Origin of the sequence: Acetobacter sacchari (assembly GCF_017377715.1) — a bacterium.
Taxonomy (GTDB): domain Bacteria; phylum Pseudomonadota; class Alphaproteobacteria; order Acetobacterales; family Acetobacteraceae; genus Acetobacter; species Acetobacter sacchari.
The window spans coordinates 1-52,125 of record NZ_JAFVMF010000024.1; the positions used below are offsets into that span (position 1 = coordinate 1).

Annotated in this window: 58 protein-coding genes and 1 tRNA gene; 46 read left to right on the forward strand and 13 right to left on the reverse strand. The window is 59.3% G+C overall.

Annotated elements, in window-relative coordinates; genetic code table 11:
- Positions 1–26 precede the first annotated feature (26 nt).
- Positions 27–464, reverse strand: coding sequence for a DUF4435 domain-containing protein (locus tag J2D73_RS21295; RefSeq protein ID WP_207883304.1), 438 nt, complete (start codon positions 462–464; stop codon positions 27–29).
- Between the two features lie 10 nt (positions 465–474).
- Positions 475–1,767 carry an AAA family ATPase gene (locus J2D73_RS17110; protein ID WP_207883306.1) on the reverse strand — a complete coding sequence of 431 codons (1,293 nt, stop codon included), beginning with the start codon at positions 1,765–1,767 and terminating at the stop codon, positions 475–477.
- A 776-nt stretch (positions 1,768–2,543) separates the two neighbouring features.
- Between J2D73_RS17110 and J2D73_RS17115 the strand changes: the two genes are divergently transcribed.
- The gene (locus tag J2D73_RS17115) at positions 2,544–3,209 is read left to right on the forward strand and encodes a hypothetical protein (RefSeq protein WP_207883308.1); all 666 of its coding nucleotides are present in this window, start codon (positions 2,544–2,546) and stop codon (positions 3,207–3,209) included.
- Positions 3,210–3,353: 144 nt separating this feature from the next.
- On the opposite strand, the gene J2D73_RS17120 is transcribed toward J2D73_RS17115, so the two are convergent.
- Entirely contained in the window at positions 3,354–3,575 is a 222-nt protein-coding gene (locus J2D73_RS17120) for a hypothetical protein (protein WP_207883407.1), read from the reverse strand.
- Complete coding sequence (locus tag J2D73_RS17125) at positions 3,572–3,871, reverse strand: hypothetical protein (RefSeq protein ID WP_207883310.1); 300 nt, start codon at positions 3,869–3,871, stop codon at positions 3,572–3,574. The genes J2D73_RS17120 and J2D73_RS17125 overlap by 4 nt, the downstream gene beginning before the upstream one ends.
- Positions 3,872–4,141: 270 nt before the next feature.
- Between J2D73_RS17125 and J2D73_RS17130 the strand changes: the two genes are divergently transcribed.
- A complete protein-coding gene (locus J2D73_RS17130; RefSeq protein ID WP_207883312.1) occupies positions 4,142–4,969 on the forward strand; it encodes a 3'-5' exonuclease in 828 nt (275 codons plus the stop codon).
- Here J2D73_RS17130 and J2D73_RS17135 read toward each other — a convergent pair.
- Positions 4,944–5,258 (reverse strand): helix-turn-helix domain-containing protein, encoded by a 315-nt coding sequence (locus J2D73_RS17135; protein ID WP_207883314.1) that lies wholly within the window; start codon positions 5,256–5,258, stop codon positions 4,944–4,946. The two genes, J2D73_RS17130 and J2D73_RS17135, sit on opposite strands and share 26 nt — an antisense overlap.
- Positions 5,259–5,349: 91 nt before the next feature.
- On the opposite strand from J2D73_RS17135, the gene J2D73_RS21190 reads away from it, so the two are divergent.
- Together J2D73_RS21190 and J2D73_RS17145 are read left to right on the forward strand one after the other, a co-directional pair.
- On the forward strand, positions 5,350–5,631 hold the full coding sequence (locus tag J2D73_RS21190; RefSeq protein ID WP_207883316.1) for a Cro/CI family transcriptional regulator: 282 nt from the start codon (positions 5,350–5,352) through the stop codon (positions 5,629–5,631).
- The gene (locus J2D73_RS17145) at positions 5,615–6,100 is read left to right on the forward strand and encodes a hypothetical protein (RefSeq protein WP_207883318.1); all 486 of its coding nucleotides are present in this window, start codon (positions 5,615–5,617) and stop codon (positions 6,098–6,100) included. The genes J2D73_RS21190 and J2D73_RS17145 overlap by 17 nt, the downstream gene beginning before the upstream one ends.
- Positions 6,101–6,177: 77 nt before the next feature.
- On the opposite strand, the gene J2D73_RS17150 is transcribed toward J2D73_RS17145, so the two are convergent.
- The gene (locus J2D73_RS17150) at positions 6,178–6,432 is read right to left on the reverse strand and encodes a hypothetical protein (protein ID WP_207883320.1); all 255 of its coding nucleotides are present in this window, start codon (positions 6,430–6,432) and stop codon (positions 6,178–6,180) included.
- A 97-nt stretch (positions 6,433–6,529) separates the two neighbouring features.
- Here J2D73_RS17150 and J2D73_RS17155 point away from each other — a divergent pair, with 97 nt between their 5' ends.
- The 33 genes from J2D73_RS17155 (at position 6,530) to J2D73_RS17315 (ending at position 34,125) form a co-directional block, all read left to right on the forward strand.
- Positions 6,530–6,994, forward strand: a complete 465-nt coding sequence (locus tag J2D73_RS17155) for a hypothetical protein (protein ID WP_207883322.1) — start codon at positions 6,530–6,532, stop codon at positions 6,992–6,994.
- On the forward strand, positions 6,994–7,197 hold the full coding sequence (locus tag J2D73_RS17160; RefSeq protein WP_207883324.1) for a hypothetical protein: 204 nt from the start codon (positions 6,994–6,996) through the stop codon (positions 7,195–7,197). Before J2D73_RS17155 ends, J2D73_RS17160 begins: the two co-directional genes overlap by 1 nt.
- A complete protein-coding gene (locus J2D73_RS17165; protein WP_026399003.1) occupies positions 7,181–7,369 on the forward strand; it encodes a hypothetical protein in 189 nt (62 codons plus the stop codon). The genes J2D73_RS17160 and J2D73_RS17165 overlap by 17 nt, the downstream gene beginning before the upstream one ends.
- 1 nt (position 7,370) lies before the next feature.
- Positions 7,371–7,802: a helix-turn-helix domain-containing protein gene (locus J2D73_RS17170; RefSeq protein WP_207883326.1), complete on the forward strand. Its 432-nt coding sequence runs from the start codon at positions 7,371–7,373 to the stop codon at positions 7,800–7,802.
- A 6-nt stretch (positions 7,803–7,808) separates the two neighbouring features.
- Entirely contained in the window at positions 7,809–9,338 is a 1,530-nt protein-coding gene (locus J2D73_RS17175; RefSeq protein WP_207883328.1) for a replicative DNA helicase, read from the forward strand.
- Positions 9,335–9,622 carry a hypothetical protein gene (locus J2D73_RS17180; protein WP_207883330.1) on the forward strand — a complete coding sequence of 96 codons (288 nt, stop codon included), beginning with the start codon at positions 9,335–9,337 and terminating at the stop codon, positions 9,620–9,622. The genes J2D73_RS17175 and J2D73_RS17180 overlap by 4 nt, the downstream gene beginning before the upstream one ends.
- Before the next feature lies 1 nt (position 9,623).
- Entirely contained in the window at positions 9,624–10,568 is a 945-nt protein-coding gene (locus J2D73_RS17185) for a hypothetical protein (RefSeq protein ID WP_207883332.1), read from the forward strand.
- Positions 10,565–11,044 carry a DUF6362 family protein gene (locus tag J2D73_RS17190; RefSeq protein ID WP_243430059.1) on the forward strand — a complete coding sequence of 160 codons (480 nt, stop codon included), beginning with the start codon at positions 10,565–10,567 and terminating at the stop codon, positions 11,042–11,044. The genes J2D73_RS17185 and J2D73_RS17190 overlap by 4 nt, the downstream gene beginning before the upstream one ends.
- Positions 11,045–11,244: 200 nt before the next feature.
- Positions 11,245–11,577, forward strand: a complete 333-nt coding sequence (locus tag J2D73_RS17195) for a GrlR family regulatory protein (RefSeq protein ID WP_207883334.1) — start codon at positions 11,245–11,247, stop codon at positions 11,575–11,577.
- A gap of 154 nt (positions 11,578–11,731) precedes the next feature.
- The gene (locus J2D73_RS17200; protein ID WP_243430060.1) at positions 11,732–12,055 is read left to right on the forward strand and encodes an HNH endonuclease signature motif containing protein; all 324 of its coding nucleotides are present in this window, start codon (positions 11,732–11,734) and stop codon (positions 12,053–12,055) included.
- Between the two features lie 158 nt (positions 12,056–12,213).
- Positions 12,214–12,513 (forward strand): hypothetical protein, encoded by a 300-nt coding sequence (locus J2D73_RS17205; protein WP_207883338.1) that lies wholly within the window; start codon positions 12,214–12,216, stop codon positions 12,511–12,513.
- 7 nt (positions 12,514–12,520) lie between these two features.
- A complete protein-coding gene (locus tag J2D73_RS17210) occupies positions 12,521–14,260 on the forward strand; it encodes a terminase large subunit (RefSeq protein WP_243430061.1) in 1,740 nt (579 codons plus the stop codon).
- On the forward strand, positions 14,257–15,582 hold the full coding sequence (locus J2D73_RS17215) for a phage portal protein (protein ID WP_207883340.1): 1,326 nt from the start codon (positions 14,257–14,259) through the stop codon (positions 15,580–15,582). The genes J2D73_RS17210 and J2D73_RS17215 overlap by 4 nt, the downstream gene beginning before the upstream one ends.
- On the forward strand, positions 15,575–16,405 hold the full coding sequence (locus J2D73_RS17220; RefSeq protein ID WP_207883342.1) for an HK97 family phage prohead protease: 831 nt from the start codon (positions 15,575–15,577) through the stop codon (positions 16,403–16,405). The genes J2D73_RS17215 and J2D73_RS17220 overlap by 8 nt, the downstream gene beginning before the upstream one ends.
- 94 nt (positions 16,406–16,499) lie before the next feature.
- A complete protein-coding gene (locus J2D73_RS17225) occupies positions 16,500–17,732 on the forward strand; it encodes a phage major capsid protein (RefSeq protein WP_207883344.1) in 1,233 nt (410 codons plus the stop codon).
- Positions 17,733–17,750: 18 nt separating this feature from the next.
- On the forward strand, positions 17,751–18,410 hold the full coding sequence (locus J2D73_RS17230; RefSeq protein WP_207883346.1) for a phage head-tail connector protein: 660 nt from the start codon (positions 17,751–17,753) through the stop codon (positions 18,408–18,410).
- Positions 18,407–18,730, forward strand: coding sequence for a hypothetical protein (locus tag J2D73_RS17235; protein ID WP_207883348.1), 324 nt, complete (start codon positions 18,407–18,409; stop codon positions 18,728–18,730). The genes J2D73_RS17230 and J2D73_RS17235 overlap by 4 nt, the downstream gene beginning before the upstream one ends.
- Positions 18,730–19,170: a hypothetical protein gene (locus J2D73_RS17240; protein ID WP_207883350.1), complete on the forward strand. Its 441-nt coding sequence runs from the start codon at positions 18,730–18,732 to the stop codon at positions 19,168–19,170. The genes J2D73_RS17235 and J2D73_RS17240 overlap by 1 nt, the downstream gene beginning before the upstream one ends.
- A 278-nt stretch (positions 19,171–19,448) precedes the next feature.
- On the forward strand, positions 19,449–19,916 hold the full coding sequence (locus J2D73_RS17245) for a hypothetical protein (protein ID WP_207883352.1): 468 nt from the start codon (positions 19,449–19,451) through the stop codon (positions 19,914–19,916).
- 66 nt (positions 19,917–19,982) lie between these two features.
- Positions 19,983–21,194, forward strand: a complete 1,212-nt coding sequence (locus tag J2D73_RS17250; RefSeq protein WP_243430062.1) for a phage tail tube protein — start codon at positions 19,983–19,985, stop codon at positions 21,192–21,194.
- Positions 21,195–21,258: 64 nt separating this feature from the next.
- Entirely contained in the window at positions 21,259–21,696 is a 438-nt protein-coding gene (locus tag J2D73_RS17255) for a hypothetical protein (RefSeq protein WP_207883356.1), read from the forward strand.
- 38 nt (positions 21,697–21,734) lie between these two features.
- Positions 21,735–22,097: a hypothetical protein gene (locus J2D73_RS17260; RefSeq protein WP_243430063.1), complete on the forward strand. Its 363-nt coding sequence runs from the start codon at positions 21,735–21,737 to the stop codon at positions 22,095–22,097.
- 4 nt (positions 22,098–22,101) lie between these two features.
- On the forward strand, positions 22,102–22,740 hold the full coding sequence (locus tag J2D73_RS17265; protein WP_207883358.1) for an HK97 gp10 family phage protein: 639 nt from the start codon (positions 22,102–22,104) through the stop codon (positions 22,738–22,740).
- 1 nt (position 22,741) lies between these two features.
- Positions 22,742–27,385, forward strand: a complete 4,644-nt coding sequence (locus J2D73_RS17270; protein WP_207883360.1) for a phage tail protein — start codon at positions 22,742–22,744, stop codon at positions 27,383–27,385.
- The gene (locus tag J2D73_RS17275) at positions 27,382–29,007 is read left to right on the forward strand and encodes a hypothetical protein (protein ID WP_207883361.1); all 1,626 of its coding nucleotides are present in this window, start codon (positions 27,382–27,384) and stop codon (positions 29,005–29,007) included. The genes J2D73_RS17270 and J2D73_RS17275 overlap by 4 nt, the downstream gene beginning before the upstream one ends.
- A 3-nt stretch (positions 29,008–29,010) precedes the next feature.
- Entirely contained in the window at positions 29,011–29,796 is a 786-nt protein-coding gene (locus tag J2D73_RS17280) for a hypothetical protein (protein ID WP_207883362.1), read from the forward strand.
- Complete coding sequence (locus tag J2D73_RS17285; protein ID WP_207883364.1) at positions 29,796–30,812, forward strand: hypothetical protein; 1,017 nt, start codon at positions 29,796–29,798, stop codon at positions 30,810–30,812. The genes J2D73_RS17280 and J2D73_RS17285 overlap by 1 nt, the downstream gene beginning before the upstream one ends.
- Positions 30,809–31,258 (forward strand): hypothetical protein, encoded by a 450-nt coding sequence (locus J2D73_RS17290; RefSeq protein WP_207883366.1) that lies wholly within the window; start codon positions 30,809–30,811, stop codon positions 31,256–31,258. The genes J2D73_RS17285 and J2D73_RS17290 overlap by 4 nt, the downstream gene beginning before the upstream one ends.
- Complete coding sequence (locus J2D73_RS17295) at positions 31,248–31,448, forward strand: hypothetical protein (protein WP_207883368.1); 201 nt, start codon at positions 31,248–31,250, stop codon at positions 31,446–31,448. Before J2D73_RS17290 ends, J2D73_RS17295 begins: the two co-directional genes overlap by 11 nt.
- 128 nt (positions 31,449–31,576) lie before the next feature.
- Entirely contained in the window at positions 31,577–32,512 is a 936-nt protein-coding gene (locus J2D73_RS17300) for a hypothetical protein (RefSeq protein ID WP_207883370.1), read from the forward strand.
- A gap of 144 nt (positions 32,513–32,656) precedes the next feature.
- Positions 32,657–33,157: a lysozyme gene (locus J2D73_RS17305; protein ID WP_207883372.1), complete on the forward strand. Its 501-nt coding sequence runs from the start codon at positions 32,657–32,659 to the stop codon at positions 33,155–33,157.
- Complete coding sequence (locus J2D73_RS17310; RefSeq protein WP_207883374.1) at positions 33,154–33,843, forward strand: hypothetical protein; 690 nt, start codon at positions 33,154–33,156, stop codon at positions 33,841–33,843. The genes J2D73_RS17305 and J2D73_RS17310 overlap by 4 nt, the downstream gene beginning before the upstream one ends.
- 93 nt (positions 33,844–33,936) lie before the next feature.
- On the forward strand, positions 33,937–34,125 hold the full coding sequence (locus tag J2D73_RS17315) for a hypothetical protein (protein ID WP_207883375.1): 189 nt from the start codon (positions 33,937–33,939) through the stop codon (positions 34,123–34,125).
- 130 nt (positions 34,126–34,255) lie between these two features.
- Here J2D73_RS17315 and J2D73_RS17320 read toward each other — a convergent pair.
- Positions 34,256–34,330, reverse strand: a tRNA-Thr gene (locus J2D73_RS17320).
- Positions 34,331–34,623: 293 nt separating this feature from the next.
- On the opposite strand from J2D73_RS17320, the gene J2D73_RS17325 reads away from it, so the two are divergent.
- Genes J2D73_RS17325 through J2D73_RS17335 form a run of 3 tightly spaced genes read left to right on the forward strand, consistent with a single transcriptional unit; the run spans position 34,624 to position 37,737 of the window.
- Positions 34,624–34,923, forward strand: coding sequence for a hypothetical protein (locus tag J2D73_RS17325; RefSeq protein WP_207883377.1), 300 nt, complete (start codon positions 34,624–34,626; stop codon positions 34,921–34,923).
- A gap of 34 nt (positions 34,924–34,957) precedes the next feature.
- Positions 34,958–36,142: an HlyD family secretion protein gene (locus J2D73_RS17330; protein WP_207883379.1), complete on the forward strand. Its 1,185-nt coding sequence runs from the start codon at positions 34,958–34,960 to the stop codon at positions 36,140–36,142.
- Positions 36,139–37,737 (forward strand): DHA2 family efflux MFS transporter permease subunit, encoded by a 1,599-nt coding sequence (locus J2D73_RS17335; RefSeq protein WP_207883381.1) that lies wholly within the window; start codon positions 36,139–36,141, stop codon positions 37,735–37,737. Before J2D73_RS17330 ends, J2D73_RS17335 begins: the two co-directional genes overlap by 4 nt.
- 238 nt (positions 37,738–37,975) lie before the next feature.
- Here J2D73_RS17335 and J2D73_RS17340 read toward each other — a convergent pair whose 3' ends face one another.
- Complete coding sequence (locus J2D73_RS17340) at positions 37,976–38,890, reverse strand: DMT family transporter (protein ID WP_207883383.1); 915 nt, start codon at positions 38,888–38,890, stop codon at positions 37,976–37,978.
- 278 nt (positions 38,891–39,168) lie between these two features.
- Here J2D73_RS17340 and J2D73_RS17345 point away from each other — a divergent pair, with 278 nt between their 5' ends.
- A complete protein-coding gene (locus tag J2D73_RS17345) occupies positions 39,169–39,927 on the forward strand; it encodes a JAB domain-containing protein (RefSeq protein WP_207883385.1) in 759 nt (252 codons plus the stop codon).
- A gap of 160 nt (positions 39,928–40,087) precedes the next feature.
- On the opposite strand, the gene J2D73_RS17350 is transcribed toward J2D73_RS17345, so the two are convergent.
- Both J2D73_RS17350 and J2D73_RS17355 read right to left on the reverse strand, forming a co-directional pair.
- Entirely contained in the window at positions 40,088–41,077 is a 990-nt protein-coding gene (locus J2D73_RS17350) for a beta-1,6-N-acetylglucosaminyltransferase (RefSeq protein WP_207883387.1), read from the reverse strand.
- Between the two features lie 282 nt (positions 41,078–41,359).
- Positions 41,360–43,654, reverse strand: a complete 2,295-nt coding sequence (locus J2D73_RS17355; RefSeq protein ID WP_207883389.1) for a GumK N-terminal domain-containing glycosyltransferase — start codon at positions 43,652–43,654, stop codon at positions 41,360–41,362.
- A 488-nt stretch (positions 43,655–44,142) separates the two neighbouring features.
- Here J2D73_RS17355 and J2D73_RS17360 point away from each other — a divergent pair, with 488 nt between their 5' ends.
- The 3 genes from J2D73_RS17360 to J2D73_RS17370 all read left to right on the forward strand — a co-directional run bounded on the left by J2D73_RS17360 (position 44,143) and on the right by J2D73_RS17370 (position 48,031).
- Positions 44,143–45,438 carry a polysaccharide polymerase gene (locus J2D73_RS17360; protein ID WP_207883391.1) on the forward strand — a complete coding sequence of 432 codons (1,296 nt, stop codon included), beginning with the start codon at positions 44,143–44,145 and terminating at the stop codon, positions 45,436–45,438.
- Positions 45,439–45,450: 12 nt separating this feature from the next.
- Positions 45,451–46,446 carry a glycoside hydrolase family 5 protein gene (locus J2D73_RS17365; RefSeq protein WP_207883393.1) on the forward strand — a complete coding sequence of 332 codons (996 nt, stop codon included), beginning with the start codon at positions 45,451–45,453 and terminating at the stop codon, positions 46,444–46,446.
- A gap of 73 nt (positions 46,447–46,519) precedes the next feature.
- Entirely contained in the window at positions 46,520–48,031 is a 1,512-nt protein-coding gene (locus J2D73_RS17370) for a lipopolysaccharide biosynthesis protein (RefSeq protein ID WP_207883395.1), read from the forward strand.
- A gap of 247 nt (positions 48,032–48,278) precedes the next feature.
- Here the strand turns inward: J2D73_RS17370 and J2D73_RS21065 are convergent, their stop codons facing one another.
- On the reverse strand, positions 48,279–48,413 hold the full coding sequence (locus J2D73_RS21065; protein WP_255376470.1) for a hypothetical protein: 135 nt from the start codon (positions 48,411–48,413) through the stop codon (positions 48,279–48,281).
- A gap of 492 nt (positions 48,414–48,905) precedes the next feature.
- Between J2D73_RS21065 and J2D73_RS17375 the strand changes: the two genes are divergently transcribed.
- Complete coding sequence (locus J2D73_RS17375; protein ID WP_086644567.1) at positions 48,906–49,388, forward strand: Hsp20 family protein; 483 nt, start codon at positions 48,906–48,908, stop codon at positions 49,386–49,388.
- Between the two features lie 90 nt (positions 49,389–49,478).
- Complete coding sequence (locus J2D73_RS17380) at positions 49,479–49,739, forward strand: DUF1150 family protein (protein WP_207883397.1); 261 nt, start codon at positions 49,479–49,481, stop codon at positions 49,737–49,739.
- Positions 49,740–50,106: 367 nt separating this feature from the next.
- Here J2D73_RS17380 and hpf read toward each other — a convergent pair whose 3' ends face one another.
- Positions 50,107–50,694 (reverse strand): ribosome hibernation-promoting factor, HPF/YfiA family, encoded by a 588-nt coding sequence (hpf, locus tag J2D73_RS17385; protein ID WP_086644565.1) that lies wholly within the window; start codon positions 50,692–50,694, stop codon positions 50,107–50,109.
- A gap of 63 nt (positions 50,695–50,757) precedes the next feature.
- On the reverse strand, positions 50,758–52,125 hold a 1,368-nt coding region (gene rpoN, locus J2D73_RS17390), incomplete at its 5' end, for an RNA polymerase factor sigma-54 (protein WP_207883399.1).

Genomic DNA, 52,125 nt, shown 5'->3' on the forward strand with positions numbered 1-52,125 from the left:
GGCGCCAATCTCATGCGCAGAAATGCTCACCCGTGATTTTCCAAACAGGCTCTTATATCGTCTCTCTTTTCTGTAGGGCATGATTCAACAATCACTTCTATGAGTGCGCTTTCTTGTATAAGAAAGTTCTCAATACAGAATTTGTTCAAATAAAAAACATTACTTATAGTCTCTTTTTTGTGGAGGAGATCGTCGAAATCCTTGTCAACAATGTAGACTCTATTAGGTAATGAAGCGTTTGCACTGTCTCGCGCATGAACAATGATATTAGACTTCCCTCCAAGGGGAAAAATTTTATCAAACCGCAACGAGGGAAATATTTTTCGTAATATCTCGTAATACAAATTTTCTTTGTCTTGGTCCTCCACATAGAAATTAAAATTATTATAATTTCTGTAAAAAATATCTGCGGCAGCTAGACCGCCTGCGCTCCTCTGAGGAAAAGCCGACTCATGGTTATCCATACCGAATACCTCAGAAAAATACGCAAGAAAGTCTTCTGCCAGCGACAATTTCTGGTGAATGAGTTGCTATAAATATTTGTGCATTTTTGGGGCATAGTTTCAAAAAAGAATTCATGAATTCCGTTTGCCATTTAGGGTGTAGAGATAATTCCGGCTCATCCACGATAAAGACCGAGCGTTCAGATGCTTCAAAGGCAATCAGTGCGAATAAAATGATAATTTGAGTTTCTCCAGAGGATAGTTTGCTAATTTGCCTGCTAAGTGTGTGTGGTGTTGATGCCTTTATATCGGTGAAGGCAAGCATGCCGGTATTATCATCAGCAACAATATTTTTTCCGCTATCTTTCAGAAACTCATTAACCGAATTTAGATATGCTTTTATTTGCGAGAAAGCGCGCGCATTTCCCTGCTCAAATGTAGCAAAAGCGCGGGCAAGTTTGTCAACTTTTAAAAACTGAGACTGAACTAAATTCATTACTTTATCAGACGTTTCAGTGCTATTTTCAACTTCTTTTTGTAGCTGCCTAAAATAAGTAAAGAAACGTTGAACTAATATTTCAACATTCTGGTCCGGAATTGAGGCAGATAGATAGCCTTTGACCTTCTCTTCGAGTTGTTCCGTGCTTTCCGCAGGCAGAAAAAATCCATGCCCGAGTATTTCGTCATTCAGTGGACTGTCCAATGCAGCAAGGATTATTTCAGATTTAAGTGTGGCATCATTTATGCGTGCAGCCTGTCGATACTCTGCGTATTTATCAGCAAAAATTCTTTGAACATACTCTATTGGAGTTGTGGGCCTTTTGGTTTGACGTACTCGTGACGATGACGGTCTGTCGAGGTAAACCTCGTCTTCAATTTCTGCGGTAATAGTCCTCTCAAGAGAAACTATTGTCGGGTTTTTTATACTCTTTATAAAATTCCAAGCTTTTAATTCGTGTTTTTCTGGACTTAGGTTTTTGTAGTAGGTTTCAGCATCTCTGGTTATTAGTCCCTGCCTCAGAGAAACGGAAATAGGCTCATAAAAATCAGCGTCACTTTGGAGATAGATCACAACTTGGACGTCGCTTCGATCTGCAGAGATCACATAAACTATGCTATTGAGCTCTATCGTGAGCGAAAGTTGCTCGTAAGGCACGGTCGCAAGTTTGCCTAAATTGAGCGTGAGCAACCAATCAATAACGCTGAGCGCGCTTGTCTTCCCGCTTCCATTTATACCAACTAAAATATTTAAGTCAGAAAAAAATTTCAGATTGAGATTTAGTGTGCCATAAAGTTTTCTGGTGGTTAGATAAATAAGGCGCATTCTAGATCGCTTTCGTAAATTGGAGACGATATTGGCCGATCAATATTGATTACCCATCTCATGGAAGCTCTTTGGGGGAACAGTCTTGCGCGTTCATCCGATCACTATGTAGATACGAACACGACCCTATCAGGTTAATTGCATGGTCGTAAAGTAACCCCATAGAAACTGGCCCGCATAGTGGTTACGCCATATTCATGTGAAGGTGTCTTGTTGCATGACGGTATATATGCACCTTTCGTATGACTGTGTTGCCGGCTGGGTCAGTTAATTGGACGCCTTCTGTCTAATTCTACGACTGTGGTTGAGTGCGGCGGCGTTTTCTAGGGTGTCTTTATTTTTTGCGTGAGTGATGATGCGTGTCTGTAAGCGAGCATCAGTTAGGCGGACTGCTATCTGAGGCCATTTGCAACCCGGGGCCTTCCTTGTCTCCCGCGGCGGTCACCCCAAACTCGCCGGGCGAGGCGGCAGATGCTCGATGTGTTGACTGGCTAGCGCCGCACCCTGATCTCCTGATACGACGAAGACGCGCCCATATCGTGAGCGGTCCACAGAGCGTCGTTCTCACGCGCCGTTGAGTGCGGGGTACAAAAAGGGGGCGGTTGGGTCACCGCGCATATTGGCGCCTTCGTGGAAGGCAGTTGTCTATCCGCAATTGACTGCAATCGCGCATACGCTGGACTTATAATGATTTCGTTGACATATCGGGATGTCATGTAAATAATCCGACGCGAAAGAGTTTCGTACAATCGGGTTTGTTGAAATTACGAGTTGTCATGCCAGATGAAGAAAATGTTGCTCAAGATTTTGATCGGTTCTTGCAGAACTGCAGAATTGACGGGAAGGATAGAAGCTTTTCTACAGCGCTTTCAGGGCAAGATGTATTTCTTGCCGATCAGATGATTTGCAACAACTTAAGTTTTTGTCTTGTTGAATTCAAAGGAGTTCCATCAGACATCTTCCATGAGAGTCGAAAAAATCTGCGGAGGCTTCTGTGCCAAGAGTTTGCGAATGACGATACACTGCTAGACTATCATAGCCTATGTCATCACATAGCGTGGTACGAACATTCGAATATTTTATTAGATATATATTCGAACCAAGTTTGTAATAGTCGCGTTTTTAAGAAATCTGATTGCGCTGTTGAGAAGATTAACTTGATCGGAGGTCGTCCCATAACATGTAAAGACTATGTCAGAAATCTTATCGAGACTGAAAGCGGAGTGGGATTAAACCCAGAAGCTTTCCAATATTACATTGATAAGCTCTACGAATTGGCTGGAACGGAATCGAGTGAGCTTAGGCTCCTTGCTTCCGATCCAGGTGTAGGTGTCTTCGAGCGGCGCTATTTTTCTACTGTCAAAGACCTTCACGATTGGTACAAAGAATTTTATGCCATCAATTTTCCAAAAATTTCACCCTATCAAGGACCTACGCCATAAAACAATTTCACTGAAAAAAATCTCTAAAGACGGCAAGGGTGGGGCGTAGATGTAGGCTTTCTTTAGATAAGATTACTCGCTTTAATGATCAACATGAAGGGCGAGAGCAGCCTCGAATTTCTGCCGCGACGCCCCCCCCCCCCTTCAAAACCCCGGCACCACCCGCGGCCGCCCCCGCCGCGCGCCACTGGCCGCAGGCATAGCCGCCCACCGCTTCACCGTCTCCGCATCCCATCGCGGTCGTCCGAGCCCCGCCACTCGCGGCGGCAGTCGCTCCGGGTGCTGGCTCACTAGCCGCCGCACCGTGCTCTCCTGATACCGCAAAAACTCCGCCAACTCGCGCGAAGTCCACAATGAATCGCTCATGGCCGTCCTCCCGGAAAACGAATCACGTTAGATGGAAGCTCGCCTTTTGCATCCTCAAGCGCGGTCATGAAGGGCAACAGGTAGGCTTCCATTTCCTCTTCGATCGCCGCCGCGTGGTCACCATACATCGCGGCGTCGCGAGCGTTCGCGCGGTCCAAAGCTGCGCGCTCGCTCTGACGCAACCATAGCGCTTGCTGGCGTAGTTCGATCGCTCGGACCTGTAAGGCTGGAGGTAATCTGGAGAGCATTGGTGACAGCGGACACGGCACAAAGAAGCTATTTTGAGTGTTTTGCATTTATCAGTTCCCCTCGGAGAATTATCGCTTTCCGGCGAGTGTGTGCGCTGGATTCTCTTCGTCGTGGTTCCGACGAACTAATCTTGATGTTGATGACTTTTCTTTAGAGACCCTAGACAACTGGGGGCATGGCTTGCTCCATCGCGGATATCGATAAAAGAAATTAGCCATAAGCTAATTAACTCTGCAAGCAAAAATTAGCCATAAGCTAATTCCCTTTGGTAATATTCTTGTAACAGCGTGCGATTGAATGAAACGGAGCCGTTTGAGTTGATCTGGATTTTGGCCGTCGTATCTATCTTTCTTAGCTTAGCTGTCGGGGGAAGGCGGGGAAGGGTATCTTCGCCTCGCCGCAAGGATAGCGGGCGACCCCCCGCTCATCTTCGACCTGCTTCAGGTAAGATCCGAATTCAATCTGATCTTGGGTCACGTGCGCCGCTGACATTGCGATATGTCGAAAAACCTCTATTCATTGATGTGGAAACCACAGGACTACATAGCACCGATCGAATAGTCACTCTGGCAATGATAAAACTAATATCACGTCATGGATGTAGTATAAAAATTAGCACAAGTCATTTTATATTTGATCCAATGAAAAAATCTCATCCAGAGGCGGAGAAAGTGCATGGAATAGATGATTGGGTTCTTCGTCACCAGCAAATATTTCTTGAAAAAATAGAAGAAATAAAATCCATAATTTCGGATTGTGACGCGATAGTGTGCCACAATTCAGATTTCGATTTGAAATTTCTCAAAGCAGAGTTTGAAAAGTGTGGTAGTGAATTTCCAAATATAGAAACCCAATGCACTATGCGGGAGGCTCAAGCCCAAGGGCAGTATCCTGCATCATTGGCTTCTTGTGCAGCGCGTATCGGATTTCGTCTCGATAGAATCAATCACGATGCAGCTCAAGATGCCTACTTGTGTGCGGCTATTTGGTGCCGAGCGTTCGGAATAGTATTGCCGACCGATTATGCGACAACAAAAATCCCATACGAAAACATTTTAGAAGTGCCTGAAAGGCCAAGTAATCTCCCTAGAAGAGATAATAAGAAAAAATTACATAACGTTAGGAAGACGATGACTTCAGTATAGTGATGACGGCATCTTTAATTTTTTGATCAGCGGAGCGGAATAGTCTTACAAGCTCGTTTATGTCGTCTACTTCTGGCGTATTAAGATCAATATCTTTTCCTAGAAGAATATAGTCGGAACTCACTTTATAGAGCCTTGCCAACCCGGGTATCCTTTCCCTACTTGGCTTTTTCTTTCCCTTTTCCCATTCCGAAATTGTCGGAATAGATACATCAAGAGCGGCAGCCACCTCAGCTTGGCTCAGTGTGGCGTGTTCTCGCAATGTTCTCAAGCGCTCGGCCATGGTCATTATGACGTGATTGCACATTTTTTTTGTGTCGTATTTTCCTGAGGCTAATTTTCCCTTGCGTCGCATATTAGCTGGTGGCTAATTTGTAGATATGAGAGCAAAAGCGACTGCAAGAGCGATTGATGCGGCTGGGGGAGTGTCCGCCCTCGCCAGGCGGGTAGGGATTTCTGCTCCCTCGGTCTGTAGGTGGACCCACATTCCCGCAACGCGTGTCATTGCTGTTGAGCGTGTGACCGGGATACCCCGCGCCGAGTTGAGGCCTGACCTGTACGACCACGGACTGAACGGTGAGTACAGGGACAGAGCGGTAGATTGGCTAGACGAAAGCGCTTGTACAAAACCCCCACAGGTGAAGCATGAACACTGCTCATAGCGGTCACACTGGCGCGTGCTTTTCGCGTCGTCATTCGGAAACGCTCCGTTTCGAGCTTTACCGCCTGTCGCAACAGCGCCAGTGGGCGAGCGACGACGCGCTGTTCTCGCATCTTGAGCGCGCGCTTGAGTGGGTGGCGGAAGGGGGCGGTTGCGCCGGGGCGGCCTGCGCCGTCCAGCGCGCTCTGCCCCGGCGGGATTTCGCGCGGGGCGGACGGCCGCGTCGTCCTCTGCCTGCGGCTGGCGCGCCGGATGCGGCGGAGGTTCAGCCTGAACCGCAGGCGCTCTCCCTTGGCGCGCTGCTGATCGCGCGGGGTTACGCGAAGAACGAGCGTGGGGCGTTGCGGCTGATTGCGGAGAGCCGTGTTGAGGTGGAGGGCGTGCAGCCGGGCGATCTGTCGTTCGATCTGCCGGTCCGGGGCGCGGATGTCGTGACGGTGCGGGGTGCGGTTGTGAAGGGGGAGGGCTGACCTGATGCCGATCCCCTCGGTCAAAACCGCCGCCAAGGAAGCGGTGAAGCGCTGTGATGCTCTGTCGCCGGGCGATCTCAATTCATTGGTGAGCCGGAGATGGATGAAAGAGCAGCTTGTGCCGCATTTTTCAGTGCGTCCGCGATCTCCATCGCCTGTAATGGCGTCATCAAAAATTGGTCGATTTTGTCGCCGTGCTCAAGATATTTGGCGGCGGTTGCTGACTCCAGTTTCAGGAATATTATTGTTTGTGCGGCGATTGATGTTGAGAACGCTGTTATGTTGCTCGCGTCGACAGTTCCATCTTGTTTCAGTTTCACGCCTTCAGACATTCGAATCGTCCTCTAAGGTTAATTGTAGCTCCATGATGGACGAAGCAGGCGGGGCCGCCAACGGCTCCGCCTGCGCCTCTGCGAGAGGTCTGGCCTGATGCCGATCCCCTCGATCAAGACCGCAACAAAGGAAGCCGTGAGGCGCTGCGGCGGTCTGGACGCTGCGGCTTGCGTCGTGCGCGTCGGGAAATCCAACCTGTCGGACTACGGCAATCGTGACCGCCCGCATATCGTGCCTGTCGATGTCGCGATCATGCTCGATCTGTGCGCGCAGGCGCCGCTGATCCTGTCCGCCATGGCGCACGCCGAAGGCTATATGCTCGTGCCGACGCAGTTCGGGGAAGGCCATCTGCCGCGCGACATGCAGCGCTTTACCGAGGAAACGTCCGACGCGATCCGCAAGGGGTTCGAGATTCTGGAAGATGGCGTCGTCGATGTGCATGAGGCGCAGGCGATGCTGGCGCATATGCAGCGGGTCAAGAGCGTGGCCGAGCATATCGCCGCCGGGATGACGAAGATCATCGCCGGAACGCGGCCGCATATTGTGGCGGCGTCGGCGTAATGACGCGGGAATCATGCGACTGGATCACGATTGATCCGATCCTGCGCCATCTGGCCAATTGCGGCGTCAGCGTTGCGATGCAGGCGCGCAGGCTCGGCGTTTCGGAGCGCGCGATCTATCAGCGCCGCACCATTCTTGGCCTCACCCGTAAACAGCGCGAAAAGCGCGATGCAAGGAGAGCGGCCCATGCCCACGCCGCGTAAGTTCGGCGCGCGCCCGCGCAAACATCCGTATTCGATCCCGCGCCGGGAACTGGACCCGGCGGCGCTGCGTGCAAGCCATCGCGTCCCGGCCGATCTGGGGCGGCAGGTCCGCACGTCCAGCGGCATGACGATCATCCGCGTTGGCCGCATGCGGCGCATGAGGGCGTTGTGACATGACGGAAGAGCTGATCCACCCGAAGGATTTTTACAGAAAACTGAATACGGCGATCCGCGCGGCGGGCGGCGTGACGGCTTTCGCGCGGGCGCACGGCGTCAGTCCGCGCAAGGTTTACGATGCGCAGGACGGCGCGCGGTATCATGAAGAGGTTGCGCGGGCGCTTGGTCTGGCGGTGACGGTGCGTTATCCGGTGATCGCCGATCCGAAGACGCTGGTCGCGGGCAAGGTCGTTTACGAAAAACTGAATAGTTTTATCCGTGCGAGCAAAAGCCAGCGTGCCGCCGCCGAAGAACTTGGCGTGAGCGTCTCGCATCTGAGCAACATCGTGAACGCGCGGCGCGGGCTTGCCCCGGTTCTGGCGCATCTGGGCTTCATGGCGCCGCTGACGCGCTTCGCGCCGCTTGCGCGCCCCGTGAAGGACGCGTGATCCGCCATGTCCGACGAAGGTCTTTTTACGAACGCGTTCCGGGCGCTGCCTGAGAACGTGGCGGCGGAGCAGTCGCTGCTCGGCGCCATCCTGACGAACAACAAAGCGTTCCAGCTCGTGGACGACATCTGCGAGCCGGAGCATTTCGCCGTTCCGATTCATGGCCGTATCTTCGAGGTCTGTCGCAAGCTGGTGCATCAGAACGTCGAGGCCAGCCCGATTACGGTCAGGCCGCATATCGACGGCGACGTTCTGCTTGGGCGCCAGTCCTCGGGCGAGGTTCTGGGCGCGTTGCTGCGGGCGATGGTGGGCATCATCAACGCGCGGGATTACGCCGCCGCCGTGCGCGACGCGTGGTTGCGGCGGCGGCTGTTCAGGGCGTGTTCGGAGACGCTTGATCTGTGCTGCCGTCCGGGCGACGCGTCGGCGTCCGACATTGTTGACGGTCTGGAAAGCAGTTTGCTGGCGCTGGCGCGCGGCATGGCGGAAGAAATGCCCACGGTCAGCCTTGAAGCGTCGATCGAGGCCGCGCGGCTGAACGCGCTGGAGGCCTCGGCGCGCGGCACGGGTCTGGCGGGCGCGTCATGGGGGTATCGCGCGCTGGACCGCATGACGGGCGGGCTGCTGCCGACGGCGATCTACGTGCTGGGCGCGCGCCCCGCCATGGGCAAGACGTCGCTGGGGTTCGGCATCGCCACGCGATCGGCGGCGGCGGGCAGTTCGGTGCTGTTCTGGTCGGGCGAGATGAAGGCGGAGCAGCTTGGCGCGCGCGCTGGCGCCGCCTGGGCGAACCTGTCGACGCAGTCGGTGTTCACCGGGCGTCGTTACGATATTCCGGAAGACGTCGAGACGGGCGAGCGCGAGCCTTTGTCGGACTGGCAGTGGCGCGATCTGGAAGCCGGGGAGCGCGCGGCGGCGGGCCTGTCGCTGGAGATCGACAGCCAGCCTGCGATCACCGTGGCCCGGCTGCGCTCTCGCGCCCGTCGCATGGCGCGCAGCCGCAAGGGGCTGGATCTGATCGTCGTCGATTATATCTCGCTGATGTCGTCGGGTTCGGAACGCGCCGACATGAGCCCGTATGAGCGGATCACGCTGGTCTCCCGACAGATCAAGCAGCTGGCGCTGGAGTTGCAGATCCCGATCATCGTTCTGGCGCAGCTTAACCGCGAGAACGAGCGGCGCGAGGACAAGCGGCCGCAGCTTGCGGATCTGCGTGACTCCGGCGCGGTGGAGCAGGACGCGGACGTCGTGCTGTTCCTGCATCGCGAGCATTATTACCTCAAGAAAATGGCCGATGGCGGCCTTGCGCGGAAAGAGAAGGAAGCCGCCGAGGACTACGCCAATCGCTGCAGCGCCATGGCGCAACGGGTGAGCATGTCCGAGGGCAGGGCGGACGTGATCTTCGCCAAGAACCGGCAGGGGCCGACCGGCACGTGCCCGCTTCGCTTCACCGATCACACGACCTGGTTCCGCGATGCGCATGAGGACGAGTTGAGTCCGGCGTGGCTGCGCCCTGACATGATGGAGGCGGCATGAGTCCGAAACAGCAACGCTATGGCCGCCATGTCCGGGCGGTGATGCTGGACCAGCGCTGGGCGCTGCTGCCGCTCGCCGCCCGCGCCGCGTGGCTGCAGCTGACCGATATCGCCGACGTAATGCCGGAGCTTCGCCAGCCGGGCGCCGGGCGTGCGGTGTCGCGTGACGAACTGATCCGGCTTCTGTCGGCGCGCGGCGACGAACTGGACGGAGCGCTCGCGCATCTGGTCGAGCGGCAGATCGTCGAGAAATTGTCCCATGGGTTTCGATTGAAGGCGTATTGAGATGGCCCGGATAAACCGTGAAGCGAAGCTGCTGGACATGGGCGGCGACATACGGCTGCAGGCCCTCGGGTTTGCGGCCGTTGGCATATGGCTCGCGCTGATCAACCTGATCCGCGAGCTTGGCGTCGACGACGTGGTGACGTTTGGCATGGGCCGGGCGCCGTCGCTGGCGGACGTTGCGCGCATTCGGTTTCAGATGGATGAAACCGAACTGGAAACCCATTTGAAAACCCAAAGTGAAACCCAGTTGATTACCTGGGACGCGGCGACGCGCACGCTGGGATACGGGCCGGATCAGCAGGCCAGTCGGCGCACGCTGGCGAACCGGGCGAACGGCGCAAAGGGCGGGCGACCGCGAAAAAATCAGGTCACAGAGAGAAGCGATCCGGCCCAGCGGCATCTGCCGCCGATGGCCATTGCGGGAGGCGTGAGCGTGAAAGAGAAAGCCAAAACGGAAACCCAAACCGGCGCGTCGGTTTCCCTAGCTAAGCTAGCTCATACTGAAAGTATAAAAGCTGTAGCTATAGCTCGGGAACCGACGAAGGCCGAGATTGACGCGGCGTATCACCGCATCGGCCCCAAGGCGTTCGAAGCCGCCGGGTTCGATCTGGCCCGCGACAGGGGTGATTACCACGTGGCGCGCCAATGGGCGGCGGACGGGCTGCAGCGCGGCATGACGGCGGATCAGATCGAGCAGGTCGTGGTCGAGACCGTGGAAACCGTGACTGCGCGTGAGCGTGGCGCCGGGCGAGTGCCTCCGCACATGGGATATTTCAAACCTGCTGTGGCGCAGGCGATCGAGCGGTTTGACGTTCATGCGCCGCGTAAGGTGGCGGATCATCTGGCGCAGGATGCGTGGCAGAAGGCCATGGGCGAGTGGATGCGTTCGGGTGGGAAGGGGCCGCAGCCGCAGCTGGTGGAGTTTAGCGGTGCGCGCGCCGCATGATGGCGGTCGATGGCTCGATGACAGGCGCGGAAATGGTCGTGTGGATTGAGCAGCGTCTGCTCGATGCGGCCTGCACGTTGGCGGCGCTTCCGGCGCATGGTCTGCGCCCGTCCAGCAAGGGCGCGTCGTGGGGCGATACGCTCATGGAGCTCGAAGATCTGTTGACGTTGACAGGATCGGACGTGATCCGTCCGGTCATCCCGTCTGCCGCTGCAATCAGTCAGATGGATGAAGCGCTGGAGTGGGTGTCGTGGATCACGGACGCCGGGCAACGCCGTGTCGTGCTTTTCTGGATGATGGTTCATCCGATCAGCCGTCGTCATCTTTTCAGCTGGCGTGACATAGGATCGCGAATGAGCGTGAGCCATGTCACCGCTAAACGCTGGCATTCCAGTGGGTTAGCGGTGATCACCAGAAAAATCTTCGGCCAGGTCAATTTTCCCCTTTCCAAATGTTCCAAAATGCAGTGTTTTTAGGACCATCATCAGGGGTCGTGCAGCCAGACGGTTGCCCGGCCTTTTTTGTTTGACGATTGCATAGTTTGGAAACACGACGGCATGGTCCACTAGAGCTGGTCAGGTGAGTTTCTGTGAATTAGGTTTACGTGCGGGGGTAACTTTTTGGTCTTCTCGCACCTCAAAATACTTTCCGTTTTGATCATCGAAAGGAACAGCAAATGCCTCTTGCAGAGGGTCTATACCACATTCGGTTTCATACACGGTTGGGTGAAGGTAGCGGCGCTGCATATTTGCATGACGGGCAAGTGCATGGTGGCGACACTACAATGGCGTATGTTGGATCATACAGTCTTGATGGCGATAATATAAAAGCAGAGATTAAAACTTTTCCATACAATAATAAATTATCTGGAAATTCAGTTTTTGGAGTAGATCGAGCTGTTATAAATCTCGAAGGAAAAAGATATGGAAATTTAATTGATCTTGAGGGAAGCTCTGAGCAGGCTCCGGGTGTTAAAATGCGTGCAGCCATGGAATATATAGACGATTGATTTTGATCACATAGATGGCTCATCGACGTTTTTGAGCTCTGGGCTGAGTTTATCTGGATGATTCTAATATCTGGATGAACTCGGGAGAAGGTTTCCCCTCCGTAAAGCTACGACGTTAGCTATCGTAAAGCCATTTTATTTGGAGATGCGCGGGATGCGGCCACGTTTGACCTGCGTCGCTTCTGTGGTGCGTTCAATCGACACCCGCATCGCGGTCCCGCCGCCCAAGCGTGCTGACGCCTTCTACCTTTCTAAGCCGTGGCGCGATCTCATGCGTCGCCTGATCGAGAAGCGAGGACGTTCCTGCGAGAAATGCGGACGGACCGGAACGCGCCTGTTTGGCGATCACGTCCATGAACTGAAAGACGGCGGCGCTCCGCTCGATCCGTCGAACGTCCAGCTGCTTTGCGGGTCGTGCCACACGACCAAGACGGCGCGAGCCCGCGCGATCAGAACTGCGATTGTCGAAAAACCATGAAAATCGGCTGATTTCTGCGGTTTACGTGGACTCTGCCTGACCGGGTGGGGGCGGTGCGAAAGTCTGGGCCGGATCGGGGGCGCTAACCGCGCCAGTCTCACGCGCAGATTTTTCGCCTGTGTTTGAAAACAATCAATTTATTCAAAAGGGGATAGGTCATGGCGCGCGGTGGAGCCCGTCCGGGTGCCGGCCGGAAAAAGAAGACGCAGACCACCGAGGAATGGAACGGGCCGGTCATCGCCGATTATTCGACTTTGACGCCCCTGGAGTTCTGGAAGGCGGTCCTGCGTGATCCTCGAGCGCCGTTTGAATTGCGTGCGATGGCGGCGGACAAGGCAGGTCCTTTCATGCATGCGAAGCCTGCGCCCATTGCGACGGGCCAGGGAGACTTGGGGGATATGCCTGGGGCCGGGAGTAAATGGGAACGGGCCATGTCGCCTGACCGAACAATGAACTGAGGGGCGTATGCTGAATCTGAGCAGGCCAGACTGGGAAAGTCGGTTGCGCGAGGGGCAATCGCTGCTGCCGCAGATCCAGCCGGTTAATCCTGCGTTGGCAAGACAGGCTGTTGAAATTTTCGATATGCTCTGCATCCCGGATGTGATCGGGCAGCCTACGTTCGGTGAGGCCGCTGGGGACTGGTTCCGAGACGTTGTCCGAATGTTGTTTGGGGCGCTCGATCCGGCGACCAATGAGCGACAGATCCGCGAATTATTCCTTCTTGTTCCGAAGAAGAACTCAAAAACGACTAATGGCGCTGCGTTGATGATGACGGCGCTGATGGTCAATCAGCGGCCAAACGCGGAATTTCTGATCGTGGCGCCGACGAAAGAGATTGCTTTTCTCGCGTTCAACCAGGCGTCCGGTATGGTCCGGGCGGACCGAGAACTGCTCGGGATGTTCCATATTCAGGAGAACCAGAAGCGGCTGACGCTGAAGCGAAGCGGTGCGACTTTGAGCGTGAAGGCGTTCTCGAAAGAGGTGATGACCGGCGTCAAACCGGCGGGCGTTCTTGTTGACGAGGAACACGTCATTGCCCTGAACGCCGACGCGGGCGACGTGATGGGACAGATCCGGGGAGGCATGATCAGCCAGCCGGAAGCGTTTCTTGCAATCATTACGACTCAGAGTGACAAACCGCCGCGTGGCTGTTTTCGAGAGGATCTTCTGCAGGCCCGGGCGATCCGTGATGGGAAATCGCACCGGCAAGGCGACGACGGCGAGACGCAAGTGGCGGTCGGAACTGGGATTTTGCCGGTAATCTACGAGTTTCCGGACAGGCTTCAGAAGCCTGCGCTGATCGGTGATCTCGCGGCGTGGGAAGACCCTTCAGTCTGGCCAATGGTCCTGCCTAATCTCGGGCGGTCGATTACAATTCATCGACTACAGCAGGAATATGAAACGGCTCGCGGCAAGGGAATTGCCGAACTGTCCCGTTGGGCCTCGCAGCATCTGAATGTCGAGATCGGCCTTGCGCTCCGTTCTGACCGCTGGGTCGGCGCGGATTACTGGGTGGGCGCAGGCGAGGACACCCTGACGCTGGAGGAGGTTCTCGCCCGCGCCGAGGTCGTGGTCGCAGGGATCGACGGCGGCGGGCTGGACGACCTGCTGTCACTGGTTGTGCTGGGGCGCGACGCGACGACGCAGGAATGGCTGCACTGGCAGAAAAGCTGGGTGTTCGAGGGCGTGCTTTCGCTTCGCAAGAAAGAGGCCAGCGTCATGCGCGATTTTCAGACGCAGGGCGATCTGGCGATCGTGTCGGAGCCGGGAGACGACATCGAGCAGCTGGCCGACGTGCTGGAGGTTGTCGACGCCGGGGGCGGCCTCGCCCAGGTGGGGCTTGATCCGCAGGGCGTGGGCGCCATCGTCGACGCGCTGGCCGTGCGCGGCATCGGGCGCGACCGCGTCGTGGGCGTCTCGCAGGGCTGGACGCTGTCGGGCGCCATCAAGACGGCGGAGCGCAAGCTCGCTGACGGCACGTTCCGGCACGGCGCGCGGCCGATCATGGCGTGGGCGGCGTCCAACGCGAAGGTTGAGCCGAGAGGCAACGCGATCATCATCACGAAGCAGGCGGCGGGAAACCTCAAGATCGACCCGCTGATGGCGACCTTCAACGCCGTGACCCTGATGTCGCGTAACCCGGGTCCGCCGGGCGGCGGCGGAAAGGTCGAGGATTTTCTTAGAACCGGGATCATCGCGGTATGACTATCCGTAAGGCCTTCGGGGCCATGTTCTTCAAGGCGGCGAACGTCATGGCGCTGGCGACGACGGGCGTCAGCCTGACGGATCTGCGTCTGGGCGCGTTTCTGGCGGGCGGGCCGACCTTTTCCGGTCAGACGGTGACGGTCGACGCGGCGATCCAGCTGGATACGGTCTGGGCGTGCGTGCGGCTGCTGTCGGAGACGATCGCGTCGCTGCCGCTCAAGCTATACGAGCGGCAGCCGAACGAGACGTCGATCGTCGCCCGTAACCACCCGCTGTTTTCGGTTCTGGCGACGTCTCCCAACGCGGATATGACGCCGATCGAGTTCTGGGGAACCATGATCGCGTGCCTTGTGACGTGGGGCAACGCGTTCGGGCAGGTGATGCGGCGCGGCGACGGGTCGGTGATCGCCATCAACCCGCTGCGCCCGGATCGCATGACGGTCAGGCGCGATCCGAACAGCGGCGCGCTGACCTACACCTATGCGTGGCAGGGCAAGTATCTGGTTCTCGCCGAGGCGGATATTTTCCACATCAAGGGTTTTTCGTTCGATGGTCTGCTGGGGCTGTCGCCGATCTCTGTCGGGCGCCAGTCCATCGGCACGGCGCTGGCGGCGGAGCAGACGGCGGGCAAGACGTTCAAGAATGGCCTTTTGACGCAAAGCTATATCTCGGCTCCCGACTACCTCAAGGAGCCGGAGAAAGAGCGCGCGAAAGCCATTCTCGCGGACTACGCGGGCGCCATCAACGCAGGCAAGACGCCGCTGCTGGAGGGAGGCTGGAAAGTGGAATCCATCGGCCTCAACCCGGAAGACATGCAACTGCTGCAGACACGCGGTTTCAACGTCGAGACGCTGTGTCGCTGGTTCGCGGTTCCGCCGGTCATGATTGGCAGGATGGAGAAATCCACCGCGTGGGGCTCCGGGCTGGAGCAGATGAACCTCTGGTTTTTGCAATATGGCCTGATGCCGTGGCTGATCCGGATCGAGCAGGCGATAACGCGGTGTTTGTTGAGTCCGGCCGATCGCCTGCGTTTCTACGCGAAGCACAACGTCGACGCACTGATGCGCGGGGATACGGCAGCGCGGACTGCGTTCTATGTCGCAGGTCTGCAGAACGGTTTCGTGACTGCGAATGAAGTTCGCGCGAAGGAAAACCTGCCGCCGGCCCCGGACGGAAACGTCCTGTGCGTGCAGGCGCAGATGATCCCGCGCGCCGATATCGGCAAGGCGGCGGTGCAGCCGACGCTCAAGCCTGTCGCAGGCGGCCAGCCGCCGCCCGATCCGCCACAACCCGACTCAACAGGGAGCGAAGACGATGATTGACGGCGATTACCTTGCCGCGCCGTTCGAGGTGAAGTTCGCACCTGGCGCGACAGACGGAACGTTCGAGGGTTACGGCAGCGTGTTTAACAACACGGACGCTCACGGCGACGTGGTGCTGCCGGGAGCGTTCGCGGACTCTCTCGCGGAGAGGAAGTCGCAGGGGCGCGGCATTGCGATGCACGTCATGCACGGATTTCTCGGCGGCGACGGCCTGCCCGCCGGCGTCTGGACGGACGCCTCGGAAGACAGCCACGGCCTGCACCTCAAGGGCAAGCTCTCAGGGATGGACACCGATTATGGAAAGCGCCTTTACGGGCTTGTGAAAGACGGCGCGCTGAGCGGGCTTTCGATCGGCTTTTCCGTGCCTGACGGCGGCGCGATCAAGGGGACGCAGGTCGGAGAGCCCCGGCGCCAGCTCAAGCGGGTGAACCTGCATGAGGTCAGTCTGGTCGACGATCCGTCGAATGCGATGGCGCGGGTCACGGACATGAAGCGCCGTCTCGCCGCGCCGGAGCTGCGGTCTACGATCACGCCCGCGAAAGCGACCGACGCCGTCGCCGCAGCGATTCAGCTGCATCAGTCCGCGCTGGTCGGTGGTGACTCGCCGACGCAGGATGAGCGCGACGCCCTGTTGCAGCACCTGCAGGCGGCGCATGAGGCGCTGACCGGCGCGCCGCTCGCGCTCGACGCCAAGGCTGCGCCGCTGCGCGAGATACGCGCGGTCGCCGCCGGCATTCTGGAGCTTCTGGGCGCAGCGCCGAGAGCGACGTCGCCTTTCTCGCAATTCGCCAGTCTCGACCTGCCGAATCTGTCGGGTCTCTGAGACGGGGGAAGGACGGCGCGCCGCGTCGTCCGGGTTTCACTTTCAATGTTTCACGCAAGGGCGCTTCGGCGCCCTTTTTTCATGGGAAAACGGGATGTCCACCGAAAACGAATACAAGCAGGCTGTGGCGGATCTGAAAACGGCGACGGATCAGGTCAGGCAGTTCGCCGAGACGGCGAAAACGGAGATGAAGAATCTCGGCGAGATGACCCGCGAGACGAAGCAGTCGGCGGACAAGGCCCTGACGGAAATGAACGCGCTGGCGGCGCGCGTGACGGAGATGGAGCAGAAGGGCGCGCGCGCTGGCGGCGGCGAGCAGATCGAGACGCGCTCGCTCGGCCAGCGCTTTGTCGCCGACGACAACATCAAGGCGGCGATGGCCGAGGGCGACCGCTGGAAAGGTCGCCTGTCTGTGGACCTGAAGAGCATTACGTCGGGCAGCACGACGGGCGCGTCCGGAACGACCGGGCTTGTGGTCGCCGATCGCCAGCCCGGAATCGTGCAGGTCGTACCGAACCGCCAGCTGGTGATCCGTGATCTGCTGATGCCTGGGTCGACCAGTTCGAGCGCGATCGACTACGTCCGGGAAACCGGGTTTACGAACAACGCCGCCGCAGTCGCGGAAAACCCGACCACGCCGAAACCCCAGTCCGATCTCACGTTCGATCTGCAAAACCTGCCTGTTCGCACCATCGCCCACTGGGTTCTGGCGTCGAAGCAGATCCTCGCCGACGCGCCCATGCTGGCCAGCTACATTGACGGGCGTCTGCGCTACGGTCTCGCCTTTGTCGAAGACACACAGCTTCTGAGCGGCGACGGGACCGGTCAGAACCTGAAAGGTCTGATGACGCAGGCGACCGCGTATGCGCAGCCTGCGGGCGTCACCGTCAAAAACGAGACCATGATCGACCGCCTGCGCCTGGCCATGCTGCAGTCGACGCTGGCGCTCTTCCCGGCGACGGGCCACATTCTCAACCCGACCGACTGGGCGTCGATCGAGCTGACGAAAGATGGCCAGCAGCGCTATGTCTTCGCGAACCCGACCGGCGTCGCCGGACCGGTGCTGTGGGGGCTTCCCGTGGCGCAGAGCCTCGCCATGGCGGCGGGCGGCTTCATGACGGGCGCTTTCCGCTACGCGGCGCAGATCTTCGACCGCGAGGACGCGACGGTGACGATCTCGACCGAAGATCGCGACAACTTCGTCAAGAACATGGTCACGATCCTTGCGGAAGAGCGGCTTGCGCTGGCGGTGTATCGCCCCGAGGCGCTGATCAAGGGATCGTTCGCGGATCTGACCACGACGGCCGCCGCCGGCGGCGGCTCGTAACGGTCGGGAGGTCGGACCATGAGGCGGACAACGCCAGTCGGTCCGCCTGCGCCGGATGCGCCGCTGGCGTCTCTGGCCGACCTCAAGGCGGATCTAGGGATTTCTGACGCGTCGCAGGACGCAAGGCTTGCGCTGCTGCTGCAGGACGCGTCGTCCATGGCGCTCGTCTATGTCGGGCGTCCGCTGATCGACCGGGCATGGTGCGACGTGATCGAACTGGGGTGCGAGGCGCGCCAGTCGGATTTCGTTCTGGGCCGTTACCCTGTGTCGGCCGTCACGGGGCTTACGATCGGCGCTACGGCGCTCGACGTGGACACGGTTGCGGCGCTGGCGATCAATCCCGAGGCGGGCATCCTCTACCCGCCCGACGATGGATCTGCGCGTTGCTGGATGGCGGCGCGCTACGTCGTGACCTATCGGGCCGGTTACACGCTCGACAGCGTCACGGCGGACGGGACCACCGTTGTTCGCGGCACGCTGCCAGCCTCGATCCAGCGTGCGGTTCGCCTGACGGCTGCGGCGCTGTGGCACGCGACGGGGCGCGATCCGCTGCTCAAATCCGAAAGCGAGCAGGGCGTCGGGTCGACCAGCTGGGACACGTCCGCAGCGGCGACCGGCGGCATGCCGCAGGCGGCGGCGGACATTCTCGACGCGTATCGCCCGGCGGGCGTGGCATGACGTGGCGCACGGAGCGGCGACGACGTCAGATCGCCGACAAAGGGCGCATGATGCGCCTCATGCGGGCGGATCAGTCGCAGAGCGTCAGCGTCATGGCCTACGCCCCGCCGCCGCAGGCCTCCCAGCTGGCGGACGGCGTCGCAAGGGCTCCGTTCGTGGCGCAGATCGGGGCTGATGAGGTCACGGCGGCCGCTTACATGCCGAAACCGCGCGACAGGGTCGAGGACGGTCCGAAAACATACACGCTCACGGATGCGACGCCCGTCTATGACGGCCCGACCATCTGCGGGTGGACGCTGATCGCCGCAGGAGGGAACTGATGATATCCGCAACTGTGTGGAGCGACGCCTATGCGCGCGCGTCCGCTGTCGCGGCGCGGATGGGACTTCCGCTGATCGACCCGCTGCGGCAGACGATCGGAGACCTTCCGGACGCTTTCTGGGCGTTTCCGGTCGGCGCCGCTTCGTCTGACCGCATGGGCGCAGGAGACGCGGAGAACGAGGAGACCGGCCAGATCCTGCTGGTCCTGATGATCCCGGTCGGGTCCATGAGCACGCCCGATGCGCTCACGCATTGTCAGGCGATGTCTGCGGCGTTTCGCGCGCCGGTCGGAAATCCGTCGACGCCGCTTCCAAATGGCCTTGTCTATGACGGGCAGGATTTCGATCCGCCTGACCTCAACGAAACAGGGAACCGATACGCGATGACCCTGAGGGTTGCCTATCGCTTTCAAAGTGCCCTGATCCGTCAGGCAGAATAGCGAAAACCCCACCGGGTGAAGACGGCGGGGTTTTCTGTTTCACCACCCACGGGGGCTGAGTGATGAACTGGAAAGACTATAAACAAATTCTTCGTTTGGTACAAGAAATTAGAGAGATGACGTCAATGCGTTTTCTTGTCATCGCGCTTTTGTGCGCCGGATGGGAGGTCGCCTATCTGCTGCACGGTCCACCCATGTCCGAACTGATCCACATTTTGGCCGGGAACTGACAGTCCCCGCCACACACGGCATGTCCAAAGCATTATGGAGACGACATCGTGAAATTCTTTGCTCTGATCGAGACCGCAGCCGGATCTGGTCAATACGCGCTTGGCGCGTCGGTTATTGAAGCCGACAGCACAGGCGCCGCACTGGCGCTGATCACGGCAGGCGTTGGCGCGGGCCTGCGCTACGGCGCGTGGCCCTATCGCGAATTGCGGGGCCTTCCGGCCTTTGCAGCCCCTGCGACTGATGAGGTGGGCAAAGCCTATACCGTTCTTGCGCAGGCGACGGGCGCGGATCAGCTGTTCGTCGCAGACGGACAGACCCTGACGTCGACGCTGTGCGACGCATCCAACCTTTGCCTGTCGATGCAGGCCTATATGGGATTTCGTGTCGGGCTGATGCCCGCCGGCGAGGCACCTGTCGCAAAACCGTCGACGTCCGGCGGCTCAACAGACGCCGGCACGCCAGACGCGGGTTCCCCGGCCAGCGGAGCCTCAGGCAACGACGACGCCAAAGGCTGACGATTTCAATCTCTCCTGATCCCGAAACAGGGCCGCCTCGTGCGGCCTTTTTTTATGAGGTTATTCATGGCGACTTACACCGGAGCGACATCCGGCCTCGCAGCGGGCGTGCAGACGAACGACACCAGTCTGGATTTCGCGCTTGAAACGACATACGGGACGGCCCCCGGCGGCAATTATCAGGCCTTGCGCTTTACCAGCGAGACGCTGGCCCGACAGGACAGCACGTCACGTCCGGACGAGATCAACGCCGTCAGGGAAGTGTCGCAATCCGTGCTGACGCAGGTCTCGGCGTCAGGCACGATCTCGGGACCGCTGGCGACGGGGTGCTTCGACGATTTCCTCGCGGGCGTGATGGGTAATGATGGAAAGGCGCTGACACTCACATCCGGAGGGGCCTATTTCAATTTCAACCCAGACGGCTCGATCACGTCGATGAATTTCTCCAGTGCGGACTATACGAGTCAGCCTCTATATGGGGGTGTCATCATCAATTCCCCGTCTAATGGCTTCAAAAACGTCTATTGCGCGTATTATAAGACCGAAATCGGTTCTTCCACGATTTATACTGCGGACCTTGGACCTGTCGGAAGTGTGCTCAAGTCGAAAGACGGCGATACATTCACTTATGCAAACCTCGTTAACGGCAGCATCGACAAGACGTTTACGGTCCGCAAGAAGTTGCTCAGCGGCTTTCAGATGTTCACGGGCTCGCTGGTCAACCAGATGCAGATCCAGCTGCAACAGGGGCAGTTCGGAAGCGTCAGCGTTGATCTGACCTGCGGAAATATGACGCGCAGCACGACCGACATCGCTGCGGCCGTTCTGCCCGCGCCAACGGGCGTTGTGCATGACTCGATCTCCGGTTTTCTTGGCCTGACGATCAACGGCGTCGCTCCGGTCGGGTGCGTCACGCAGGCGACGATCACGCTCTCGCGCGACGGGGCCGGCAATGATTACGGCATGGGTCACGCCGACGCGTGCGGCGTGCGGTCCGGTTCGTTCATGGCCGCCGGGTCGATCGAGTTCTATTTCCGCAGCTGGGATCAGTTCGATCAACTGGCGGCGGGCACACAGGGGCCGATCGTGATCAAGAGCGTCGACGGCGCGGGCGACGGATACGCTTTCATGTTTTTGAACGCCGCGCTGCGAAACGGAAAAGACCCAATTTCCGGGAAAAACCAGACGGTCAAGGCGACTTTCGACATCGAAGGAAATCCAGCCGCGGGCGGCGGAACATTCGCGATTTTCCCGCTTACGGGAACAGCGGCGAACTGACGCGACGTCAAGGGCGTAACGTTTCTCGATCTTCTTCTACTTTACTCAAAGCGATAGGTATATCATGGCCAGACTCAGCACGTTCACCCGCAACGCCGCCTCGGTCGCCCAGGGTGCACCCGTCGTCGTTGGTCCGGAAGGGGATTCCTTCACGATCACGACGCGCGGTTTTACGGACGCCTATGCCGACCGGCTCTGGTCGCTGCGGCGCACGGCGGCCATCCGCTACAACACGGGTCTGTCGGCGAACGAGACACCCGTCAGCCTTGATGCGCTGCCGCCCTCGATCGAAGATGGCTGCGTCGCGCAGGCGATGGCGGAAAAATGCCTGATCGACGTTTCCGGCCTGAACGGAGACGACGGCGCTCCGGTCACGATCGAGCAGTTTTGCGACCTGATCCAGCATCGTGAGAACCGACCCTTGCTGGCGCTCGCCATGCAGGCGGCGGGCTCGGTCGGGCGCGCGACGAAGGCGCAGCTGGAGAGCGCGGAAAAAAACTGACCGACGCGCTCGTCTGGGCGATCGAGGACGCGCCGCTGGTGGCGCCTTACGGCGATGCGGTCCTCCCGGCGGATCACCCGAACTGGGATGCAGTGGATGCGCAGTCGCGTCGTGTGGACGTGCTGCCCGCGTATCGGCTGCCGTGGCGTTGCTGGCACGAACTGGCCGGGCATCGCCGTCACATGGTCGAGATCTACGGCGGCGGCATGGGCGCGATCCGTGGGGTGTCCCGGCCGCAGCCATTGCCTACGCTTGACGTGCTGGCGTGGTGCGACGCGCAGGATCTCGACGCGGACGAGCGCGATTTTGTGGTCCTGATGGTCAAGGCCATGGACCGGGTTTTTCTGGACCTGCGCGGTCGACAGATCCGCGCCGAGCTGGACCAGATTTTCAGGAAATAGCGATATGGCGGTCAGCGGCACGTTTCAACGCGACATCAGGCTGTTCGTGGACCAGACGCTGTCGCCCGCCGCCCTGTCGCGCCACCTGGCGGAAGCGGCGATCTCGGCGCGCGAGACTGCGATCCTCGCGGGCGACGCCCCTGACAGTTACACGACCTTTGTCGACGGAACGCGCGGCCGCGCCGAGATCGCGGTGCGCCCGGACGGCGTCATTCTTTACGAGTTCAATTACCTGCCGCAGGCGGCGATGTTCTGCGTCGAGGAAGCCATGCGCCGGTCGCCCGCGCGATCTGGACGCTACCGGCGCAGCTGGGCGGTTGTCGTCAATGGCCGGGTCTGGAGCGGCGACCTGTCGCGCATCGCGCCAGGCTCGGAAGTCATGATCGTCAATTCCCAGCCCTATGCGCGCAAGATCGACACGGGCGCCATGCGGACGATCGGTCGCGGCGTGGTCGAGGCGGTGCGTCAGAAGGCGCTGCGCATGTTTCCGACGCTGACGGTCGCGCGCAGGTTCGTCGTCATTCCGCCGGGCCTGATCGACGGCGCGCCATGGATTTTGCGCCGCAGCAAGGGCCGCGCGGGCGATCGGCAGGCCGGTCAGCCCATCACCTATCCCGCAATCGTTCTCACGGAGAAGATCTGACATGCCCTCGATCTCGGATATGCGGGTCGCCTATGAAAGCGACGTCGCCGCGAAGGCGAAGGCTGACGCCGATGCGCTGAACAGCGCAGGAAACGCCGCCGAGACTCTGGACAGGAAAATCACGTCCACGACGAAAAGCGGCGCTGCATTCGTCAACCGTTTCGACGACGTCACCCGCACGGCGAAGGCTGTCGAGCGCGCGCAGCGGGATCTCGACGCGGCGCAGGACGCGCTGAACAAATCCATGGCCAATGGCAGCGTCACCGCCGAACAGGCGCAGCGTACGCTGCAGACGCTGGGCGACCGCGTCACGCAGGCCACGGCCAAGCATGAGGCCGCGACGGCGGCGCAAAAGACGCTCGCGGAAGCGACGGACACTGTCACGACGGCGGCCGAGCGCAACACGGCGTCGGTCAAGCTGCAGTCCTACCAGATCGCGCAGATCGCCGATGAATTTCACAAATGGGTCGATCAGGTTCTCTCTGGCGGCTCGGCCATCACGGCGACGACGTATCAGCTGCCCAATATGGTGCAGGCGATGGGCGGCGTCGGCAACGCGGCAAAAGTCGTCGGCGGCTTTCTGGCTGGACCGGGCGGCATCGCCGCGGCTGCGGCGGCTGCGGGCGTCAGCCTGTATGAGATGGCGTCGCGCGCGGAAACGGATCAGGAGAAGTTCGCCGCCCTGTCCACGCAGTTGCGTGCGACGCGCACTGACGCGATGAGCATGGCCAGCGCGATCACGTCCGCGTCGGACAGCCTCAAGGGGATGCCCGGCTGGGACGAGGCCAGCGCGCGGACGGCGTCGCAGGCGATTGGCGGAACCTATGATTTTTCCGGCAATTCGTCGGACATCACGGCGCTTGCGGGCGTCGCGCGTGACGCTGGCGCCGTGTTCGGGTCTCTGGAAGACGGGCTGAAAGCTGTCCAGACCGCCATGACGGACCCGCTCGCCGAGATCCGCGATCTCTATCAGCGCCATCTGCCGGGCGTGAACGCGCAGCTGGTGGATCAGGTGCGGGATCTGGAAGCGGCCGGAAAGCAGGGCGAGGCGTACGCCCTCGTGATGGAGCACCTGACGGACGCCGTTAAGAACGCTCATGAAGAAGGCCTGACGCCGTTTCGGCGGGCGATGGAGGATCTGAACAAGGCGGCGTCGCCGCTGCTCGACACGCTGGAGAAGCTGGCGACGGGCATCGGAACCAAACTGCTGAACGGGGTCACGTCGCTGCTGAACCTGCTGCCGCACAGCGACGCGGCCAGCCAGAGCGCGTCCGGAACGCATGTCGTCACAAATCCGTCCAGCGGCACGCTGGGGATCATGCAGATCAACCCGGCCTACAGCTCGCAGTACGACGTCAACTCCCTGTCGGGAAACATCGACGAAGGCATCACGCGGTATCAGAATTTCCTGAAGCGGTCGGGCGGCAATCTCGAAAACGCACTGGCGCTCTATGGCGGGTGGAAAACCGGCTCGGCTGGCGGCCAGCAATACGCAGGCTCGGTGTTCGGGCAGAACCTTGCGGACCTGACGCCCGCGATCTCGAAGGCGATTGATCAGGAGGCGCAGAAATTCGGGCTGGGCGACGGCCTGACCAGTCTGATCAAGAAAATCGCGCTGCAGGAAAGTGGCGGCCGTCAGTGGGACGATCAGTCCTATGCGACGCCGTCCGCAGCCTCGTCGGCCGCCGCGACGGACCATGCGACGTCCGCCGCCGTGATCAGCGATCAGGCGGCCCTGTCGGCGGGTGCCGCCGATGCGGCGAACGGATACAGCTCCACGAGCATCACCCAGAGCCGACAGGCGATCGAGGACTGGATCGGCGTGCATGAGAAAATGCTCGGCGGCCTGACGCAGGGTTCACAGCAATGGCAGGAGGAAAGCGAGCGCATCACCAACGCGAAAATCGCCCTCGCCAACACGCTTGATCCGCAAGCGTCGATCACGCAGGGCATGAAGGACCAGAACGAGAGCCTGTCGGCGCAATCGGGCTGGTGGCGCAGCATGGCCGAGGTCGTGGCCCAGTTCGACACGACGACGCGCGGAACCGGCGTCAACCAGCAGGCCCTGACGCAGGCTCTGACGGAAAAGCAGCGCCAGCTGACGGCGGCGTATGAAGACGGCACGACCGGGATCGAGCGACAGGTGCGCGCCCAGACGGCGATTTCGTCTGCGGCGGGCGATTCCTCACGGGCGTTGCAGCATGCAACGAATTATCAGGAGGCGTACAACGCGGCGACGCAGAATTTCGACCCGGCGTCGCAGAAGTTCGTCGAGGAAGTGAACGCGCGCGTCTCGGCGCTCGATGCGCTGTCGGATGCGCAACAGCGGACGCAGCAGTTGCGACAGAACCGGGGGCTGTCTGACAACCTTGCGCTGCTGCAGGCGGAAACTGCCAGCATCGGGCAGGATTCCGACGCGCGTCAGGTCGGTATTGCGCGTTTGCAGGCGGAAATGGAGATGCGTCGCCAGTATGGCGCCGTGCTGCCGCAGGAGGCGCAGGATTACGTCGAACTGTCGCGCCAGGTGTCGGCGGCGTCCGTGGCCTATGAGCACCAGCAACAGACGCTGTCGGACCTGACGGGGTCGATCTCGAACATGGCGGACCAGCTGTCGGACGGCCTCGTGCAGGGATTCCTGCAGGGCACGTCGAGCGGGATGTCGTTCAGGTCGACGCTGCAGGCGATCGAGACGCAGATTGCGTCGATGATTCTCAAGATGGGGCTGATCAATCCGTTGCTCAACGACATTGACGGCGGAACACGGGGCACGCTGTCCGACATGTCGAAGCTTCTCGGAAACATCGGCGGATCGTCGGGCTCTTCGGCAAGTGACGGCTGGGGTTCGACCGGCGGCGCGATGGATTTCGAGGGCTCGGGGATCAGCGTCGGGCAGGAACTGAACCTGAAAAACAGCCTGTCGTCTCCGGCGTCGGCGACGTCGGGTAGCTGGCTCCAGTCGGCGCTTGGAACGAAAGTCATCGGCAACGCCTCCATAGGCAACATGCTCGCGGGACTGGGCGGCGGCATGGCCGTCGGCGGCCTGGTCGGAAGCCTGACCGGCGGTGGAAGCGGCAGCACGATCGGCGGTTCAATCGGAAGCCTTGTGGGAACCGGCGTCGGGTCATTCCTCGGTCCGATAGGTTCGATGGTCGGCGGAACTGTTCTGGGCGGGATCGGCAGCCTGATCGGCTCGCTGTTTTCAAAATCGCACTACGCCTATGACAGCGTCAGCGGGCAGGACGGCCAGCTGGTGATCTCCGACAGGCGCGTCAGGCGATCCGACGACGACGTTTCGGGATCTCTCCAGTCGGCGCTTGACGCGATCAACGCCGTCTATGGCTACACGGGCGTCTCTGTCGACGACGGGTTCGTCGGCGACGTCGGGCATTACAAGAAAGGAAAAAACTCCAACTCGCAGACGCTGGAACAGCATCTAGGCGACGCGCATCTGACGTCGTCGGACGCCACGATGCAGATGGCGCTCGATCAGCTGATGCCGTCGAGCTTCGACAGCGTCAGCAGCTACACGCAGGCGATCCAGTCCCTGAAAACCCTGTCGGACACGCTCGACAGCATGGGCGTGGTCGTCAGCAAGTTTGACGATTCCTCGCATCTGACCGTCGCGCATTTCACCGGCTACACGGGCGACATGGCGACGGCGCTGTCCACGCTCGACGGGCAGACGGTTTCACTCGACGACCTGCAGTCGAAATTTCAGGCGATCGAGGAATTTGTCGGAACCACGATGCCGGGCCTTCTGGACGTCACGGCGTCCGGATCTGAAAGCCTGACGCAACAGGTCGAGGATCTGCAAAAGAAGTATCAGGACGCGGCGAACACGGCGGCGTCCTACGGGCTGAGCGCGCAGGCGCTTCTGGACAAGGGAAACGCCATCGCCGCGACCATGATCGCGAACGAGACGACGACCCTGAACCAGAGCGATCAGGCGGTGCAGGCGCGCTATCTCGCAGCGACAGGGGATCAGCAGGGGGCGGACCTGCTGAACTTCGACGTGTCGGCCGCCCAGCAGGTCAAACAGCTGCAGGACAGCTGGGACGGATACCTGGGCGACACGTATGCGAGCAACGCCACGTATCAGGCGCAGATGGCGGATCTCGACAGGACGCTGGCGGCGGAACGGCTCCAGATTCAGGAGCAATACGCCGGAACTTCGCTGGCGCAGCAAAAGGAATATCTCTCGCAGGCGGACCAGTCCGTCGCGGGGGTGTTCAGCAACCTGTCGGACTACGCCAGCGGGCTGATGACGTCGGATGCGTCGCCGTTGTCCGTGCAGGACCAGTATGCGGCGGCGAACGACAATCTGCACAGCGACTATCAGGCGGCGCTGGGCGGCGATTATGACGCCCTGTCGCGCGTGCAGTCGGACATGCAGACATATCTGACCGAGGCCAAAGCGTGGTTCGGCTCCGGCACGGGCTACGCTGACGCAGTCAAGCAAGTTTCGGACATGCTGGCCGCGATCGGCAATGTCGGATCGGACACGTACACGGCGAGCCTTGCGAAACAGCTCGCCCAGAAAAGCGTCGATGCGACGCTCGCGGTCAAGCAGTCCGTCGATGCGCTCAACAGCAGCGTCGCCCAGTTGGGGCGGCTCATAACAGTGGGAGGCATGAAAGCGGCATGACGGCGTTTCGAACGGTCGAGATCGACCTTGTGCGTCAGGCGTCGGGAAGCGCGTCGGTCACGCGCGGGCACGGAACCCGGCCGCATGGCGCGCTGTCGCGCAACGCCCGCGCGCTGGAGGCGACAGAGACCGTCCGGTTCTCCGATCGCGGCTATGTCGACGAAAACCACGCGCCCTGGCCGCCTTACGTCACGGACGCCTTTACGCTCGATCGCGGGCTGACGCTCTCGGCCGACGCGCTGGGCGGTCAGCTGTCGGCAGGGTCGATCACGCTGGCCAATGTCGACGGCGCGCTCGACAGCATGATCACGACGCGGGTCAACGATCATATGCCGGTCCGCATCCGTACGGGCGACAAGGCCTTTGACGCGGCGCGCGGGATCGAGGTCGATCCTGCCTCGACTTCGTTGCGGCCGGTGTTCGCCGGGCTGGGCAAAAGCTGGCGTCCGGACAGGCAGTCGCTTGCGATAGACCTGCTCGACGCCACCTACTGGCTGGAAACGACGCTCTCCGTCGCGACCTATGGGGGCTCCGGGCGGCTCGACGGCGACAGCAACGTCGCGGGCCGGACGATGCCGGTCATGCGCGGGACGGTGTGCAACGTTACGCCAGTCCTGATCGACAGCACGAATTACGTTTACCAGATTTCGGACGGCCCGGCGTCGATCACGGCTCTTTACGAGGGCGGATACGCCGGCGGAATCGCATCGGGCGGGATCGTCGCCGATATCTACGCCAGTTCTCTGGCGGCGGGGTCTTACACGGTGCAGACAGGCGCCTCGGGGACGTGGCTGCGTCTGGGCACAAAGCCTGTCTACGGGATCACGGTCGACGCCGTGGGGCGGTTCCGCTCGGGCGCCGCGCCGGTGAACGTCCTCGACATCCTGCGCCGGATGCTGGTCGAGGATCTGGTCATGCCCGAGGCCTATATCGACGCGGGCTGGACCGAGACGTCGACGATCGCGCCATGGGCGGGCGGCTGGTTCTGGGACGGGGCGGACAGCCTGACCGGAAAGAGCATCGCGACGACGCTGCTCTCGGGGCTTGGCGTATCGCTGGCGCCGACGCGGACCGGCACGCTGCTGCCGGTTCCGCTCGTCGCCCCGGCGGCCAGCAGCCCGGTCGCAGCGGAACTGTCGGCCGACGTGATCACCGATATCGCCGCGTCGTCGCTCGACAGCTCGCTCGATCCGCCGACCTGGCGGTGGCGTCTGGGATGGCGGCACAATTTCCCGGTGCAGACGACGGGCTCGAATCTGCATCCGCAGGCTCCGGCCGATCGGCAGTCGGTGATCGCGGTGGCCGACCGGACCGCCCTGTGGTGGTCGTCGGACGTCAAAAGCCGCTGGCGGGCGCCGAACGATCCGGCGACGATTGCTACCGCGCTGGCCAGTCAGGCGGACGCGCAGACCATCGCCAGTCGTCACGGCGCGCTCTGGGGCGTGCAGCGCCGACTCTGGGCGGTGTCGGTTCCGCAGGATCTCGCATGGTCGATCGAGCTGGGCGACGTGGTGGGGCTCAGCGCGCCGGCGGCCGGTCTGACGTCGCGTGTTCCGGGCGTGGTGATCAGCGAGCACATACAGGCGACCGATCAGGTCGTCACATTCCAGATTCTGGTGTGATCAATGCAAAATTGCGGTTTTGGGTGGCAAAATCGCGTCCTCGACGCGACGCTTGTCGCCAGCAACACGACGGTCGGGTCGCTGCCTGTCACGAACCTGCAGAATCCCTATGGCGCCGCGAGCCTCGGGTTTCGTAGTCTGATCGAAAAAGCAGGCGACAGCGCCAATTTTACGATGACGCTGCCAGCGGCCGCGACGTGGCGGGTGTTCAGCCTGCATCGGACCAACCTGCGCGAGACGGGCGCGCAATGGCGGATTCAGGTGAGCAACGGCGGAACGTCGGTCGTCGACACCTATGTCATGGCCTGTCCGGTCTCGGGCGGCCAATGCGTCTGGGCGCTGCCGAACGACGTCACCGGCGACGCGGTCACGATCACCGTCTGGCCGCGCACCGATCCGGGGACGTGGATCGACATACCTCTGGCGTATGCCGGGCCGTTGTGGTCGCCCGTTCGCAATTTCAGCAGCGAGAGCACGGCTGATCGCGTGCTGGGGCAGGACAGCGTGGTCTCGCTGGGCGGTCAGGAGTTCGTGGCGACGCGCTGGTATCAGCGCAAGCTGACGATCGCGCATCAGTCGCTTGGCGACGCCGACGCGCCTGTCGTCGAGCAGATGCTGCGCGTTGCGGCGACGGGACGAAATATCCTGTTCCTGCCTGATCCTTCGGCGGATGCGCTCACGCTTGCGCAACGCGGTCTGTTCGGACGCCTGTCGGGCGGCGAGATCTCCAATCCCTTTGGCGCGGCCGACCGGCACGCCATCACCCTTGATCTGACGGAACGGCTCTGATGCCCGCACAATTGGGAAATTTTGTTCTGGAGACGACGACGTCTCCGGGAACGGGGACGTTCACCCTCAACGGACCCGAGGCGGACCGGCGCAGTTTTACGCAGGCGTTTCCGTCCGGCGGCTCGGTCTTTTACTTCGCGGACGACGGATCGCAGGCGGAATGGGGAACGGGCACGCTCTCGCCCGGATCTCCGGCGACGCTCGCCCGCACGAAAATCCTCGGCACCACGGCCAGCACGACGGCGGCGCTGAACTTCGGCGGAACGGTCGAGGTGTATAGCGAAATCCCGGCCGAGCGTCTGGCGATGCTGGAGGACAGCGGGGCTTTGCTGTTGCCAGATGTCACTGACTGGACATCACAACAGGTCGTCAACGCCCGCAGTGCGAGCGCCCGATTTGTGCGGGGCGGCGCGAATGTGTCGACCGACAGGGCGATCTCGCAACTGCTGGTGTCAGTCGGAGACGCCAGCGGCCGCCGGTTGTGGGCGCAGGACACAGACGGATCGGATTATTATCCGTCGATCACCTGGGCAAACGCCGTCTACGCGACCAGGCAGGCAATTACTGAGGCGGACTACGCCCCAAAATCATGGGTGAATGCGCAGGGTTACGCGACGAACGCGGGCATTGCGGGCGCGAATTACGCGACGCAGGGCTGGGTCAACGGTCTGGGACTGATCACAGCGAGCGGCGTCGCCCAGAGCTACGTCGCGAAATCCGACTACGCCAACGACTTCGCCACCGGCACCGCGAGCGTCATCCGGACAGTGGGCAACAAGGTCATCCAGATGTGGTCTGCAAATGTCGGGCCGGGGACGCGCGTCAACTATCCGATCGCGATGTCGTCGCTTGGCTCGCAGCCGATCGGCGTCGCCTATTCCGCCAATGGCGCGGGGTCCGGCAGCTGGGTCAACTGCTACGCAGCGGATAACAGCGGCTTTACGGCGACGGCGTTCGGGTCGGACGGCAGCACGCGGACATTGACAATCACCTTTTTGATCATGGGGGTTTTATGATGGCGGAGATCGACGTCCGGACTGTCTATCCGAACCGGTTTTATGCGTCGTGCGACCTGTTGGCGGCGCAGCCCGCGCCTGTGACGGGCTGGTGGGATGCGTGGGGCATGAGCGATCCCGCCGTCGCGCCGCCGGTCGCGGACCTGGTCCCGCTGACGGCGGATCAGTGGAACGGCCGCCTGACGGGCGGATGGGGCGTGCAGGGCGGGGCGCTGGTCGCCATGACCGAAGAGCAGCTTGCGGACGCGGTTCCTCTCGCCGTCCGGGCGGGCTTTGCGCTTACGGCGGCGCAGAATGTCGTCTGGGCCGAGTATGGGTCACTGGGCGACGCGGTTCCGGGCGCGTGGATCTCGTATCAGAAAGCGCTGAAAGCGATCGTCGACGGGTCGGATACGGCCAGCACGACGCTGCCTGCGTCGCCAGCGGGGGGCAGCGATGCCGGATAACGTCGCGACGAAAGAGGACATCGCCAGACTCAAGGACGAAACCGACGTGCAGCTGGGCAGGATCTGGAGCGAGCTGCGCAAGCTCAACACCGCCGAGAGCAGGCGCGCCGCCATGAACGGGGCGCTGCTGATCCTCGGCTCCGCCATCGGAAGCGGAATCGTCAACGCTTTGCAGCATATGAGGGGATAACGTGCACGTTAACGTTCGAGACTATATCATGTAAAAGATAATAATTACGCTGTTTGTATTGTTGCACATTAGAAAATATAATATGTTCATATTGTCTGTTCCATGAATATAAATATATGGATTGAGCTATGAGCAATTTGCCTAACCCCAACGATAAGAAATTCGACTTTAAAAAAATATTGTCATTTTTTATTCCGATTATTACGCCAGTTTTGGCATTATCAATGCCGGGGTATGCCGTGTTATTCTATTATCAGATTCATATTGGAAATTTGCCGTCATTTTTATCGACAATAAATACATCTATATTTGTTTTGTTTGGAGTTATTAGCGTTGTGTTGTATACGATATTATTATTTTACGGGATGCTGTCCAGTTTCTGGCTTTACATGATAATAAATTATGTTGTCAGTAAATTTGCAAAAAATAATAATTTTACTGTATCTAATATAATTCCAAAAAAGAAATCAGAATGTGCGTGGTACTTTATAATTTCATGTTTAGTCCTCTTAATAGTGATTGTTAATTTAATCGAAATGAACGCAAATCGATATAGTATTGCTTTGTATACTTATTTCTTTATAGTTGGAGCGTTCTTTGTTGCTGCGCTTGATAAAATATCTAAACAAAATTTAAAGAAATCTCTAATTTTGATATCGATCCCTATCGCTTGTGGTTTGATGCTTCCAGTATTTCTTCAGGGGGCTGTACCCATGATGGCTGAGGATTTTGTTTCTATCGTTGGCATGAGGACAAAGAATTTCGATAATCTCTATATATCTGAAGATAAATACCACGAGATAGAGGCATTGCTCAGTGCATTCGATGGTGTGGAAAAGAGTGTTTGTTATTTGGCTATAGATGGGCGAGAGTTTGTAAATGTCACAATAAAAATAGACGGGGATAATGTTCCGTTAGTCGTTTTGTGGAACGATAATTCAGATCATAAAATAGTAGGGTTTGATAACCGATGGACTTCTCGTGGGCAATTTGATTTTCCAACGTTTTCGGTATCCAACGCTGACATTTTAGAATTTCCAAAAAATTGGGTAAAAGCCTGCTAGGGATGGGGCGATGAAAGGGTTTTTCTTAACAAGGCGAGCAGGCGCTTAATACTCATCATAATTTTTGATGAACAATTTACATACTGTTCGTGCCGTCTTTGAAGCCGCCCCTTTGGGCGGCTTTTTTTATGCCCGGAGCATCAGATGAATGACCCGCTGCAACTCGCGGCCGATCTCGCGCGCCGTTTTGAAGGGCTGCGCCAGCGCCCCTATCAGGATCAGGCCGGTTACTGGACCATCGGCTACGGCAGCCGCGCACTGGCCGACCGGACCGCCGTCGCCCGCGCGACGCGACCGATCAGCGCGGCCGAGGCCGATGCGCTGCTGACGGACCGCCTCGCCGTCGTGCAGGGCAGGGTGCGTCAGCTTGTCACGGCGCCGATGACCGCCGGGCAGGAAGCTGCCCTGATCGACTTTTCCTACAACCTCGGGACCAGCGCCCTCGCCGGATCGACGCTGCTGCGGCTGCTGAACCAGCGCGCCTACGTCGCGGCTGGCGCCGAGCTTGCGCGCTGGAACCACGTCCGGATCGACGGCCGTCTCGTCGAGTCAAACGGCCTCACCAACCGCAGACGCGCCGAACTGGCGCTGTGGAATACTCCCTCACACTCGCAGCCATCTGGCCGCGTGAAAGCACTCTCATGAATTTCGAGAAGGTCGGCGCGTATCTGCGCCAGCCAACGTCCCTGTTCGCCCTCGCGGACATCCTCGGCACGCTGGTCGCGCTCTGGTTTGGCGTGCTGCCCGAAGGCGTCGCCTGCGCGCTGCTGACGGCAGCGCTGCCGCTGCTCGCCAGCGACAACAGCGCCTTGGTCGGGCGCATTCTGGCCCAGCGCAACGATATGGCGGCCGCCGTCCATGCTGTCGCCACACATAAGGATATCGGTCCGGCCGCGGTGAAGATCATCGCTGATGCGGTTCCGGCCGGGGCCCTTCTGGCTGGCGCCGCCGCGGCGAGCGTGCAGGCCGAGCCGTCCACGGCGGCGCGAGCCTCTGGCGTGGCGCCGGTCGCAGCCCTGGTGATCGGGCTGTCGGTCATGTCGCTGACAGCGTGCGGCAGTTCGGCCGACCAGGTTGTCCAGCGACAGCAGGCCGTCTTTGCTCTGGACCTGTCCTATGCGGCGGCGGCTCAGGTGGCTGCGGCCTATGAGCGGAATCCGGTCGCCGATCCGGCGGTCACGGCGAAGATGAAGCCTGCGTTTCAGACGGCGCATGATCAGATCGGCCCGCTCGTCGACGCGGCGCGCGCAGGAGATCCGCTCGACCAGGCGGCGATCGAGGCTGCGCAGGATGCGCTGCAGGCCGCCCGCGCTTTGCTTCCTGCGAGCTGATCAGGGGAACGGCCTCAAGGCTTTTCGTTTACCGGGAAAGCGGCTCGCAGGAGTTTCGTTTTCCCGGCCTCATTGTAACAGGGAAAAATTAACATGGATCAAGAATATGCTTCGATCGCCGTGGCCGCCATTGAAGGGCTTGTGCAGATCACGCCCGTCGTCGTCGAGGACGTCGTCGCCCTGCTCAAGCCACTGAAAGAGGGCCGGGCGCCGACAGATGCGGAGTGGGCGTTCGCGCGCAGGCAGCTCGATGACGGGAATGCGGCTGTGCAGGCCGGGTAGCGGGCTCGGATAGGCCGACTATGAGCTTCGAATGCTGGGTCGTAGTTCGGCTAAATGCAGCAATCACGGCGTCGTGATTACACCAAATTACACCAAGGGTGTTTTTAAGTAATTGATTTTATTGGGTTTGTGGTGCCGGGTGAGGGATTTGAACCCCCGACCTTCGGTTTACAAAACCGCTGCACTACCACTGTGCTAACCCGGCAGAACGACAGAGAGCCGTCGTTTCGTGTAAGTCTCTTAACGGAGAGACCTGCGTCATCCACTCTCTTCGCGTCGCTTTTGGTGGTTTCAAAGCTGTCCGTCAAGCCGGTTCTGCTGTGTGCGTCATGATGTCGGGCAACCACATGCCTACGGTAAGTAGCGTGGTTGAGCGCAGGGCGTGCCGTGTGCCCGGAGCGAGCAACTATAGCTTTGAACATGCATGCTGCTCTTTCCCTGATCGGGTAAGGGCGCCTCGCCTGTTCCTGGCAATGTAAAGCGCCACGCGCCTGCCTGATGACATTCAAGCCAGACGCATCCGCCTGGATATCCGTCATCGAACTGCAGCCATCCGGCGATGTTGTTGGCGAGGCGAACACCAGTTCATTCGCCCGAAACTTCGCAAGAGAACTGCGCGTCACGGCCCGACGAATTTCAGCGGTCGAATTGAATAATATCTGTGGGTTATACGCTTCGAGAGGCGTTCATGTCACCATGTGGACACCGGGACTGGCCCCATGCCCGCTTGATGGTTGGGCGTTGCCGTGTCAGAAGCTGACCGAACGGATCGGTCAGCCGCCCGAGCGACGGCCCTGACCGAAGAAAATCGATTCGAGCGCGCGGAGACGGCATGGCCGACGAGATTCATGATCACGACAGCCCCGGGGCAGGCGCCTCAGGCAGCACGCAACCCGCCCCCAAGAAGAAACGTAATCCCATTGTCCGGATACTGCTGATCGGGTTGCTGGTTCTGGCGGTGATCGGGTCCGCGTTCTACTGGTTCCTCCATCGCTTCGACGTGGAGACCGACGACGCGTTCACGCAGGGAAGGGCGATCACGATCGCACCGCATGTTTCCGGCTACGTGACAGAGCTTCTCGTCGACGACAACCAGTTCGTGCGCGCGGGGCAGTTGCTTGCGCGGATTGATCCGCGCGACTGGCAGGCCGCGCGCGACAAGGCCGCGGCCACAGTTTCGCAAGCCGAAGCGACCGTCGCTGCGAACCAGATGCTGCTGCAGGTCGCCGAGAAAAACTTCCCTGGCAGATTGCTTGAGGCGCAGGCCAATCTGGCCTCGGCCAAGGCTCAGGAATTCCGCGCTGAAACTGATTACAAGCGGCAACATTCCGTCATGCGCGACGCGACGTCGCAACAGGACATCGACTACTCTCAGGCTGCGCTCGACGCCGCCAAGGCCCAGGTCATGCAGGCGCAGGCGCAGGTTGCGATCGCTGAGCCCGTGGCGCCGAACATCGGTAACGCCCGCGCACAGGTTAATAGCGAAGACGCCCAGCTTTCCAGCGCCAAGGCGTCGCTTGTTCAGGCGGATCTGAATCTGCTCTGGACCGAAATTCGCGCGCCGCACGACGGCTGGATTTCCCAGCGTAACATCGAACGCGGGAACTTCGTCTCGTCGGGACAGACCCTGTTCTCGATCGTGACGCCCGAGGTCTGGGTTATCGCCAACTACAAGGAAACGCAGATCACGAGCATGCGGCCGGGCCAAGCCGTCGACATCACTGTCGACGCCTATCCTGACCTGAAGCTGCACGGACATGTGGATTCGTTGCAGAAGGGCACAGGCGCTACGTTCAGCGCGTTCCCGCCCGAAAACGCGACAGGCAACTATGTGAAGATCGTGCAGCGCGTGCCGGTCAAGATCCGCATCGACAGCGGGCTCGATCGTGACGCTCCGCTCGCGCTCGGCCTGTCGGTCGTGCCTACGGTTCATGTCGACACGAAGGCGGCGCGTTCGTCGAACGGCCGCGTGGTTGATCGAGATGCTGGCTCAACTGGCGACAACGAGGCCCCATGAGCGACGCAGCGGCGGCCGGGAGCGGCGAAAACGCCGCAAAGCCCGAGGAGTGGAAGCCCAAGAACAACCCGTGGCTGATCGCTCTGGTGGTCACGCTCGCGGCGTTCATGGAGATTCTGGACACCACGATCGTCAACGTGTCGCTGCCGCATATCGCAGGCAGCCTTTCCAGCACCTATGACGACGCGACATGGACGTTGACGTCCTACCTTGTCGCCAATGGCATCGTGCTCACGATCTCGGGCTGGTTGGGCAAGCTGTTCGGCCGCAAGGTCTACTTCATGGGCTGCATAGCCATGTTCACTGTCACGTCGTTTCTATGCGGCGTGTCCACCAGCCTCGGTGAACTGATTATTTTTCGCCTGCTGCAAGGGTTCTTCGGCGGTGGTCTGCAGCCGAACCAGCAATCCATCATTCTCGACACCTTTCCGCCCGAAAAACGTGCGGCTGCGTTCGGTCTTACCGCCATTGCGACGGTGGTCGGGCCGGTGTTGGGGCCGACACTCGGCGGCTGGATCACCGATAACTATTCGTGGCGCTGGATTTTCTTCATTAACATTCCTGTCGGTATCTTTGCGACCATCGCCGTCGGCATGCTGGTCGAGGACCCGCCGTGGGCGAAAAAGCGGCGTGAGCGCATCGACGCTATTGGCATCAGCCTGATCACGCTCGGGTTTGGTTGCCTTGAAGTCATGGTCGACCGTGGGGAGGACGACGACTGGTTCGGATCGCGCTTCATCTGCATCATGGGCGTTCTCGCGGCGATAGGCATTATCGGAGCGGTGATCTGGCTGTTGAAAGCCAAATACCCGGCGGTCGATCTGCGGGTGTTCAAGGATCGCAATTTCGCGGTCGGCACGCTGCTGATGGGAATGATGGGGGCTCTGCTCTACTCATCAGCGATCATTGTGCCGCAATTCGCGCAGCAGGTGATTGGCTATACGGCGACCCTGTCCGGCCTCGTTCTGTCTCCAGGCGGAATTGCGGTGATCTTTCTCATCCCGATTGTCGGCAAGCTGATGGGGATGTTCCAGGTTAGGTTCATCATCGCATTCGGCTTTGCGAGCATGGCGGTGGCGTTGTTCTGGTCCGGTCATCTGGTTCCGTATCTTGACTTCAAGCACCTGGTCTTCTTCAGGATGAGTCAGACCGCGTGTCTGGCGTTCCTGTTCGTGCCTTTGTCCACCGTTGCTTATTCGACATTGCCGAAAGAGATGAATGCAGACGCATCGGCCTTGTTCTCGATGGCGCGAAACTTCCTCGGGTCTTTGAGCATTTCGGGCGCGACGGCGCTGATTACGGAGCTGAGGCAGAAACATCAGGCGAACATGGTTCACTTGATGACGCCGTTTCATCAGCCTTACAACGAGTATCTGGCGCGTGGACGACAGTTTGCGCTGGACCATAATCGTGCCCCCTCGACTTACGACGTGATAGCGCAGCACAGCTTGTTCCAGAACTTTACGACCCAGATTGCGATGCTCGCCTATAACGAGGCCTTCATGATTTTCGGTCTGGCGGCGCTTGCCGTAGTGCCGTTCTGTTTCCTGCTGTCGCCGATCAAAGGCGGCGGCCCTGCGCGCGGAGCGCACTGACGCGCCCAACGAAGGCCGGCAGGCTCCCCAATTGTGGGGGCTTGCCGGCCTTTGTAACTCTTGCTGCGTCCCTTGGGGGCCGTGGTCCGCTGATCCGGTGAACATAAAACGCCCAGATATTGGAATTACGGATCCACCCACCCCTCAAGCGAGGCGCGGACCCCCAAGCTTTATCCGTCTACGCTGGCTTATGAACACGCCTCCAGATGGTTGTTGATTTATCCTGCGGCACGATGTTTCAACCCTGCTCGACCTCAATAGGCGCGATGACTGCTGGAGCGTTACGGCGCGGCAGGAAGGCGAGGATGTTACCGCTCAGAACAAGGACAACCCCGCACAGCATGGCTGTCGTCCAATGCAAGTCCTCGAAAAACCCCGATACGCCGAGGGCTATGACAGGCGAAATGATGGTCGTGTAAGCCGCCCTGTCCGCGCCAATGCGGTGGATAAGAGACATGTAGGCGATAAAACCCGCCACCGACGCCGCTACAGACAGATACGCAAGTCCACCGATCCAGCGTGCAGTTAGCGGGAAAGCCAGGGAATGCCCCAACGACAGGACATCGCACGCGAGAAGCAGAGAGCCGAATGCCATCCCGTAAAACACGGCGTTTGTGAGGCCGAATCCGCTGTGAGCGATCCTTCGTGTGATCATGTTGCCAAGAGAAAAAATCGTGGTTCCGACAAGCGCCAAAGCCACGCCCGATAGCAACTGCTCACGCGTGACGGCGGTCGCTCCGGCCCCGGAACTCAACAGCAAGGCGACGCCTGTCACGCCGAGAACTCCGCCCGCCACGACCCGGATGTCGGGCCTCTGACGAAAAAAAATCCACAGATTGGCCGCGTTAAGGATCGTCGACGTGCTGAAGATGACGGACACGACGCCGCTTGGGAGAATGCTCGCCGCGCTGTAGATGCCGAGGAAATTGACGGAAAACAGGCTCATGCCGAGTAAGGCGAGCCACGGTACTAGGGCGCGCGGCGGCGGGCGCAGCTTTTGCGTGGCCGCCAGCCAGCACCCGAGCAAGCCCGAAGAGATCGCGAAGCGCCAGAAAATCGCTACGTCCGACGTTGTGCCACCGACTTGCAGATGTATGGCGAACCAGCTCAGGCCCCATACGATAACGACGGCGGCGAACAGTAGCGCGGTCATGATGTGACGAGCTCCCCTGGCGGGCGTCCTTGAATGAACGCCACCGGTCGGACATATCGCGACTCTCGACGAACGCAATGGGCGGCGCCGATCTGGCGTATCATTGGGAACGGGGGAATCGATCGCGCGGACAGGGTTGCTGGCTCGATGAGGGTAAATCCCCTGATCCGTGAAGTTCAGACCCGCCGATGCCGAAACTCCCTGGACTTGCCAGATCCGAGGAAACGACGTTCGATCTGTCAGAGGAAACACGCGTCGCGCATATGACGGGAACCCACATGGACAATCATTCCCCTGCGGAGGGTGCGCGCGGCGACATTCGGCGTGCTGGAGAAAGAGCCGCCACAGCGGCATTCTCCAGCACGGGGCCGTCCGGTCATCGCTCTCGCATGCGCGAGCGCGTTCTGGCGCGTGGCGCTTCAGCTCTCGCGGATTACGAGATTCTGGAGATGTTGCTTTTTTTGGGAATAGCCCGCCGCGACACCAAACCGCTCGCCAAAGCACTGATCAATCGTTTCGGGTCGTTGCACAAGGTGCTGGAGGCGAATCAGGACGCACTTGCGGAGGCCGGGCTCAGCGCGGCCAGCGTAGCAGCCTTAAGTCTCCCCTTACTGGCTGCAACGAGACTGGCGAGCGTCGAGGCGCGTTCTCGTCCGCAACTTGGCGATTGGGAGGCCCTGCTGGTTTATTTCGATACGGCCCTCGACGGCGCCGTGCCGGGGCAGTTACGGATTTTATACTTGGACAATCGGAACAGGTTGCTGGGAGACGAAGCCGTCAACACCGACACGTCACGCTCGGCGCCCCGTGTAGAGAGCGCAGCGATACTGCGCCGGGCGCTGCAATTGCACGCAACGGCCATGATCGGCGTACGTCTCTGTGGCGACGCGGACGTACCGGAGAAACGAGTTCTTGCAGATGCGGCGTTGGCGTCGGAGTTGTCGCGCTCAGGCGCGTTACTGGCGATCGCGGTGCATGACTTTTTCGCATTGAAGGGCGGAGCGTGGGCTGGTCTGCGGCGTCTGGGCAAACTGTAAGCGCACATTGGACGATCGAATTCCAATTGCGCTGATCGCGAAGATCTGGATTTTTTTCTGAAAATATCACAATTTCTTGAGTATTTCTTGATCTGGTGCAGCAGCCATTACGTCAGATCGGGCGTTTGCGAGGCTCCCGACTCTACCAAAAAACGAAACGCTACGTGATGTCCTTGCCTTTTCCGAAGGCGGCCTGGTCCTTGGCGACTTCACCGCGCGAGGAATGATACCGCGCGTCCGCGGCCTTGATAATGGCGCGCGATATGTCCGGCGTGCACTTTCGTGTAAACAACGCGTCACTGACGAGAGCTTCTGCAAGATCAATTGCCGTCAGACGTCGGAGATCCACGGTTCCGGCAAGGCGTTGACGCCATGTTCTGTGCATGGGGGTCTGTTTGCGGATGAAATGTCGCCCCTGAACATGGGCCCCGGGGCCGGTCATGGTCAGGCGATTCCCTGCCTCTCGTTGGCGTCTGACGAACAGTGTCGTGAAAAAGATCTCGTCCGGCGCCAGAGCGTGACGCAGTGTCGTCACAAGTTCATCGGGTGGATAGGAGCACGTAAGCGCCAGCGCGCGATCGAAGACGAAGAACTGTGATCCCTTCCACAAATCGTCGATCTCGACCCGGCGTTCGTAAGGCAGTCGGTTGTTGATCGCCTTGAACATATTCCACAATCGGTCTCGAAGGGGACCGCGCTTGGGATTGATGAACGTCACATCGAGCGGATGGGCTTTAGTCACGACGTAACGCCCTAATCCCTCGTTACGTGATAGAGATGCGTCGATTTTTCCCCAGACCGCAACGCATGCGGGCGCAGCGAGCAGCGCGTCTCCCAGAGCAGGCGAGGGGAGTAGAGGAAAGCACGATCCGCTGAGCAAGACGAAGCGTTCGTTCTTAGGGTCACGTACTGCCATTCGCAGCAAATTTTGCGTCGCACGAACAATCGAGAAACCGCCCCAGTTTACGATCTCCCTGTTTCGCAAAATATGCAGGTTGGGTCGCGATTCAGAATCCAACCATTTTAGATCGGCGGTTTTCCTGTCCATATGAATATAGACGGAGGATCGGCTGTCCTCGAGAAGCCTGTCGATCAGCAATCGCAGTTGTTCATCGACTGCATGGGCCATGACGAGATAGGCGATTTTCATGCGCCGTCATCCTTGTTCGCTATTTCAGCCTGAAGCGCTCCTCTTCCACGCCACGCGAGTGGATTGAATAAGCACGCTCTGTGGAATGTTGAATCATGATTTTGTCAAAAAAGCGTATCTGGCGAACAAAAGATCAAGGGTATGCGGTGGGCTGTTCGCCATGCGTCGTCACCGCAGATTGATATTTTTTTAAATATACAATTCTTTGTTTAAGTTTCACTCGACATTGATCCGCGCAAGATTCGACGGACGTATAAAATTTGATCTGACAGCGGGGCCGGTTCATGATGGAGGGCTCGTGTCGAGAACACCCTTTCCAGCCGACAATCGGTCGTAAACGTCTTCAAGTTTTTTTGTGCAGTTCTTGCGATCATGTGCACGTTCAATGAAAGAACGGGCTGCCTGACCGAAGCGATCAGCCATCTCGCTGTCACTCAGAATTGCGATCAGATGGTGCGCCATCGCCCTGACATCGCCTTCGGCGAACGCGAACCCGGTTTTGCCGTCCTCCATGCCCTCGGTGGCGCCGCCGCTGGCCGACGTGACTACAGGTACGCCGCTCGCCTGCGCCTCAAGAAGCACGAGCGGGAGCCCCTCCTTGTCGCCGCTTTTCGCCGTAATGCTGGGAAGGCAGAACACACGAGCTTCGGCCATAAGGGCCCGCACACGATCTTGCGAGACCGCGCCGGGCAATGTAACGCCGTCTGGCGCCATAGCCTCGATTTCTGCGCGCTGCGGTCCATCGCCAGCAATGACCAGCCGAGCTTCGGGTAGAGCCTCACGGACTTTCGCGAACGCTTCGACCAGTAGTTTGGCGCCTTTCTTTTCGACCAGACGTCCCACGAAAAGAATAAGGGGCGCTCGTTTGCCTGCCGTTTCTCCGGAGGGGACGAAGCGGTCGACATCGATGCCGATATGACAGATCGTGACGCGGTCCGAGGGAATTCCAACCGCGAGCGCCGCGTCCCGAATGGGACCTGATACTGCGACAAAGCCGACGTTCCGCACTTTGGCGAGGCGCTGCAGGCACAGTGGATAGCGTTTCCAGCGTCGTCCCGCCCGCCCCTCGGCGAACCATTTCATGTGCGTTGTGATGTCGGAGCCGTGCAGCGTCACGAGCAGGGGCACGCCGAGGCGCTTTGCGATCGGCCATGCTTCGACACCGTCGAAGCCGAAATGCGCGTGGATCAACTTCGGTTTGACAGCGCGTGCTATTTTCAGAACTCCGGGGGACGGAAGATCAAAGCGTCGCAGCGCCGCGCCCATGAGGCGCTCCGCAAAAGTCGCGGGGCCTGTGTGGCAGGTTCGCGCCTCCAGTCCCTCGAGGGGGAGTTTGTCTATTGAGCGTTCTCCGATCAGTACCGGCCGCCAGCGCTGCAGCGCCAGAGCCTGATCGCGTACAAAGGTTTCGGAAAGTGGCAGGACCTCGGTTCGGTAAATCGCCGCTACAGGCATATCGCTCTGGTGCTCCAGACGATGCTCGGGGAAGCGCTCGGGATACAGCAGGCGATCAACCACTTCGCTCCAGTCCGGAAGGTCCACGGATATGGGAGTCGTATTCGCCAACGCGCCGTTGATCGCCGCGGCGATGGATGCAGCGTCACCGGGCTTGTAAGCGAACCGCCCGGCGTCGCCGCCTGCCGCGAAATCGGGACAGACGGCGGGTTTGCCAAAGAATGCGAACTGTCTGAGTTTGAGAGACGTGTCGAGCAGATATCGCGGCGTGTCGGCGTCGCGATAGGGCGCTACGCCGAAGGCAGCGTGCTGGATGTAACCAAGAGTTTCTTCAAATGGCGTCTCCGGCAGCACGATGATATTGGGACGCTTGTCGAGCGCCTCCGCCGCGCGACCCGCACCGATGACGTAAAAGTCGATGTCAGGGAAGGCTGGCGCCGCCGTATTGAAGAACGACGCGTCGAATAGCATGGACCCGACCGAGACGCAGGCGCGACGGTCTGAAAAAGGCGATGGGCGGGGCCGTTCCATGAGAGCGCGGTCGACGCCCTGGGGAGCGAATATGGCGTTGCGGGCATGCGGCATGCCGGAGCGGAGGAGCGGCGAGGGCAGGCGGACGAGATCAATCGCGTCGAAATTATCGAGAAATCCTTGCCTGATCGTGCGCGCTGCGCCGATTACGCCGAGATCGTCCGAGGCGAGGTAGACGATTTTTGCGCGCGGGTTCAACTTCCGTATGTCAGGCACAAAGATCGCCGCCAGTCCTGATTCGACAAAAACTGTGTCGGCGTCTTTAATCCATCGCTTCAGGATGCGCGGTTTCAATAAACGGTAGAGCTGAAACATGGCCGCTTCCGCTGGTTCCAGAGCCGCGCGATTCAGGCGGAACGGATGCCAGAGCCCCCGCTGCAGATAGCACTCCACGCCGTCGGAAAACTCGACACCGTTTGCGACGGAGGCAAGATCGGCTCGTGTGTCGCCACGATGCTCGGACAGGCGACTGAGGCCGGTGGAAAAGAATCGCGTGCGACCTCTGCGAGCGAGTTCCCGCGCAATGAAATGCACGCTCGCCTTGCGACGTGAACGAAAATCGTGAACCGAAATGACAAGTGAATCTGTCATGCAGTCTGGGCTCCGCGCCGGTGAGAGGGACGGGTGAACGGAAAGCAGACGCTGCTTCGCTCAGAAGTAGGGATGGATTTCGATCGCAGGAATTTCGCGATGGCGCCGACATATTTACCCGGCTCGACATCCCGATCAATGGCCGGAAAGCGATTGTTTCAGAATATTGGCGCGCTTCATTATGTTTACACAATCTCTTTCTTTGCACTTGCGTTCGGGATTGCCGGCCATACAGTGAAAGCACTCCTCAAAAGGTCGTGTTTTGGACGTTCGGTGTGTGGCATTTCCGGACGCCGGGGTTCTCGGAATTTCGATGGACTCAGGACTGGCGCCGAAGGGCGCAGGTTTCGCGTGGCGTCGTCGTCGGCCGGTGGTCCGTGGGATGGGAGTTCTGAAAATCTGTTTTTTTGTTTAGCTGTTTTTTGTTGTTTTTTCGAATCCTGTTCGTTCCGCCATTGCTGCGGTAACGCCTGGTCTGGGGGCGCGCCATGGACGCGGTAGTTTCTCCGTTCACACGGACGGTCGGGGCGGAAAACGCTGCGACCGGAAAGTGGATCGTGGTGACGTCGCTTATGTTCAATCTGGGGCTATGCTTCCTGCAGACACGCGGTTGGCTGCATGCTTCCAGCGCGACGGTGGCGATGATCGAATTGCTGGTTATAGGCGCTGCGGCTTGGTGCGTGCGACGGCAGGTGACTGAGCGGGTCGTGGTGATCGCGGTGCTGACCACGGGCTATGTGGTCGCAGCCAAAATGATCAATCCGGCGGAGAGTCCAAAGATCCTCCATGACCTTTTCATTATGTATGTTTTCTATTGCCTGGGACGCGGCTCAGGCCGCCCTGCAGCCCAATGGACGGTCTGGGCGGCGATGACGCTCGTCCTGTCGATCGGATTGTTCGAACTGCTGGCCCCTGATTTCTACGGTCAACTTTTCAACGTGTGGCAATATTATGTCGAGAAGGGCGTTTTGTCGCAGGATACGGTGAATTATTCCGGCACCACGATGTTCGTCAGTGGCAATCGTGGGGAGGGCGCGCGCACGTTCCTGCCGTCGTTGCTCGGATCTCATCGCGTGTCATCGGTCTTTCTTGAACCGGTATCGATGGGCAATTTCGCGGCGCTGGTGTTCGCATGGTGTTTGGCTGTGTGGCGCAATCGTCCCGGCGGCCGCCAGATCCTCCTGATCGTTCTTGCTATGGTGTGCATCGTTCTGACAGATTCGCGTTTTGCAAGCGGTTGCTGCGTCGCGATGCTGCTTGTTCGTATCTCACCAGTTCGACGCTCGTCGCTGTTTGTTTTCCTGCTGCCGATCGGGATTGTCACGGCGCTGACAATCGTTGGCGCGCTGCACGAAATTCCTGGTGCGACGCCGTCGATCCTGACTGACAATCTCAAGGGAAGGCTCGTTTTTTCAGGACGACTTCTCGATTACTGGACGCTTTCGCCGTGGTTCGCGTTCTCGGTCTCGCCAGTCTACACGGCGGACACCGGCTATGCGTATATTTTCAACACCCTGGGCGCGCCGTTGACGCTGCTTTATGCGCTGATATTTGCGTTTCATCGAAACGCCAGCCGGGATGCCGCTGTGATGAAGACGATGCTTGCGGTGTATTTTTCCTGCTCTCTCTGCATCGGCGCAAATTCCGTAACTATCAAGACCGCTGCGCTTCTGTGGTTCCTGTATGGGGCCCTCGATGCAGTTCCTGTTATGGGGCGGCGTCAGGTAAGCCGTCAGAAGGCGCCTGCGCCGCTTTTTCCGGTGGAGGCGGCGGCTTGCGAATGAGGGGGGCAACCCATGAAAGCGCGTAAGCTTTTCCACGCGACCGTGGCGATCCTGACGGTTCTCGGCGCGCCCGCAGGGTCGCGCGCGGCGGACCGTATTCTCTCCGGCGTCAATCTTGCCGGGGCGGAGTTCTCCTCCGGGCATATACCCGGGCGTTACGGGTGGGATTACTCGTTCCCCAAAGACGAGGAAATCGCGTACTACACCAGCAAAGGCATGAGCCTGTTTCGCTTGCCGCTATCGTGGGAGCGTCTTCAACCGAATCTCTCAGGCGATTTTGACCCGAGTTACCTGTCGCGCATCCAGTCGGCGGTCGCCGCTATCGAAGGCGCAGGTGGCGAGGTGATTCTCGATATTCATAATTACGGAAAATACCACGGCCAACTAATAGGGTCTTCCGATGTGCCGGTTGCAGGGTTCGTGGATCTCTGGACTCGCCTTGCGGCCATTTTCGGCAAGGACGGCAAGGTCCTCTTCGGCCTGATGAATGAGCCGCAATTGGCGTCCGCAGCCGATTGGGCGCAGGTCGAGCAGCAGGCGGTGGATGCGGTAAGAAAAAGCGGCGCGGTGAATCGGATTCTCATCTCGGGTGTGAATTGGGATGGCGCGCATAATTTCGTCCAGGTCAATGGCGCAGCATTGGCCGACATACACGACGAAAAACGCAGGCTGATTTTTGAGGCCCACCAGTATTTCGATGCTGATTCTTCCGGGCGATCAGATGTTTGCGTGGCACAGGATCAGGTCGTGCCCCGGTTGTCGTCCTTCGCCGACTGGCTGGCTGAACATCATGCGAGGGGGCTTCTCGGTGAATTCGCCGTGGGACGGAATGCGCAGTGCCTCGACGATCTGAAAACAGCGATGGCTTACGTGAACAGTCGACCGTACGTCTGGTACGGCTGGACTTACTGGGCGGGTGGAAGCCGCTGGGGCGAGTACATGTACACGCTGGAACCGACGAAAACCGGTGTTGATCGGCCACAAATGAGCGTGCTTACCGGTCGTTGATCCCAATGCGGCGGCTTTGTATCCGTTGGCATTAGCCGGGGGATTTTTATAAGAAAAGAGACAGGGAGCGACGATGACGGCGGTGCGGGCGAGGGATGCCGGTGAAGCGGGAAAAGATCTTAGCCGCGCCGCGACGAGCGGTTTTGTATGGCTGCTCGTTCAGAGCTTCGCCGCTCGCGGGATAGGGTTTTTCTCGCAGTTGATTCTGGCCCGATTGCTGCTCCCCGCCGATTTCGGCGCGATCGGGCTGGCTTACACGGTCACAGGTGTCGCCAATTCGCTGGTCAGCTTCGGTGTCGATGACGTGCTCCTCCAGCGCCAGAAGAGTATTCGGTGGTGGTCGACGCCTGCCTTCTGGTTGTGCCTGGGGCTCGGTACCCTTGGCATGGTGGTGATGATCGCGGCGGCGCCTTTCGCAGCGCGCTGGTATCACGCTCCCGAACTTGTAGGACTTATCGCCGCTATCGCCGTCGCGACGCCGCTACGGACGTTGGCGACGGTTCCTGCAGTGCGAATCCGGGCCGAGATGGATTTCCGCTTTCTTGCTACCTTCAACACGTTCGACATTTTCGCGCTGCAGGTGTTGACCATCGTGTTCGCAGCCTGCGGGCTTGGCGCATACAGCTTCGCCATTCCGTTTCCAATTCTCGCCGCCGTGCGCGCCGTGTGGTTCTGGCGTCGGTCGCCACCCGAAATACGCAACAGGGCGCGGGTTGTTCAATTGCGATATCTGATGAGCAACAGTTCGGTTGTTTTCCTGACAAAGACGTTGATAGAAATCGTCAATCAAGGCGATTACATCGTTCTTGGGTTGATTGCGTCTCAAAGTATCGTCGGGTTCTACTTTTTTGCGTTCCGCTTTTCGGTGCAGCCTGTGCGAATGTTGGCTGGAAACTTCACCAACGTTCTTTTCCCGGCCCTTGCTCAACTTCGATACGACCCGGCGCGGCAGACGCAGGCGGCGGTCAAAGCCTGCCGTCTTTTGGCTTTCCTTGTGATGCCGTTCTGCTTCCTTCAGGCGGCGTTGGCTCGCCCCGGACTGCACTTACTGTTTGGAGAACGGTGGATGGATGCGGTCCCATATGTGCAGATACTCAGCATAGGACTGCCGTTTGACGCTATCAGCTGGATCACCGGGGCGCTTCTGAGCGCGCGTCGCGAGTTTCGCCGCGCGTTCGTTTACGCTCTTGTCTCGACGCCCGCATTCTTCGGGCTCGTTTTGCTGGGGGCGTGGCTGGGGCAGGCTATGGGCGTGGCGATCGCCGTTGGCGTGTATTATTTCGTTTATCCGCCAGCCACGTCATTTCTGGTTCTGTGCAAGAGCGGCGTGCCGTGGAAAGTGGTGGTCGACTTTTACCTGTCGCCGTCGGCGCTCGCTGCAGTCGCTGTCGGGGTGGGGCAAGTCGGTGCTGCGTCACCCGCTTTCGCCGGTCACGACTTTGCTCAATGTATGGTGATTGGCGTCGCGTGCTGCGCGGCGTATCCGGCGCTGGTGTTCGTTTTCAAGCGGGACATGTTCGAGCAGATCGCGCAGCGATTCCGCAACATGGGCGGAAAGCTTGGCAAGAAGCTGTCTGCCGCGTGATTGTTTAGCTTGCCGCGTGGGCTAAAAATATCGCGCCAGCGCTGATTCTGCGCCTGACGAGCATCCCGCGACGCCTTGCTGGCCGGCGTCAGGGATACGCACTGCGGGAATGATCCACAGTCACAAAGGCCCGCCGTGCGCCCGATCGGGCGCCTCGTGGCCGTCGTTACCAACGGGTCGGCGTAACCTGGGCTGCTGGACCCAAAGGAAGTTCAGGTCGCCCCATTCCGTACAGGTCGGAACGCTTTTAGTTGGTGACGCGGTCTGAAAGGGCGGTGGCGACCATCAGCACGCCAACTGCGGGCACAAACGCAAAGACAGGGATCGAAGCCAGCGTGGTGACAGGGTTCGAAAGAAGCATAAACGCAGAATGAATAAGCATAGTAGAGACTCCATATGAATTGGTCGGCGTGAAAAAGCGCGTCTTCACGTTCGGTGCAACCAGATGCATATGCTTATCAGATGTCGAAAAAACACATGATGATGTTTTTATTGCTGAATTTCTTACAAAATCATTAGGCCGCGTTGACGCATTTGATTAAAAAAAAATCTCAGCCTGAGTTGTCTGTGAGATTAGAATACTTTTGCTCATAAAATAATCAAAATATCTCTCTTTCGCTTAAAAAACGGCCTGAAAATTTGCTCAGAAAATGATCTGGTGGCAATGTGTCGTGGGCTGAAGTGGGACGAAAATTCCAAGGTATGCATTTTATCTCATTCGACATGCGTAGAGTGCATGGTCGCATCTGCCCCATCGTCCTAGTCGTGCAAAGCCACATCGCCTCTTGCACGCAGCGCGCATCATTCCATATCGTATGAAAGCGGTCGCCATGTCGGGGCCGCTTCCCCGTCTCGCTCATTGGAGGAGGCTGCAGTGTCAGGCAGAGTTTTTGGGTCGCCCATGTTCTTAGGTTTCGATCATCTTGAAACCATGCTGGAGCGAGCGTCGAAGTCGTCGGGCGATGGTTATCCGCCCTATAATATAGAGCAGATTGGCCCGTCAGCGCTTCGCATTACGTTGGCCGTGGCCGGATTTGTAATGGAAGACCTCCAGATTACGCAGGAGGATAACCAACTGGTTATCCGGGGTCGTCAGTCCGACGACTCGCAGGGACGAGTGTTTCTGCATCGGGGCATCGCAGCGCGGCAGTTCCAGAAGGCGTTCGTCCTTGCGGAAGGAATAGATATCGGCGGCGCGTGGCTCGATAACGGCCTGCTGAACATTGACCTTTACAGGCCAGAGCCCGAGGTGCGGGTTCGACGTATCGACATCACCAAAGGCGCTGCGACGAATCCACCGGCTAACGACCCGGCCGAGCGATCGACGCGCACGATACGCGCGATCTCTGACGATTGAGCATCATTCAGGAACGTTGGGACGTCATCGCCCGTTAGAACATGGGGGGCGCTCCCTTCGCGTCCTGCGTCTCTGACGCAAGGAGGAAGCATGAGAAACACGGCTATTAACGGAAGATCAGCAAAAACCGACAATACGGCGAACGCTGTCGACATTCGCAACTTGTCGGATGATGAATTTCTTACTCTGGGTGTTCCTACCTTGGTTTATGTGCGCAAGGGGACGTCTGACGGGCAGGACGTATTCGCAATCCATGCGGCGAACGGGCAGGTGGTAGGGCTAACTGAAGACCCCGAGGCTGCGTTTACGGCCATTGCGGAGCACGACATGGTGCCGATGACGATTCACTGAGGCACCTGCCTGCTAACTATTGAGGTTGGCAGGCTCATGCGCCAAAACCCACCTGCTCAGGCGCGGCCGTTTTGAGGGGCGGCATATCCCGGATGACGCCGACTGTAGCGCCTTCACAGGACTTGCGTTCAGTAAGGTAGCTCCTGGCGGGAGAGTTTTCTTGCCGCAACTGTGAGATACAATACTTCTTCAAGAACGTTATTTTATATTTTTCGCCTTTTGTCGAAATCTAATGAAGATTGTATATATTTCTAAAATTCCTCGTGTCGCCCAATAAAAGCAACTCCTTGTTGTTGAAGACGTAGTGCAAATCTGCGCCGAAGCGCGGCGAGCCCCGGCAATTTGCTGGGGCTCGCCGCTTTGCAGGTCACGTAGGAGTGGGATCGACCCAACCGATATTCCCGTCGTCGCGACGGTAGACAATATTGATCTGTCTGCTGACGCTGTTGCGGAAGACCAGAAGATTTCTGTCTGCTAGATCAAGACGCATCACAGCCTCGCTCACGCTCAGAAGTGCGATTTCCGTCGGCTGCTCGGCTATGATGGTCGCATAAGGCCCGTCGCTTTCGTCTGCTGTCTGCAGCGAAGTCGCCGACGGTTCCGTTTGCCGCAACACATAGGTGCGTCCGACTTCCGGCCCCGGATGGCGTGCCGACGCCCGGGAGTGGGTCTGCACCCGGCGACGATAACGCCGTAGCCTGCGGGCAATATGCTCGGCTGCGTCATCGAATGCGCCATGCGCGTCCGACGCTTCGCCTTCTCCACGCAAGGTCAGCCCACGACCGGCGTGGACGTTGATGTCGCAAGTAAAAAAGGATCGGGCGCGGCTGAACGTTACGTCCGCTTCCAACGCCTGATCGAAATATCGGTCGGCAATGCCGCCAAGATGGGATGTCACGCGTTGTTTCAGCGCGTCCGACAAATCAAGTTGTTTACCGGCCACATGAATGTTCATTCTGACAGGCTCCTTTGTTGAGGAAACCGGTCGCCTGGTCGGTCTGACGGTGAGTGCGCGCCGTCAGACTGAGGCGGCTTTCTCCCTTCTTCTCTGCGTTGAGCATGCTATGCGCAACGCATCCCGGTATTTGGCCACGGTTCGTCGTGCGATGTCTATTCCTTCTTTGCGAAGTTTTTGCACGATGGCGTCGTCAGACAGCGTATCGCCTGGATTTTCGTTGTCGATCATTCTGCGTATTTTGAAACGTATGGCCTCAGCGCTTTGAGTATTTCCAGCATTACGTCCGTTGACGGCTTGTGTGAAAAAATATTTCAGTTCGATGACGCCGTGCGGGGTCTCGATATACTTTCCGTTGGTCGCGCGGCTGATCGTGCTTTCGTGCAGGCCGGTTTCGATGGCGACCTGCTGCAGCGTCAAGGGGCGTAAGCCCGCAGGACCCTCGTCGACAAACTGACCTTGCACGCGCATGATTTCTGCCCCGACCGTCAGCAAGGTTCGAGATCGCTGGCTGATTGCGCGCATCAGCCAGCGTGCCCGGGCGCCTTCCGCGCGAACGAAAGCATGATCGGATCGAGAGCCGTAAGAGAGCGAGCGCGCCATCAACGCGCCGTCCAATCGGAGGCGAGGCGCAGCATCTGGATTGAGTTCGACGCGCCAGTTTCCTTCTGAAGTGCGACATGCGTGAAGATCAGCGATAAGCGCTGGCGGTGTCTCAATACCGAAGAAACCGGGCTTCGGGTTCAGGCGCCGTAACTCCGACAGCATGTCTGCGAAGTCCTCCGTATCGACGCCACATATGGCTCTGACGCGGGCGTATTCATGCGCGCCGAGGAGATCGAGATTGTCGATCATCGCCGCCATCGCCGGATCAAAGCGGTTCTGTGCGATCAATTGCGCTGCGAGGCACTCCTGAAGCGAGTGTGCGAACAGTCCCGTGGGTTCGAACCCCATCATCAGAATGCGAATTTTTTCGACGACAGTGGTTTCGACGCCAAGGCGTGCAGCGATGTCCTTCGTAGAAAGCGAAAGGCGTCCGACCGGATCGAGAAGTGTGATCAGATGCCTGCCTATAAGACGGTCACGCGCGTCCAGATGGTGCACGAGGCGCAGTTGCTCGCCCAGGCTTTCGTGCATGGACACTGGAGCAGGCAGGCGCTCCAGTCGCTCGTCCCACCAGTCGCGCGCGGTTTCTGTGGTCGCCGTTCGCGCGCCGCCAGATCCTGCGACAGGCGCGCCGTCTCGATCATAACAGTCGTCGAAACCACCGGCTTCCGCCATGTGAATGAATTCTGCGTCGAGCGGTGAGGCGTCGTCCGGGGGAAGGGTGTTTTCGATCAACGCGTCGGAGGACGTGCGAGGTTCCGACCCGCCTGAGAGCCTGTTTGGAAAATCGGTCTGATGTGATTCAAGCTCTGGATGTGGACGCCA

Excerpts from the sequence above, each read along its gene's own strand:
- J2D73_RS21295 (WP_207883304.1), bottom strand. The coding sequence starts at position 464 with ATGGATAACCATGAGTCGGCTTTTCCTCAGAGGAGCGCAGGCGGTCTA.
- J2D73_RS17110 (WP_207883306.1), bottom strand. The coding sequence starts at position 1,767 with ATGCGCCTTATTTATCTAACCACCAGAAAACTTTATGGCACACTAAAT.
- J2D73_RS17115 (WP_207883308.1), top strand. The coding sequence starts at position 2,544 with ATGCCAGATGAAGAAAATGTTGCTCAAGATTTTGATCGGTTCTTGCAG.
- J2D73_RS17120 (WP_207883407.1), bottom strand. The coding sequence starts at position 3,575 with ATGAGCGATTCATTGTGGACTTCGCGCGAGTTGGCGGAGTTTTTGCGG.
- J2D73_RS17125 (WP_207883310.1), bottom strand. The coding sequence starts at position 3,871 with ATGCAAAACACTCAAAATAGCTTCTTTGTGCCGTGTCCGCTGTCACCA.
- J2D73_RS17135 (WP_207883314.1), bottom strand. The coding sequence starts at position 5,258 with ATGACCATGGCCGAGCGCTTGAGAACATTGCGAGAACACGCCACACTG.
- J2D73_RS21190 (WP_207883316.1), top strand. The coding sequence starts at position 5,350 with ATGAGAGCAAAAGCGACTGCAAGAGCGATTGATGCGGCTGGGGGAGTG.
- J2D73_RS17145 (WP_207883318.1), top strand. The coding sequence starts at position 5,615 with ATGAACACTGCTCATAGCGGTCACACTGGCGCGTGCTTTTCGCGTCGT.
- J2D73_RS17150 (WP_207883320.1), bottom strand. The coding sequence starts at position 6,432 with ATGTCTGAAGGCGTGAAACTGAAACAAGATGGAACTGTCGACGCGAGC.
- J2D73_RS17155 (WP_207883322.1), top strand. The coding sequence starts at position 6,530 with ATGCCGATCCCCTCGATCAAGACCGCAACAAAGGAAGCCGTGAGGCGC.
- J2D73_RS17160 (WP_207883324.1), top strand. The coding sequence starts at position 6,994 with ATGACGCGGGAATCATGCGACTGGATCACGATTGATCCGATCCTGCGC.
- J2D73_RS17165 (WP_026399003.1), top strand. The coding sequence starts at position 7,181 with ATGCCCACGCCGCGTAAGTTCGGCGCGCGCCCGCGCAAACATCCGTAT.
- J2D73_RS17170 (WP_207883326.1), top strand. The coding sequence starts at position 7,371 with ATGACGGAAGAGCTGATCCACCCGAAGGATTTTTACAGAAAACTGAAT.
- J2D73_RS17175 (WP_207883328.1), top strand. The coding sequence starts at position 7,809 with ATGTCCGACGAAGGTCTTTTTACGAACGCGTTCCGGGCGCTGCCTGAG.
- J2D73_RS17180 (WP_207883330.1), top strand. The coding sequence starts at position 9,335 with ATGAGTCCGAAACAGCAACGCTATGGCCGCCATGTCCGGGCGGTGATG.
- J2D73_RS17185 (WP_207883332.1), top strand. The coding sequence starts at position 9,624 with ATGGCCCGGATAAACCGTGAAGCGAAGCTGCTGGACATGGGCGGCGAC.
- J2D73_RS17190 (WP_243430059.1), top strand. The coding sequence starts at position 10,565 with ATGATGGCGGTCGATGGCTCGATGACAGGCGCGGAAATGGTCGTGTGG.
- J2D73_RS17195 (WP_207883334.1), top strand. The coding sequence starts at position 11,245 with ATGCCTCTTGCAGAGGGTCTATACCACATTCGGTTTCATACACGGTTG.
- J2D73_RS17200 (WP_243430060.1), top strand. The coding sequence starts at position 11,732 with ATGCGGCCACGTTTGACCTGCGTCGCTTCTGTGGTGCGTTCAATCGAC.
- J2D73_RS17205 (WP_207883338.1), top strand. The coding sequence starts at position 12,214 with ATGGCGCGCGGTGGAGCCCGTCCGGGTGCCGGCCGGAAAAAGAAGACG.
- J2D73_RS17210 (WP_243430061.1), top strand. The coding sequence starts at position 12,521 with ATGCTGAATCTGAGCAGGCCAGACTGGGAAAGTCGGTTGCGCGAGGGG.
- J2D73_RS17215 (WP_207883340.1), top strand. The coding sequence starts at position 14,257 with ATGACTATCCGTAAGGCCTTCGGGGCCATGTTCTTCAAGGCGGCGAAC.
- J2D73_RS17220 (WP_207883342.1), top strand. The coding sequence starts at position 15,575 with ATGATTGACGGCGATTACCTTGCCGCGCCGTTCGAGGTGAAGTTCGCA.
- J2D73_RS17225 (WP_207883344.1), top strand. The coding sequence starts at position 16,500 with ATGTCCACCGAAAACGAATACAAGCAGGCTGTGGCGGATCTGAAAACG.
- J2D73_RS17230 (WP_207883346.1), top strand. The coding sequence starts at position 17,751 with ATGAGGCGGACAACGCCAGTCGGTCCGCCTGCGCCGGATGCGCCGCTG.
- J2D73_RS17235 (WP_207883348.1), top strand. The coding sequence starts at position 18,407 with ATGACGTGGCGCACGGAGCGGCGACGACGTCAGATCGCCGACAAAGGG.
- J2D73_RS17240 (WP_207883350.1), top strand. The coding sequence starts at position 18,730 with ATGATATCCGCAACTGTGTGGAGCGACGCCTATGCGCGCGCGTCCGCT.
- J2D73_RS17250 (WP_243430062.1), top strand. The coding sequence starts at position 19,983 with ATGGCGACTTACACCGGAGCGACATCCGGCCTCGCAGCGGGCGTGCAG.
- J2D73_RS17255 (WP_207883356.1), top strand. The coding sequence starts at position 21,259 with ATGGCCAGACTCAGCACGTTCACCCGCAACGCCGCCTCGGTCGCCCAG.
- J2D73_RS17265 (WP_207883358.1), top strand. The coding sequence starts at position 22,102 with ATGGCGGTCAGCGGCACGTTTCAACGCGACATCAGGCTGTTCGTGGAC.
- J2D73_RS17270 (WP_207883360.1), top strand. The coding sequence starts at position 22,742 with ATGCCCTCGATCTCGGATATGCGGGTCGCCTATGAAAGCGACGTCGCC.
- J2D73_RS17275 (WP_207883361.1), top strand. The coding sequence starts at position 27,382 with ATGACGGCGTTTCGAACGGTCGAGATCGACCTTGTGCGTCAGGCGTCG.
- J2D73_RS17280 (WP_207883362.1), top strand. The coding sequence starts at position 29,011 with ATGCAAAATTGCGGTTTTGGGTGGCAAAATCGCGTCCTCGACGCGACG.
- J2D73_RS17285 (WP_207883364.1), top strand. The coding sequence starts at position 29,796 with ATGCCCGCACAATTGGGAAATTTTGTTCTGGAGACGACGACGTCTCCG.
- J2D73_RS17290 (WP_207883366.1), top strand. The coding sequence starts at position 30,809 with ATGATGGCGGAGATCGACGTCCGGACTGTCTATCCGAACCGGTTTTAT.
- J2D73_RS17295 (WP_207883368.1), top strand. The coding sequence starts at position 31,248 with ATGCCGGATAACGTCGCGACGAAAGAGGACATCGCCAGACTCAAGGAC.
- J2D73_RS17300 (WP_207883370.1), top strand. The coding sequence starts at position 31,577 with ATGAGCAATTTGCCTAACCCCAACGATAAGAAATTCGACTTTAAAAAA.
- J2D73_RS17305 (WP_207883372.1), top strand. The coding sequence starts at position 32,657 with ATGAATGACCCGCTGCAACTCGCGGCCGATCTCGCGCGCCGTTTTGAA.
- J2D73_RS17310 (WP_207883374.1), top strand. The coding sequence starts at position 33,154 with ATGAATTTCGAGAAGGTCGGCGCGTATCTGCGCCAGCCAACGTCCCTG.
- J2D73_RS17315 (WP_207883375.1), top strand. The coding sequence starts at position 33,937 with ATGGATCAAGAATATGCTTCGATCGCCGTGGCCGCCATTGAAGGGCTT.
- J2D73_RS17325 (WP_207883377.1), top strand. The coding sequence starts at position 34,624 with ATGACATTCAAGCCAGACGCATCCGCCTGGATATCCGTCATCGAACTG.
- J2D73_RS17330 (WP_207883379.1), top strand. The coding sequence starts at position 34,958 with ATGGCCGACGAGATTCATGATCACGACAGCCCCGGGGCAGGCGCCTCA.
- J2D73_RS17335 (WP_207883381.1), top strand. The coding sequence starts at position 36,139 with ATGAGCGACGCAGCGGCGGCCGGGAGCGGCGAAAACGCCGCAAAGCCC.
- J2D73_RS17340 (WP_207883383.1), bottom strand. The coding sequence starts at position 38,890 with ATGACCGCGCTACTGTTCGCCGCCGTCGTTATCGTATGGGGCCTGAGC.
- J2D73_RS17345 (WP_207883385.1), top strand. The coding sequence starts at position 39,169 with ATGGACAATCATTCCCCTGCGGAGGGTGCGCGCGGCGACATTCGGCGT.
- J2D73_RS17350 (WP_207883387.1), bottom strand. The coding sequence starts at position 41,077 with ATGAAAATCGCCTATCTCGTCATGGCCCATGCAGTCGATGAACAACTG.
- J2D73_RS17355 (WP_207883389.1), bottom strand. The coding sequence starts at position 43,654 with ATGACAGATTCACTTGTCATTTCGGTTCACGATTTTCGTTCACGTCGC.
- J2D73_RS17360 (WP_207883391.1), top strand. The coding sequence starts at position 44,143 with ATGGACGCGGTAGTTTCTCCGTTCACACGGACGGTCGGGGCGGAAAAC.
- J2D73_RS17365 (WP_207883393.1), top strand. The coding sequence starts at position 45,451 with ATGAAAGCGCGTAAGCTTTTCCACGCGACCGTGGCGATCCTGACGGTT.
- J2D73_RS17370 (WP_207883395.1), top strand. The coding sequence starts at position 46,520 with ATGACGGCGGTGCGGGCGAGGGATGCCGGTGAAGCGGGAAAAGATCTT.
- J2D73_RS21065 (WP_255376470.1), bottom strand. The coding sequence starts at position 48,413 with ATGCTTATTCATTCTGCGTTTATGCTTCTTTCGAACCCTGTCACCACG.
- J2D73_RS17380 (WP_207883397.1), top strand. The coding sequence starts at position 49,479 with ATGAGAAACACGGCTATTAACGGAAGATCAGCAAAAACCGACAATACG.
- hpf (WP_086644565.1), bottom strand. The coding sequence starts at position 50,694 with ATGAACATTCATGTGGCCGGTAAACAACTTGATTTGTCGGACGCGCTG.